Genomic DNA, 57,671 nt, shown 5'->3' with positions numbered 1-57,671 from the left:
GGCCACTGCCGCTTGACCGGCGCTTGGTTGGCGCGGATCGTCAGTCCCTTGTTCATGGCGTCGCCGAACTTGATCGCGCTGAACAGCGGCCCGTAGGCGCCCATGACTGAGACGGTCCCGCCCTTGCGGACCGCATCGATCGCCCAGTTGAGAGCGATGGGCGAGCCGCCCTGGAGCTTGAGCTTCGCGGCCGTGACGTGCTGCAGGACGTGGCCGTCCGCCTCGGCCCCGACGGCGTCGATCACGGCATCCGCGCCGAGACCGTCGGTCATCTTCTTGAGCGTCAGCACGATGTCGTCGACCTGACCGAAGTGCACGGTCTCGGCGAAGGCGAACTCGCGCGCCTTCTGCAGCCGGTAGTCGAGGTGGTCGACGACGATCACGCGGCCGGCCCCCATGAGCCAGCACGAGCGCGCCGCGGCCAGCCCGACGGGACCGGCTCCCAGCACGACCACAGTGTCGCCCTCGACGATGTCGGCGAGCTGCGAGCCGAAGTACCCGGTCGAGAACGCGTCGGTCAGCAGCAGCGCATCCTCGGACGCGATGTCGTCGGGGATCACCTGAGGGCCGACGTCGGCGAACGGCACGCGCACCAGCTCGGCCTGACCGCCGTCGAACCCGCCGGTCGAGTGCGAGTATCCGTAGATGCCGCCGATCGCCGTCGCATTGGCGTTGACGTTGTGGCAGTTGGAGAAGAGGCCGCGGGCGCAGAAGAAGCATGATCCGCAGTAGATGTTGAAGGGGACCATGACCCTGTCGCCGGGCTTCAGGTTCTGCACCGACGAGCCGACCTCCTCGACCCAGCCGATGAACTCGTGCCCGAACGTGTGGCCGACCCGGGTGTCGGGCATCATGCCGTGGTACAGGTGCAGATCGGAGCCGCAGATCGACGCCAGCTCGACGCGCACGATGGCGTCGTTCGGGTGAGCGATCACCGGGTCGCTCTTCTGGTCGACGCGGATCTTGTACGGTCCGCGATAGGTCATCGCCTTCATCGATCCTCCTCAGGTTCCGGGCGAGCCTGGTCGGAGGAGAGCACGCGAGCGAGGGGGTTGCGCCCGTCGCGGGGACGTGTCAGTCCGAGGCGCCGGGCTCGAAGCGGGACCCCATGCCCGCCTCGGTGAGGATGTGGCGCGGCTGAGCCGGCGCCCCGCGCGCCGGTGTTCAGCGCGTGGCGGCGGCCCAGGTCTTCAGCGCGCGGCGGCAGGGTCTTCAGCGCGTGGCGGCGGCCCAGGCGGCCAGGTCCGCGACGAGCGCGGCGTGCCCGGGCGCGTCGTAAGAGCGCGCGTCGTGACCGAGTACGTCCACCGCGACGCGGGAGGGGCCGACCGTGCGCCGCCACGCCGTCGGCTCGCGGTGACCGGCGTCGCCCCCGTGCCACGCGATGACGTCCCGGTCGCCGGTGGCCTGCAGCGCGCAGTACCGCTCGTCCTCGACGGTGAAGGGCACCCCGTCCCGGGTGTCGACCACGACCCGGCCGAACGGCGGATGGAACGACAGGGTCGGCAGCCAGACCGCCCCGATCGCACCCGCCCAGCGCGGGTAGTCGCGCAGCGAGGCGACCGCGCAGTGCATCGCGAGGACGCCGACCCCGCGGTCGAGTGCCGCATCGAACGCGGCGACGGCCGCGGCATCCACTCCCCGCTCCCCGCCGCGCCACGGATCGCCCGCGTTGACGACGAGGAGGTCGGCGTCCGCGAGCGACGCCATGGCGGCGTCCACGTCTTCGCGGACGGTCACGTCGTGACCGATTCCCTGCAGGATCGCCGCGAGTCGGGCGGAGGTCTCGGCGAAGGGATGCCACGGGTCGGCGTACCGGCCGGCACCCGACAGGATCACGGTGCGCACGGTCATGCCGGGAGGCTACCGCGTCGGCGCCCTGCCTCGGGCCGTCAGTGCAGCTCCGCGTCGGCGGAGCCCCGCCGCCACGACGCGAAGGCGACGGTCAGCCCGGCACGGGTCGGGGCGCAGACGAACGGGCCCGCCGCGGCATCCAGGTCGGCCGCGAAGGGGATCACGCGGACCAGCCGCAGCGGCTCGTCGTCGGCGCCCGCCCGCACGGTGAGCGCGTTCCCGTCCCGGCTCAGGCGCACCGTGATGCGGCGGCCGAGCCACTCCGGCACGGGAGCGAGCGACCAGTCCGACATGCCGTCGGTCACGACGGCACCCACCTGCAGTGCGCCGTCCGAGAACTCGACACCGGCCTTCACCCACCGCGCCTCGTCCACCCGGACGAACAGCCCGGCCTGGTCGAACTGGGCCTCGAAGGTCGCGTCGAAGGCGACCTCCATCGCGGTGCCGTCGGGGATCGGCGCGAGCAGCGCGTGCTCGGTGTCGTGGACGAACCCGTAGCAGGTGATCCGCCACGCGTCGCTGCCCTCGACGGCGGTGACGCGCAGCATCCCGTCCTGCTCCACAGCCGCGTGCGGCGGGGTCGTCCAGGTCCCCTCCGACCAGGCGACGCGCTCTTCTGCTCGGGTGACGGCGCTCATTCCGTCAGGCTATCGGGCGCCTCAGCCGAGGCGGAGGCCGGCCGACGCGACGGCGCGGAGGGCGACGTCGAGCACCGCCGCGCTGTGGTCGAGCCGCCGGTCGCGCTCGGCGAGATCGTGCTCGGCGATCATCCGCACGAAGGCCCGGAACTCCGCGGTCATCCGGTGCGGGTCGTCGTCGAGGGCGATGCGCTCGCTCGTCCCGTCCCGCAGCAGCAGCTCGACGGCGGCGATCTCGTTGGGCGGTCCGTCGACGATCATGACGCCCTGCGTCCCCTGGATCTTCGTGCGCGAGGGGCCCGGCGAGTCCTTCGCGGCGACGCAGACGGCCGTCAGGTCGGGGTAGCCGAGGACGGCGACACCCGACGTGTCGACACCGCGCTCCATCCGGGGCGTGTAGACGACCGAGTCGGGGGCGCCGACGAGGCCGACGACCAGGTGCAGCGCGTAGATGCCGAGGTCCATGAGGGCGCCGCCGCCGGCCGCCGGGTCGAAGGCGGGCGCGACGGCGCCCTCCCGGAACGCGTCGTAGCGCGAGGAGTACTGCGAGTACTCGCACTGCACGAGCCGCAGGTCGCCGAGGCGGCCGAGGTTCCGCCGCATCCACTCGACGTTCGCGAGGTACTGCGTGCTGATGGCCTCCACCAGGATCAGCCCGCGCTCCTCGGCGAGCGCGCGGAGCTCGGCGAGGTCCTCGGCGCGCAGCACGAAGGGCTTCTCGCAGACGACATGTTTTCCGGCGAGCAGCGCCCGCCGCGCGACGTCGGCGTGCAGCACGTTCGGCACCGCGACCCACACGGTGTCGACGGCAGGGTCGGCCAGACAGGCGTCGAGGTCGGTGAAGACGGACGGGATGCCGTGGATCGCCGCGGTCTGCTCGAGCTTCGCCCTGCTGCGCTCGGTGCCGACGATCGCGGCGAGGGTGACGCCCGGGATCTGCCGGGCGTGGGGCAGGAACTCGGCGACGATCTTGCCGGCGCCGACGACCGCGAGTCTCAGAGCGCCAGTCCGATCGCGAGCAGGACGACACCGAGCAGCGGCGCCGTCAGCTGGATCATCGCGGCGCGCGCCTTGGAGCGATCCGACAGCAGCAGCACGAGACCGGCAGCCACCATCGACCCGGCGCCGACGAAGACGAGGGTCGCGCCGATCGCGGTCGACCCGGTCGCGACGAAGACGATGCCGAGGAAGACGGCGATCGCGAGGAACAGGTTGTAGAAGCCCTGGTTGTAGGCGAACGGCTTCGTGACGTGCACGGTCTCGTCCGTCGTCCCGAAGGTGCGCCGCGCCGCGGGCCCCGACCAGGCGATCGACTCCAGATAGAAGATGTAGACGTGGATGGCGGCGCCGAGCGCCGCGAACACCAGCCCGGCGATGATCATGCCGCCATCATCCCAGACGCACCAGGCCTCGTCAGCCCACGAACTGTCGCCGAAGAGTGATCTGCGCGCTACGGCGACAGCTCGGCTTCGAGCCTGTCGAGGAGGACCTCGAGGGCGGTCTCGAACTCCTCCTTGCTGTGGTCCTCGCTCAGGAGGGGGCGTAGCCGGCGCACCTGCGGTGCGTCGTCCAGGTCGTCCTCGCCCTGGCCCGAGAAGGAGGACTCCCCCGTCCCGGACGCGGCCCCCGCCCCACCGACGTCGGCACCGCGGACGGCGGCCTCGAGGAGCAGCTGACCGAGCAGGAAGCTGCTGAAGCCGCGATAGGCACGGACGGCTTGCTCGTCGGAGAACCCGTGCGCCAGCAGGACGCGCAGAAGGATGTCGACCGCCTCGATGCTGCGCAGCGGCGGGCGCAACCACGGCGCGGCGGGGTGGCGGGTCGCGATGAGGGGGAAGGCGAGCGGATGCGTGATCGCGATCTCGCGCACGGCGTGGGCCACGTTCTGCAGGAACGTCTGCCAATGCTCCTCGGCCTCACGCTCCATCACTTCGGTGAGCTCCGACGTCAGCAGGTCGACGACGCCTTCGAGGAGGTCCTCTTTGCCGTGGACGTGGCGGTACAGCGACATCGCTTCAACGCCCAGGTGATCGCCCAGGGCGCGCATCGACAGTCCCGCGGGACCCGATCGATCGACGAGCTCGAGCGCCGCGTCGACGATCCCTGCTCGATTCAGTCGCGGCGTCATAGCACGGTCGGTCTGTCTGCTCATGAGGAGCCTCCACGCCGATCCTCCCCCTTTCTCGGCGGATCCGCATGCTTACAGCGTAAGCTTGCGCTGATGGGACGTTTGGCATTCGGCTCCGAGACGGTCACGCTCGATGACCGCCTCCTCGCTCACCTCGAAGTCGTGATGGTGACGAAACTGCGGCGTCACGAGCCGTTCATCCTCACGTGGACGGTCGACCCGAGCCTCGGAAGCGGCCGCGTCTCGCGCTGGGTGGGCGTCTCCACCAGTTGGGACGTGCGCTACCAGAGCCGTTCCAGCGGCCCGCTGAACCCCGCGTGGATCGAGAGCCTCATGGCCACCGCGAACTCCCCCGGCGGACTTCGCATCGTGCCGGAGCCCGGCGAGGAGGAGCAGGTCGCCGGTCTCTGAGAGCCGGTGATCAGGCGCCCGCGACGCGGCGGGCGGCATCCCCCATCGCGTGGACGGCGTCGCGCAGGACCGGGCGCGGCGTCGCGAACACGATGCGAACGAAGTCCTCGTAGCCACGGCCGAGCAAAGCGCCGTCGGTGAGGACGACTCCCGCCTCCTCGCGGAAGAAGGTCGCCGGCGATGTCGGCAGGTCGAGGCCGGACGCGTCGATCCACCCGATGTAGGTCGCCTGCGGCGGGGTGTACCGAGCGCCGGGGAGGTGCTCGGCGAGCAGTCGCCCGAGCTCGTGCCGCTCGGCATCCAGGTACGCGATCACCTCGTCGAGCCACGGCCGCCCCTCGCGGTAGGCGGCGATCGCCGCGACGACGCCGACGGTTGCCGCGCCGTGCTGCACCGCGAATCCGAAGCGGCGGTACGCGTCCTGGTCGGCGTCGTTCGAGGTGATGAGCTGCGCGGTCTTCACCCCGGCGAGGTTCCACGCCTTCGACGCGCTCGTGCCGGTGATCGTGTGGGCCGCCGTCGCCTCGGACAGCGACGCGTACGGCACATGGGGAACGCCGTCGTACCGCAACGGTGCGTGGATCTCGTCGGCGAACACCCGCCCGCCGTGCCGCTCGACGACCTCGGCGAGCGCGGTCAGCTCTTCGTGGGTCAGAACGGTGCCGGTCGGGTTGTGCGGGTTGCACAGCACGAGCGTCCGCGCCCCGGCGGCGAAGGCCGCGTCGATGCCGTCGAGGTCGTGCTGCCAGCGGCCGTCCACCACGACACCGGGTACCTCCACGACGGGGTGTCCGATGGTCGGCAGGTAGGTGAGGAAGGGCATGTACGCGGGGGTGGGCACGATCACCGCCGACCCCGCCGGCGCGTACTCGGTGATCGCGACGCCGAGGGCGGCCATGACGTCCGACACCGGGTGCACCCGCTCGGGGTCGACCTGCCACCCGTATTCCGTCCGCATCCAGTCCGCCGTCGCGTGCCCGAGTTCGGCCGCGAGCGGCGGGGACAGATAGCCGAGGATGCCGTCGGTCACCGCTCGCTGCAACGCCTCCGAGACCGGCGGCGCGATGCCGAAGTCCATCTCGGCCACCCACGCGCCGACGGACCCCGGGTGCAGGCTCCACTTGCGGCTCTCGGGACGATCGAACCGCGACCGATCGATCCGGTCGAACGGGTGGGATCCGATCGGGGGGATGACGCTCATCCCCCCGACGATGCGGGGTGCGCGGCGGCCGTGCAAGTCCGGCCGTAACACTCGGCATCCGAAACGCCGGAAGCCCCGGCGAACCGGGGCTTCTCGTGGCGGAGACGGAGGGATTTGAACCCTCGGTCCCCTAAAGGGGACTCCACCTTAGCAGGGTGGTGCACTAGGCCTGACTATGCGACGTCTCCAGGCATCCGGCCGCGGACGGCGCGGATGCACCACGCAAGCATAACCGCTCTGCGGCGCCTCACCGAACCGGGGCTCAGCGCTGCGCGACGGTGCAGGTGACCTCGTTGGCCGACTGGCCCGTGATCTCGCCCGGCAGGTCGACTGTGCCCTCTTCGCCCGCCGGCGGGGTCGCCGTGGCCCCGGGGGTTCCGCTCGGGTCGGGCGTCGCGGATCCGGTGGGATCGGGTGTCGCGTTCGGGTCGTCGGCCTCGCCGACGACCTCGACGCCGTTGCCTCCGCTCGCGGCACCGGTCACGCGGATCGGCTTGTTCTCGGCCAGAGCCGTGAAGAGCACGTCGGCCGCCGACGTGACCGGCAGCACGCGGGCACCACCGGGGGCGTAGTACGTCGGGTACTGCACGAAGACGATGTCCTTGTACGGGACGTCCGCGACGGCCATCGCGATCTGCACCATCCGCTGCGGGTTGGTGAGCGACTCGCTGAGGACCAGCTGCTTCTCGTTGACCTGGCGGAGGGCGGTGTTGGCGAGGTTCAGAAGCGCCGGGTAGTTCGAGAGCACCTCACCCGACTGCAGCTTGCGCACGAGCGAGCTCATGAACTGCTGCTGGTTCGAGATGCGGCCGAGGTCGGATCCGTCGCCGATGCCGTGACGGATGCGGAGGAACTGCAGCGCCTCCGCCCCGACGAGGGTGTGCTCGCCGGCGGCGAGGTCGAGACCCGTGTGCCGGTCCTTGATGTCGTCGCTGAGGCAGACGTCGACACCGCCGATCGCGTCGGACATGTTGATCACGCCGGTCCATCGGATGGCGCCGGCGAACTGGATGTCGACACCGGTCAGCTCCTCGACGGTCGCCACCGAGCAGCTGAGCCCGCCATAGCTGTAAGAGGTGTTGATCATCTGCGCGCTCATCGCGGGGGACGAGCCGCCGTCGGGGTTCTCGCACGCCGGGATCGGCACGATCATGTCGCGCGGGAACGACACGACGGTCACCCGACGGGGCGCATCGCTGATGTGCACGAGCATCGTCACGTCGTTGCGCTCGCCGCCGTCGTCGTCCGCGCAGCGCGGGAAGAGCGTGAGGTCCTGACCCTCGCACGAGTCGGTGCCGACGACGAGCATGTTGACGCCGCCCTCGATCTCGCCGATGTGCGGCGGCAGGGCGGCGTCGTCGCCGATCGCCACACCGTTCTCGTCGAGGCTGCGCGCGGCATCCCACACGTAGAACCCGCCGATGGCGACCGTGCTGACCAGCGCGACGGCGAGGACGGCCGCGAGGATCGTGAAGACCTGGCGCAGCGGATGCGGCGACGTCAGCGCTCCGTGACGGGCGACGGGTTGACGGCGGAACTTCGTCGCCTTCGCGTCGTGCCTTGCGCTCACGGATCACCTTTCGGACAGTGCGGAGGGTGTGGGATTCGAACCCACGGGACATTGCTGCCCACCGGTTTTCAAGACCGGATCCTTCGGCCGCTCGGACAACCCTCCCGACCGCGCAGACAGCCCCGGTCGAACAGGCCGAGTCTAGCCGACCCCAGAACCCGTCCATTCTCGCGGCAGCGCCTGTGGGCGGCCTGAACGAGGCCGGTCAGAGGGCCTTCAGCACCGCCGTGACGCCCCCCTCGGTGACGGATGCCGTGAGCTCCGACGCCTCGGAGGTCACCTCATCGGGCCCCTGGCCCATGGCGATCGCCCGTCCGCCGTTCGCGCGCGCCCATCGGAACATCCCGATGTCGTTGCGTCCGTCGCCGATGACGACGACGTGGGCGGGGTCGATGCCCAGCCACTCGCGCACCTTCTCGAGACCGGTCGCCTTGTCGACGCCCTGCGGCGCGATGTCGAGCCACGCCGACCAGCCCACCGCGTACGAGACCTCGTTCAGGCCGATCCGCGACACGAGGTCGACGAAATCCTGATCGGTGCCCTCCTCCGACACCACGACGACGCGCGACACCGGCTGCGCGGAGAGGTCCTCGAACGGGACGCGGTCGGCGCGCGACACGTTCCACTCGTCCATGTCGTCGGTGTAGAGGCGACGCCCGTCGGGCAGTTCGACCATGTACCGCGCCGAGGGGAGGTGGTCGCGCAGCAGTGTCAGCACCTCGGACGCGTCGAACTGCTCGGTGTGGAACCGCTCGTACTCGCGGGTGCCGGCTGGGCCGGTGCGCCGCAGGATCACCGCGCCGTTCGAGCACACGACGTACTCGGGGGTGAGCGCCAGCCCCTCGAGGATGTGGCGCGTCCCCTCCCACGAGCGACCCGTCGCGAGCATGACCTCGTGCCCGGCACGCTGCGCGTCGGCGATCGCGTCCACGACACCGGGGCTGTAGCTCTCGTCCTCGAGCAGGATCGTGCCGTCGACGTCGAGCGCGATGAGCAGTCGCTCGCGCGGGGGCTCGGCGGCATCCGTCGCGATCTCGTCGACCACCTCGGCGGCATCGTCGGGCGAGACGGCGCGGACCTCGCCGGTCGCGGGCGCTCCCTCGGGACTCACGCGATCGGCTCCGCCACCTCGAGGCCGCCCAGGTAGGGGCGCAGGACCTCTGGGATGACGACCGAGCCGTCTTCGCGCTGGTGCGTCTCGAGCAGGGCGACGATCCAGCGGGTCGTCGCGAGCGTGCCGTTCAGCGTCGCGACGGGAGCCGTGCGGCCGCCCTCGGGGCGGTACCGGATGTCGAGGCGGCGGGCCTGGTAGGTGGTGCAGTTCGACGTCGACGTGAGCTCGCGGTACGCGCCCTGCGTCGGGACCCAGGCCTCGACGTCGTACTTGCGCGCGGCGGACGACCCCAGGTCGCCGGCGGCCACGTCGATCACGCGGTACGCGAGACCGAGGTCCTGCAGCATGCGCTCCTGCATCTCGACGAGGCGCAGGTGCTCGGCCTCGGCGTCGTCAGGCGTCGTGTAGACGAACATCTCCAGCTTGTTGAACTGGTGCAGGCGGATGATGCCGCGGGTGTCCTTGCCGTACGAGCCGGCCTCGCGGCGGTAGCACGTCGACCAGCCGGCGTAGCGCTTCGCGCCCGCCTCGAGGTCGAGGATCTCGTCCATGTGATAGCCGGCGAGCGGGACCTCGCTCGTACCGACGAGGTACAGGTCGTCGTCGTCGAGGTGGTAGACCTCGTCCGCGTGCTGGCCGAGGAAGCCGGTGCCGCGCATGACCTCTGCGCGGACGAGGGTCGGCGGGATCATGGGGATGAAGCCGGCCTCGAGCGCCCGCTGCATCCCGAGGTTCATGAGGGCGAGCTCGAGTCGGGCACCGATCCCGGTGAGGAAGGTGAACCGCGCGCCCGAGACCTTCGCCCCGCGCTCGGTGTCGATCGCGCCGAGCATCTCGCCCAGGGCGAGGTGGTCGCGCGGTTCGAAGTCGAACGTCGCGGGCTCGCCGTGCGTGCGCAGGGTGATGAAGTCGTCCTCGCCACCGGCGGGCACGCCGTCGATGACGATGTTCTCGATGCGCGCGAGGGCCGCCGAGGCGGCCTCCTCGGCCACGGTGACCGCCTGCTGGGCGGCCTTGACGCGCTCGCTGAGGTCCTTCGCCTCGGCGACGAGCGCCGCCTTCTCGTCCTTCGGCGCCTTCGCGACCCGTTTGCCGTGCGCGTTCTGCTCGGCGCGGAGCTCCTCGAAGGCGGTGATCGCCGCGCGCCTCTCACGGTCGGCGGCCAGGGCGGCGTCGACGGTGTCGGGCGACTCGCCGCGGGCTTCCTGCGAGCGCTTCACGAGGGCCGGGTCGTCACGGAGGAGGGCGAGATCGATCACCCGTCGAGTCTAGTCGCGGGCCTCCCGGCCCCCTCCCCTGGTGCGGATCGCGCAGCCGCGCAAGGGGCCCCGGGAGACGGATGCCGGGCCCTATCCTGTACGCATGGCGACCGAACCCGGCACGACGCACGGCTCCGACGACGCGCACGACCCGGCTGCTGTCGCAGAACCCGACGGCGTCATCCGCGAGCCCGACGACATCGCGCCCGACACGGAGGACGGCGAGACGGGCGAGGCCCGCCGGGTCGACCGCAGCGGATCGACCGAGCCGATGCCCGACGAGGACGGTCGGCCGAGCCCGAAGGCCGCCCTCGTCTACAACCCCATCAAGGTCGACGGCGACGCGCTGCGCGAGCAGGTCGCGACCGCCGCGAAGGCGGCCGGCTGGTCCGAGCCCCTCTTCTACGAGACCACCGTCGACGACCTCGGCGACGACGTCGCCCGCCAGGCCCTGAAAGAAGGGGTGGATGCCGTCCTCGTCGCCGGCGGCGACGGCACCGTCCGCGCCGTGAGCGAGGCGATGACGGGCTCCCCCGTCCCCCTCACGATCGTGCCGAGCGGCACCGGCAACCTGCTGGCCCGCAACCTCCGGCTCCCGCTCGACGACCCGGCGGCGATGATCGCCGCCACCTTCGACGGCGACACCCTCGCGATCGACGTGGGCCTCGCGCAGCTGCGTCGTCCCGACGGCGAGACCGCCGAGCACGCGTTCGTCGTCATGGGCGGGATGGGGCTCGACGCCGCGATGATCGCCAACACGAACAGCGACCTGAAGAAGAAGGTCGGCTGGGTCGCCTACGTCGACGGCGCCGCCCGGTCGATCGCCCAGGCCAAGCCGTTCCCGGTCGTCTACCAGGTGCCGGGTCACCGCATCCACCGGGCCGACGTGCAGAGTGTGCTCTTCGCCAACTGCGGGTCGCTTCAGGCGGGGCTCGAGCTGATCCCCGAGGCATCCATCACCGACGGCGAACTCGACGTCGCGATCCTGCAGCCGCGCTCCGCGTTCGGCTGGCTGCTCGTCTGGCGGCGCCTCGCGTGGGACAACAGCGTGCTGCGCAAGTTCCGCACCGGGCGCAAGATCCTCTCGCTCCGCACCGCCGACAACTCCGTGCGCTACTCGCGCGGCAAGGGCATCGACCTCGCCGCCGAGGAGGCGCACCCCGTGCAGCTCGACGGCGACGAGTTCGGCGAGGCGACCCGCATCGCCGTCCGCGTCATCGCCGGCGGACTCACCCTCGCGATCCCGCGCGGGCACTCCGTCGAGGCCGTCTGAGGGATTCCGCGCCGGATTGCAAGGGGCGGCGCCGGCCTCGTCGGGTGACGAGGATGAGGGGATGCCGTCCCCTTCGATCGTCTGGTTCCGCGACGACCTGCGCCTCGCCGACCACCCCGCCCTGCGCGCGGCCGTGGACCGCGGCGAGCCCGTCATCGGTCTCTACGTCCTCGACGAGGAGTCCGAGGGCATCCGCCCGCTCGGCGGGGCGGCCCGGTGGTGGCTGCACCACTCGCTCGCCTCGCTCGCCGAACGGCTCGCGGAGCGCGGTTCGCGGCTGATCCTGCGCCGCGGACCCGCCGCCCGGGTCGTCCGCGACGTGGCCGACGACACCGGCGCGGGCGCCGTGTTCTGGAACCGGCGCTACGGCGGGCCCGAGCGCGAGATCGACGCGCAGCTGAAGGCGGGCCTGCGGGAGGGCGGCGTCGAGGTCGCGTCGTTCGCGGCATCCGTCCTCTTCGAGCCGTGGACCATCCAGACGGGATCGGGGAAGCACTTCTCGGTCTACAGCCCGTTCTGGCGGGCGTGCCTCGCGCAGCCCGCTCCGCGCGCGCCGCTGCCCGAACCGCGGGAGGTGAGCGGACCCTCGCGCTACCCCGCGTCGGACGACCTCCACGACTGGCAGCTGCTGCCGACCGCACCGGACTGGGCGCAGGGCCTGCGCGACACGTGGGAGCCGGGCGAGCCGGCGGCCCGCCGCCGCCTGCGCGAGTTCCTCGACGAGGACCTCGGCCACTACGGCGACGCCCGCGACCGGCCCGCCGCCGGGGCGACCTCGATGCTCTCGCCGCGCCTGCGGTGGGGCGAGCTGAGCCCGCACACCGTCTGGCACGCCGCGGTCGAGGCCACCGGCGCCTCGCAGTTCCTGTCCGAGATCGGCTGGCGCGAGTTCGCCTGGCACACCCTGTACCACTTCCCCGAACTCGCAACGAAGAACCTCCGCCGGGAGTTCGACGCGTTCCCCTGGCCGCGCGTGAAGCCGTCCGCACTCGAGGCCTGGCAGAAGGGGCGCACCGGCTACGCGATGGTGGATGCCGGGATGCGCGAGCTCTGGGAGACCGGCTACATGCACAACCGCGTGCGGATGATCACGGCATCCTTCATCATCAAGAACCTTCTCATCGACTGGCGCCGCGGCGAGGAGTGGTTCTGGGACTGCCTCGTCGACGCCGACGGGGCGAGCAACCCGTTCAACTGGCAGTGGGTCGCCGGGTCGGGCGCCGACGCCGCACCGTACTTCCGCGTCTTCAACCCGGAGCTGCAGGCCGACAAGTTCGACAAGAACCGCGAGTACATCGGGCGGTGGGCTCCGGAGTACCGGGATGCCGACGGGCAGCCGCCCCTGCCGATCGTCGACCTGAAGGCGACCCGGCAGAACGCGCTCGACGCCTACGAGAAGGTCAAGCAGGCCTCGCGCGAGTCCTGACCGAACGCGACCGCGCCGCGGATCGGAGCCCGGAGGCCCGACCCGCGGCCCGGATGCGTGGTGTCTGCGAGGTGCGGAAGGCGGCGGCGCTCTCGTCGCAGTGGCAGAGCGCGTTGTGGCATCCGAGCTCGTTCGAGACGTGCCAGAGCGCGACGGCCGGGTGCGCGCCGTAGCGTGCGGCGACGGCGTCGACGAGTGCGAGCGCGGCCTCACGGTAGACGGGCGAGCTCGGACACCACGCCTGGCGTCCGCCGGGGTAGCGTCGGGTGCCGTCGTCGACGACGGGGAGGATTTCGGGGTGCGCCGTCGTCAGCCACGCGGGCGTCGACGCGGTGCCGGTGCCGAGGTTCACCCGGATGCCGGCGGCGTGCAGCCGGCCGATGATGTCGTCGAGGCGGGCGAAGTCGTACTGCCCCGCGCGCGGCTCGAGGTGGGCCCAGCCGAAGATGTTGATCGCGACGAGGTCGACGCCGGCCTCGCGCATGAGCGCGATGTCCTCGTCCCAGACGTCCGGCATCCACTGTTCGGGGTTGTAATCGCACCCGAACGCGATGCCGTCGTGCTCGAAGGGGCGGGCGGGGACCGACATGTTCTCCTCTGGATCCTGTGAACGTGCACAGGTCCGAGCGGTTTTCCTCCGCATTGAGGATCTGTGAACGTGAACAGACTAGGTGGGACGTCGCTGGCTGTCAAACATTGATCCAGAACCTCTGTGCGCGGTGTGTGCGTGCACATACGATGAACGCGTGAGCAGCGATCGCACGGATGTCATGGGCCGCCGCCGTCGCGCGACCGTCAAGGACGTGGCCACGGAAGCCGGCGTCTCGCGGGGCACCGTCAGCCGGGTGCTCAACGGGCAGCCTTACGTCTCGGACGAGGCACGCGAGGCCATCGAGGCCGCCATCGCCAAGGTCGGCTTCGTCCCGAACCGCGCCGCCCGGAGCCTCGTCATGCAGAGCTCGCAGGCGATCGGCCTCATCGTCCACGAGCCGCACTCGCTCTTCGTCGAGGACCCCAACATCGGCTCGATCCTCCTCGGCGCCAATGCCGCCCTGTCGGAAGCGGACTACCAGCTGACGTTCATGATCGCCGACACGACCCGCGACATCGAGCGCCTCGCCCGCTATCTGAGCGGAGGCCTCATCGACGGTGTCATCATCGTCTCGGCCCGCGTCGGCGACCCCATCACCCGCGCCGTCGCCGACCTCGGCCTGCCCGCCGCGTTCGTCGGACACCCGCGCGACATCGGCGACGCCGCCTTCGTCGCCATCGACAACCGCGGCGCGGCGCGCGAGATCACGAACCGGCTCGCCGCGACGGGGCGCCGCCGGATCGGCATGATCGCCTCCGCTCTCGACCGCGACTCGGGATCGGACCGCCTCGCGGGATTCGTCGACGCCCTCGGGTCTCGGTTCGAACCGAGCCTCGTCGAATCCGTGCCGCTGTACTCGTACTCCGACGGGCAGGCCGGGATGCGGGCGCTCCTCGAGCGCGCGCCCGACATCGACGGCGTCTTCGCCTCGAGCGACGCCGTCGCCGCCGGGGCGATGGACGTCCTCCAGGCCGCGGGTCGGCGCATCCCCGAGGACATCGGCATCGTCGGCTTCGACGACAGCTCGTGGGCGCTGCGCTGCGATCCGCCCCTGTCGACCGTGCACCAGCCCGCCGATGAGCTCGGCCGCGCCGCCGCCGAGTCGGTCCTCCGTCAACTCCGCGGCGAGGATCCCGATGCCGGCGGCACGGTCCTCCCCTGCCCCGTCGTCTGGCGCAACTCGGCCTGATCGGCGTCGGCACGGAATGCCGGGCGACCCGCGCCGGTTGCAGCCCAGGATATGAGCATTGCGACCCCGGCCCTCTCCGTTCTCGACCTCGTCCCCGTTCGCACGGGGCAGACCAGCAGCCAGGCGATCGCCGCCTCGCTCTCCCTCGCGCAGCGCGCCGACGAGCTCGGCTACCGGCGCTACTGGTTCGCGGAGCACCACAACATGCCGGCCGTCGCCTCGACCACTCCCCCGGTGCTGATCGCCGCCGCGGCGGCGCGGACCCGCCGCATCCGTGTCGGCTCCGGCGGCGTCATGCTGCCGAACCACTCCCCGCTCGTCGTGGCAGAGCAGTTCGCCGCCCTCGAAGCCCTCGCCCCCGGTCGCATCGACCTCGGCATCGGCCGCGCCCCCGGCTCGGACCCCGTCATCACGCAGCTGCTGCGCCAGTCGGGGACCACGAGCGACGTCGAGCGGTTCCCGAACCACGTCACCGACATCCGTTCCCTCGTCTCGGCCGAGGGCGCGACGCTGCGGTTCACCTCGGGCGGCACGTACGACGTGCGGGCGACGCCCGCGTCGACCAGCACCCCCGAGGTGTGGCTGCTCGGCTCGAGCGGCTACTCGGCCCAGCTCGCCGCGGGGATGGGCCTGCCGTACGTGTTCGCGAATCACTTCTCGGGCGACGGCCTCGAGCGGGCGCTCGACCTCTACCGCGGGCAGTTCCAGCCGTCCGAGACGCTCGCCGAGCCCCGCACCTTCGTCACGGCCAACGCCGTCGTCGCCGACACCGACGCGCAGGCCCGCGCCGCCGCGCTGCCGCAGGCGCGCATGATGGCGCGTCTGCGCGGCGGCAAGCCCCTCACGGCGCTCGAGACCGTCGAGCAGGCCGCGGCGGCGGAGGCCTCGGACAGGCTCGCCGCCCCCGTGTTCGACGCGATGATGTCGCGCTGGTTCGTCGGGACCGGCCCCGAAGTCCGCAGCCGGCTCGCGGAGTTCGCCGCCCGCCACGGCGTCGACGAGGTCATGGTGTCGCCCGTGTCCGCCGCGACCGAGGACGAGCCGATGGATGCCGCACCCTCGCGCCTCCGCACGCTGGAGCTGCTCGCGGCCTGAGGCGCTCGCGGGCTGAGGCGTGTGCCGCCGCGCGCGGGCGGCCACAACCGAGGAGATCCGTCACCGAGACGCGGTGGTAACCGGTTCCACCCGCCGCGCAGCGGCACATCTCCGCGGTTGGTGCCGCGCAGGCGGGCGGGTCAGGCCTCGGGCTCGCCCGAGACGAGGCCGCGCAGCCAGTCGCGCGCCTCGACGAAAACCTCATCGGAGTACCGCTCGGGGTAGCGGACGATCGCGCGGTCGGCCCGCGGGTACGAGCCGAGGTAGAGCACCCGCGGCGAGAAGCGGCGCAGGCCCAGCAACGCGTCGGCCATGCGCTCGTCCTCGATGTGCCCGTCGGCGTCGATGACGAAGCGGTACCGGCCGAGCTCGTCGCCGATCGGGCGCGAGGCGAGCAGCGACAGGTTGATGCCCCGGGTCGCGAACTGCTCGAGCAGCTCGAGGAGGGCACCCGGGTGGTCCTCGGGCAGCTCGACGATGAGCGACGTCTTGTCGGCCCCCGTCGGCGCGGGCGGCGGAGCCGTGCGGCTCACCAGCACGAACCGCGTCACGGCGTGCGGGTTGTCGCCGATCTTCTCGGCCAGCAGGTCGAGGTCGTAGAGCTTGAGGATGCCCGGCGGGGCGATCGCGGCATCCGCGGAGATCCCGCCGTCGACGAGTCCCACGGCGGCGGCGACGTTGCTCGTGGCGGGGATGTGCGAGTGCTCGGGCAGCGCGGCCGTCAGCCACGTGAGGCACTGTGCGTAGGCGACGGGGTGGGCTGCGACGACCGAGACGTCCTCGAGCCGCACGCCGGGCCGGGCGACCAGCACGAACTCGACCGGCACGAGGTACTCCCCCACGATGCGGAGTCCCGGCACGGTCGCCAGCGCGTCCTGCGTCGTCGAGACGCCGCCGTCGACGGAGTTCTCGATCGCGATCATCGCCGCATCCGACCGGCCCTCGATGACGTCGGCGAGCGCCTCGCCGACGTTGCGGACGGGGCGCCAGGTCTGGTCGCGCGCTTCGGGGACCTGCGCGAGGGCGGCTTCGGTGAAGGTGCCGGCGGGGCCGAGGAAGCTGTACGTGCGACGGGTGGGGGAAGCCGGGGGCTCGGATGTCACGCGGACAGCCTAGTGGGCACCCCCATGAGCCCCGCCGCCTCCGGCACCGGCTGTCGACGACGGATGCCGCTGACCAGCACGCCCGCGACGAGAACCGCGCCGCCGACCACCTCTCCGACGCTCGGAGCCTCGCCGCGCAGCAGTGCGGCCGAGGCCATCGCGACGACGGGCGCGAGCAGGATCCACGGCACGACGGCCGCGGACGGATTGCGGCCCAGCAGTCCGTTGAAGACGGCGTACGCGAACAGGGTGCACAGGCCCGCGGTGTAGAGGGTCGAGACGACGGCCTGGGGTCCGATGGCGGCGAGCCCCGCGCCGATCGCCGCGGGACCGTCGATGACGAACGACAGGGCCAGGGCGGGGATCGGCACGACCAGCGACGACCAGACCGTCAGTGACAGCGTGCCGCCGCGGCCGATCCCGGTGACGACGCCCGCGCGGCGCGAGATCACGTTGCCGACGGCCCACGACAGCGCGGCCGCGAGCGCGAGGCAGACCGCGAGCACGGGAGCGTCGCCGCCGCGGAAGAGCGCCACAATCGCGAGACCGACGACGCCGAGGCCGACACCGATGACCTGCGTCGCTGAGGGGCGCTCGCGCAGGGCGATCGCGGCGATCACGATCGTGAAGACCGCCTGCGCCTGCAGGAGGAGCGCGGCGAGGCCCGGGCTCAGCCCCAGCGCGAGCGACGTGTAGAGGAGCGCGAACTGGCCGAGGCTCATGAACAGGCCGACTCCGACGATCACGCGCCACCCGGTCTGCGGCCGCGGCACCACGAGGACGGCGAGTGCGACGACGGCGAACCGGATCGCCGCGAACAGCAGGGGCGGGATGCCGCTCATCCCCCAGTCGATGACGACGAAGTTCAGGCCCCACAGCGAGGCGACGAGGGCGGCGAGGAGCATGTCACGGCGGGTCACGGGACCAGTCCACCCGCGGCATCCATGAAGGACAAGCGATCATTCCGCGACGTGAATCGGTAGCATCGCTTCATGATCGATCTCGAGGCCGTCGTGTCCCTGCGCGCCGTGGCCACGGAGGGGAGCGTCGCCGCCGCCGCCACGGCCCTGGGATTCACGCCGTCGGCGGTCTCGCAGCAGATCAAGCGCCTCGAGCGCGATACCGGCGTGGCCCTGCTCGAGCGAGTCGGGCGAGGAGTGGTGCTGACCGAGTCCGCGACGCGCCTCGTCGTGTCGGCGACGCCGATCCTCGCCGACCTCGAGCGGGTCCGCGCGGATCTCCACGGAGGCGGCGAGCCCGACCGGGTCGCCGGCGAGATCCGCATCGGGGCGTTCTCGACGGTCGTGCGCGGCGTCATGGTGCCCCTGCTCGCGGACCTCGGCCGGCGGCATCCGGACCTGCGACTGCCGCTGCGCGAGAGCGAACCGTGGGAGACGGTCGCCCTCGTCGCGTCGGGTCAACGGGACCTGGGACTCGTGCACCGCTGGGGCAACGTCGCCCTCGCGATCCCCGACCACCTCGTCGAGACCCCGCTGTTCACCGACGTCGCCGACATCATCCTGCGCCGCGACCACCCGCTCGCCGGCCGCACCGAACTGCGCCCCGAGGACCTCGGCGGCGAGCCGTGGGTCGCGACGTTCGAGTCGACGATCTGCCGGCAATGGCTGCGGCGGCTGTTCGACGGTGTCGGCGGCGCGCCGCGGATCGTGCACGAGTCGATGGAGTTCGAGAACCACCTCGAGATCGCCCGCGCGGGCATCGCCGTCGCGCTGGTGCCGCGCCTGGGCCGCCCGCCGCTCGGCCCCGACCTGGTCGCGATCCCGACCGTGTCGCCGGAGTCCATCCGCGAGGTGTCGGCGATACACCGCCGGACCATGTCGGACTCGCCGGCCCTGCGGACCGTGCTCGACGCGCTGTCGGAGCGAGCGGCGGCGATGGTCACCGAGGCGGGCCGCCTTCCGGCGTGAGCTCGCTGCGGATCCGCGACACGCAGGCGCTCCCGTCCGAGTTCCCTGGCAGACTGGGCGAATGAGCCGCGCAGGACAGCCAGCCGAAGCCTCTGACCTCGTCGACGTGGACGCCCTCATCGGCGCCTACTACGACCTGAAGCCCGACCCGTCGGTCGCCGCGCAGCGGGTCGCGTTCGGGACGAGCGGCCACCGCGGCTCGTCGCTGTCGCGCAGCTTCAACGAGGACCACATCCTCGCCACGACCCAGGCGATCGTCGACTACCGCGCGGCGCAGGGCATCACCGGCCCGCTGTTCCTGGGCCGCGACACGCACGGACTCTCGCTGCCCGCCGAGCACACCGCCATCGAGGTCCTCGTCGCGAACGGCGTCGACGTCCGCGTCGACAGCGGCGACTCGTGGGTGCCGACACCCGCCCTCAGCCACGCGATCCTCACCTACAACAAGGGTCGGGACGAATCGGATGCCGGTCGCGCCGACGGCATCGTCGTCACCCCCTCGCACAACCCGCCGCGCGACGGCGGCTTCAAGTACAACCCGCCCCACGGCGGACCCGCCGACACCGACGCGACCGGCTGGATCGCTGACCGCGCGAACGCGCTCATCGAGGCGGGCCTGGAGGGCGTCCGACGCATCCGCCACGCGGACATCGACGACGCGACCCTCGGCCAGTACGACTTCCGCGAGGGGTACGTCGCCGACCTGGCATCCATCATCGACGTCGAGGCGATCGCGCGCTCGGGCGTGCGGATCGGCGCCGACCCGCTCGGCGGTGCCTCGGTCGAGTACTGGGCCCTCATCGGCGAGCGCTACGGGCTCGACCTCACGGTCGTGAACCCCGAGGTCGATCCGACGTGGCGGTTCATGACGCTCGACTGGGACGAGAAGATCCGCATGGATCCCTCCTCCCCCTCGGCGATGGCCGCCCTCGTCGCCCGGCGCGACGAGTTCGACATCCTCACCGGCAACGACGCCGACGCCGACCGTCACGGCATCGTGACGCCCGACGCCGGGCTCATGAACCCGAACCACTTCCTCGCCGTCGCGATCGACTACCTCTACCGCCACCGCGAGGGCTGGCCGCAGGATGCCGCCATCGGCAAGACCCTCGTGTCGTCGATGATCATCGACCGCGTCGCCGCCTCGCTCGGCCGCACCCTCCTCGAGGTGCCCGTCGGGTTCAAGTGGTTCGTCCCGGGCCTGCTCGACGGCTCCGTCGCCTTCGGCGGCGAGGAATCCGCCGGTGCGTCGTTCCTGCGCAAGGACGGCACCGTCTGGACGACGGACAAGGACGGCATCCTCCTCTGTCTGCTCGCCGCCGAGATCCTGGCCGTCACCGGAAAGACCCCCTCGCAGCGGTACGCCGAGCTCGAGGCCGAGTTCGGGGCATCCGCCTATCAGCGCGTGGACGCACCCGCCTCGCCCGAGCAGAAGGCGGCCCTGTCGAAGCTCTCGGGCGACGCCGTGTCGGCGAGCGAGCTGGCCGGCGACCCCGTCACGGCGAAGCTCTCGCACGCGCCCGGCAACGGTGCGGCGATCGGCGGGCTCAAGGTGCAGACCGAGTACGCGTGGTTCGCGGCGCGCCCGTCGGGCACCGAGGACGTCTACAAGCTGTATGCCGAGAGCCTCAAGGGTCCCGAGCACCTCGCGCAGGTGCAGGAGGAGGCGCGCAAGGTCGTCGCCGCCGCGCTGGGTTCCTGAGGCCGCGGGCGCCGGGTTCCTGAGGCCGCCGCGCCGGGTTCCTGAGTCCGCCGCCGCGCCGGGTTCCTGAGTCCGCGGGTGCCGGGTTCCTGGGGTCCGGCGGCCCGGTTCCGCGCCAGTAGGCTCGGGACCATGAGTTGGCTCGTCACCGGAGGCGCCGGGTACATCGGCGCGCACATCGTCCGCGCTCTCGCCGAGGCGGGTCTCGACCCGATCGTCCTCGACGACCTCTCCAGCGGACACGCCACGTTCGTGCCCGAGGGGGTGCCCTTCGTGCGGGGCACGATCCTCGACCAGCAGCTCGTCGCCGACACCCTGCGCACGCACGGCGTCGACGGCGTCATCCACGTCGCCGGGTTCAAGTACGCCGGTGTCTCGGTGCAGCGCCCCCTCCACACCTACGAGCAGAACGTCGAGGGCACCCGCGTGGTGCTCGCGGCGATGGCGGATGCCGGGGTCACGAACATCGTGTTCTCCTCCAGCGCCGCCGTGTACGGCACCCCCGACGTGCCCCTCGTGACCGAGGACCTGCCCAAGCGTCCCGCCTCGCCATACGGCGAATCGAAGCTCATCGGCGAGTGGCTGATCGCGGCGCAGGGCGTCGCGACGGCGGCATCCGATGCACCCCTGCGTCACACCTCGCTGCGGTACTTCAACGTCGTCGGCTCGGGCGACCCGTCGGTCTACGACACGAGCCCCCACAACCTGTTCCCGATCGTCTTCGAGATGCTGCTGAAGGGTGAGACGCCGCGAATCAACGGCGACGACTACGACACCCTGGACGGCACGAACGTGCGCGACTACGTGCACGTCGCCGACATCGCCGCCGCGCACGTCGTCGCGGCGCAGCGTCTGCGCGCGGGCGAACCGGTCGAGCCCGCCTACAACCTCGGCTCGCAGAACGGCCTGTCGGTGCGCGAGATCATGGATGCCGTCGCCCGGGTCACCGGCATCCCGTTCACCCCCGAGATCGCCCCGCGCCGCGCCGGCGATCCCGACCGCATCGTCGCCACCGGCGAGCTCGCCGCCCGCGACCTCGACTGGAAGATGCGGTACACCGTCGACGAGATGGTCCGCACCGGCTGGGACGCCCGCCGCACCGCCGGCTGAGAGCCCCCGGTCACGCGCGAGAGCGCGCGTCCGTGCCGACAGCGCCGCCTGCTGACACGCTCGGACGGGCGCTCTCGGCAGCAGGGGGCGCTTTCGCGCGAACAACCGCGAGCGAGCGGGCGGCGCGTCAGCCCGACGCGCGGGCGATGAGCGTCGTCGGGACGACTGTCCGTGTCGCGGGCTCGCCGTCGAGCGTCGCCGCGAGGGCGGCGACGGCGGCCTCGCCGAGGGCGTCGAAGTTCTGCCGGACGGTGGTCAGCGGCGGGCGGTAGTCCGCGGCATCCGCCACGTCGTCGAACCCGATGACGGCCACATCCTCACGTCCCGCCTCGGCGAGCGCGCGCAGCACGCCGAGCGCCATCTGGTCGTTCGCGGCGAACACCGCGTCCACCGCGGGGTCGGCGGCGAGGACGACTCCCGCTGCGTGACCGGATGCCGCACCCCAATCCCCGCGCAACGGTTCCCGGGGCGGCGGCCCGTCGTGCGCCGCGCGCCAGCCGCGCTCGCGCTCGGCCGCCGCGAACGACTCGGCGGGCCCGGCGACGTGCGCGATCGCGCGACGCCCGGCATCCGTCAGCCTGCGTGTGGCCGTCTCGGCGCCGCCGGCGTGGTCGGACTGGACCGTCGCGAACGCCCCGCCGGGTGAGTCGACTGCGACCAGCGCGAGACCCGCGGGCGGCGCGACGCCCTCCGCGATGGCCGTCGCCTCGTTGAGGACGATCGCGCCGTCGACGCCGAGGTCGTGCAGGCGGTCGAAGGCGTCGGCGATGCCCGTCCGCTCGGCGAGCGAGATGAGGGTGACCGCCAGGTCGCGCCGGGCCGCAGCGGATGCCACGGCTTCGAGCATCCGCGAGTTGCCGACGGTCGCGAGGGTCGCGACGATGACACCGATCGTGCCGGAGCGGCCCGTGCGCAGGGCCCGGGCGGCGCGGTGAGGGCGGTAGCCGAGGTCGGCCATCGCCGCCTCGATGCGCGCGCGGGTCTCGGGGTCGACGCGCGGGCTGCCGTTGACGACGCGCGAGACGGTCTGGCCGGACACACCCGCCGCCGCGGCCACGTCGGCCATCGAGACGCGTCGCTGCACGGCATCCTCCCCGGCGCGGCCCCGGCACGATCTGCGGAGATCCGCGCGATGTTGACGATAACACAGCCCTTCGGCTACCGTGTTGACGTGAACACGCCGCAGTTCGAGCCCACCCCCACCGAGACATCCGACCTGGGCGCCGGCGTCGTCAAGCGCAGCACCCGCCTCGCCGACGGCCGCGAGCTGATCTACTTCGACGACCCCGGCACGACCCTCGGCCCGGAGCGCGCCGTCGACACCCGCGATCTCGACGCCCGCCCCGAGACCGCCACGATGCGGCAGGACGTCCTCACCGGCGACTGGGTCTCCGTCGCCGCGAACCGGCAGAACCGTGCGTTCCTGCCCCCCGCCGAGCTCGACCCGCTCGCGCCGCAGACCCCGACGAACCCGTCCGAGATCCCATCGCACTACGACGTCGCCGTCTTCGAGAACAAGTCGCCCTCGTTCGGCCCCGCCCTGGCCGAGGCGACCGACGACGTCCCCGCCGCGGTCGACCCGCCGCGCGGGCTCGACGACCTCGCCCACCTCGGGCTCGGCCGCACCCGCACGAGCGTCGGCCGCACCGAGGTGGTCTGCTTCTCGCCCGAGCGCACCGGCTCGTTCGGCACGCAGTCCGTCACCCGTGCCCGCACCGTCATCGAGGCGTGGGCCGACCGCACCGCCGCCCTGTCCGCCCTTCCCGGCATCGAGCAGGTGTTCCCCTTCGAGAATCGCGGCGAAGCGATCGGCGTCACGCTGCAGCATCCGCACGGCCAGATCTACGCCTACCCGTACGTCACTCCGCGCACGACCCGTCTGCTCGACTCGATCGACCGCACCGCCCCCGACCTGTTCCAGCGCATCCTCGAGTTCGAGCAGGCCGGCCCCCGCGTCCTGCTGCGCGGCGAGCACTGGACCGCCTTCGTGCCGTTCGCCGCCCGCTGGCCACTGGAGATCCACCTGCTCCCGCACCGTCACGTCGCCGACTTCGCGACGCTCTCGGAGCCCGAGAAGGACGAGCTCGCCCCGCTCTACCTGCGACTGCTGCGCGGCGTCGACGCCCTCTACGAGTCCGAGACTCCCTACATCGCCGCCTGGCACCAGGCGCCGGTCCACGTCGGCCGCGACACCGTGCGCCTGAGCCTGCAGCTCACGAGTCCCCGTCGCGCCGCCGACAAGCTCAAGTTCCTCGCCGGATCCGAGGCCGCCATGGGCGCCTGGATCGGCGACGTCCCCCCGGAGGACGCCGCCGCGCGCCTCCGCACCGCCATCGAAGGAGTCACCCTGTGACCGCTGCCGGCGAGGCCCACGGCCTCTTCTCCACCCTCACCGGCAACGAGCCGGTCGGCCTCTGGTCGGCGCCCGGGCGCGTCAACCTGATCGGCGAGCACACCGACTACAACGACGGCTTCGTCTTCCCGTTCGCGACGCCCCACCGGACGCACGTCGCGCTCGGCCGCCGCTCGGACGGCCGCATCCGCGTGGTCTCGACCTTCGACGAGGCGCCGGTCGAGGTGGCGCTCGCGGACCTCGACGCGCTCTTCCCCGACCGCCGCGACGAGGTCGTCGAGTGGGCCAGGTACCCGCTCGGTGTCGCGTGGGCCCTGCTGCAGGCGACCGGGACGGATGCCGCATCCGTCACCGGTGTCGACCTCGCGTTCGCCTCGGACGTCCCCGTCGGCGCCGGGCTCTCGTCGTCGGCGGCCATCGAGGGTGCGACCGGCTCGGCGCTCAACGACGTGTGGGGGCTCGGCCTCGACCGCGTCGCACTCGCGCAGGCGGGACGCCGCGCCGAGAACGAGGCCGTCGGCGCTCCGACCGGGATCATGGACCAGATGGCGTCGATGCTCGGTGAGACGGATGCCGGCACCTTCCTCGACTGCCGCAGCCTCGACGCGCAGGTGGTCGCCCTCGGATTCGACGCCGCGGGGCTCGAGCTCATGGTGATCGACACGCGTGTCGCCCACGCGCACTCGACCGGCGGCTACGGCGAGCGCCGCGCCGCGTGCGAGCGCGGTGCGGAGGCGATGGGCGTCCCGGCCCTGCGCGACGTGCGCGTCGACCAGCTGCCGCAGGTCGAGCAGCTCGTCGACGAGGTGACCTATCGGCGGGTGCGTCACGTCGTCACCGAGAACCAGCGCGTGCTCGACACCGTGCGTACGCTGCGCGAACAGGGCCCCCGCGCCATCGGCGACCTGCTCTACGCCTCGCACGCCTCGATGCGCGACGATTTCGAGATCTCGGTGCCCGAGCTCGACCTCGCCGTCGAGACCGCCCGCGAGAACGGCGCGGTCGGGGCGCGGATGACGGGCGGCGGATTCGGCGGGTCGGCGATCGCGCTCATCGACCGCGCCGCCGTCCCGGCCGTGCGAGGCGCGGTTCTGGCAGCCTTCGCCGCGGCGGGGCACACCGAGCCGCACGTCTTCACGGTGCGACCGTCCGAGGGTGCCCGCCGCGACGGCTGATCCCGTTACGGCTCGGTAAAGCCGGCGATCCGCCCGTGCGCCCGCGGCGGGCGGAGGGCAGGATGGACCCATGCCCTTCGCCACCACCCCCGCCGCCGGCACGCCCCTCCTGCAGGTGCGCGACCTCGCCGTCGAGTTCCAGACCATCGACGGATCGGTGCGCGCCGTGGAGGGCGTCGACCTCGACCTCGCCGCGGGTGAGACGGTCGCGATCGTGGGCGAGTCGGGCTCGGGCAAGTCGACGACCGCGATGGCCGTGATCGGCCTGCTGGCCGGCAACGGACGCATCGCCGACGGCAGCATCCGCCTCGACGGCCAGGAGCTCGTCGGGGCCTCCGAGGCGACGATGCGCGGCATCCGCGGGGCGCAGATCGGACTCGTGCCGCAGGACCCGATGTCGAACCTCAACCCGACGTCGAAGATCGGCACGCAGGTCGCCGAGACCCTGCTCGCGCACGGGCTCGCGACGAAGAAGGACGTCGACCGGAAGGTCGTCGAGACCCTCGCGGCGGCCGGCCTGCCGAATGCCGAGGAGCGCGCGAAGCAGTACCCGCACGAGTTCTCGGGCGGCATGCGCCAGCGCGCACTCATCGCGATCGGCCTGGCCTGCAACCCGCGCCTGCTCATCGCCGACGAGCCCACGAGCGCGCTCGACGTGACGGTGCAGAAGACGATCCTCGACCAGCTCGGCCGCATGACGACCGAGCTCGGCACGTCCGTCCTGCTGATCACGCACGACCTGGGTCTCGCGGCCGAGCGCGCCGCCCGGGTCGTCGTCATGCACCGGGGCCGCATCGTCGAGCAGGGCCCCGCGCGGCAGATCCTCGAGGGCCCGCAGCATCCCTACACCCAGTCCCTCGTGCAGGCGGCGCCCTCGGTCGCCGTCGCACGGTTGCGCCCCGAGGCGTTCACGGCCCCGACACCGGATGCCGCGCCGAAGCCGGTCGACAACATCGTCGAGGTCGAGGGGCTCACCAAGCTCTACAAGGTCCGCGGGCAGAAGGAGGACTTCGCCGCCGTCCGCGACGTCTCGTTCGCGATCCCCCGCGGCGAGACGGTCGCGATCGTCGGCGAATCCGGGTCGGGCAAGACGACGACGGCACGGATGCTGCTGAAGGTCGTCGACCCGACGGAGGGTGTCATCCGCTACGACGGTGCGGATGTGGCATTCCTCAAAGGACGGCAGCTGCGCGAGTTCCGGCAGAAGGTGCAGCCGATCTTCCAGGACCCGTATTCGTCGCTGAACCCCATGTTCACGATCGAGCGGATCGTGCAGGAACCGCTCGACTTCTACAACCGCGGCTCCGCGAAGGACCGTGCCGCGCGGGTGAGCAAGCTGCTCGACGACGTCGCCCTGCCCGAGTCGATGCTGCGGCGCTACCCGTCGGAGCTGTCCGGCGGTCAGCGTCAGCGCGTCGCGATCGCGCGGGCCCTCGCCCTGTCGCCGGAACTGATCGTCTGCGACGAGCCGGTGTCGGCGCTCGACGTTCTCGTGCAGGACCAGATCCTGTCGCTGCTGCGCGACCTGCAGAACGAGTACGGCCTGAGCTACCTGTTCATCTCGCACGACCTCGCCGTCGTGCGCCTGATCAGCGACTACGTCTGCGTCATGAAGGACGGCGCGCTCGTCGAGGCCGCCTCGAGCGAGGAGATCTTCACGAACCCGCGCGACCCCTACACACGCAACCTCCTCGCCTCGATCCCCGGCAACGAGCTCGACATCGCCGTCTGACCCTCCTTCCGGCATCCCTCCCCTGTCACAAAACGCCGCCCGACGCGGCACGACGCGACAGGCGAACAGCGGATGCCGCGCCTCCGCAACCCTCCCCTGTCACAACACGCCGCCCCACGCCGCACAACGCGACAGGCGAACAGCCCCAGCACGCACGGGCAGCGAAGCGATCCCGGTGGGCCGGACAGTCGGGGAAGGGGCCCTGTTGTCCGACCCGCCGGGATCGCGCAGCGGTACCAGCCGCCCCGCCGGGATCGCGCAGCGGTACCCCGGCGCGACTACGGCACGACCGCGTTGCCGAGCCCGCCGAGCGTGTACAGCGCGGCCAGCCCCACGACCACGACGACGGCGAGCCCGACGACGACGAGCAGCGCCCGCCGGCTCACGATCAGCGCCCGCGCGTCCGGGGGTCCATGGCTTCGCGCAGCGCCTCACCGAAGAGCGTGAAGCCGAGCGCGGTGATGGCGATGCAGATGCCGGGGAGGAACGCCAACCACGGCGCGATGGCGAGTTCCGCCTGCGCGTAGGTGAGCATGCGGCCCCACTCCGCGGTCTCGGGGCGTCCGCCGCCGAGGCCGAGGAACGACAGCGCTGCGGCGTCGATGACGGCGGTCGCGAGCGACAGGGTGCCCTGCACGATGACCGGTCCGACCGCGTTCGGCAGGACGTGGGTCATCGTGATGCGCCCGCGGCCGAGGCCGAGGGTCTGCGCCGAGAGGACGTAGTCGGCCGACCGCTGCTGCAGCATCGAGGCGCGGAGCAGGCGCGCGAAGATGGGCACCTGCGCGACACCGATGGCGATCATGACCGAGTTCTGGTTCTGGCCGAGGATCGCTGCGATCGAGACGGCGAGCAGCAGGCTCGGCACCGACAGCAGGATGTCGACGAGTCGCATGATGACGTTGTCGACCCAGCCGCCGAACGTGCCGGCGATGAGGCCCAGCAGCATCCCGCCGACGAGGCCGTAAGCGGTCGAGATGACGCCGATGAGCAGCGACGACTGCGCTCCCCAGATGAGCTTCGACAGCACGTCGCCGCCGAACCGGTCGAGGCCGAGCGGGAACGCCGCGATCTCGCCGGGACCGGGGATGTAGGTCGGAGTGATCTCGCGCGCACCCGGGAGGTCGGTCTCGGGGTACGGGGCGAGCAGCGGCGCGAGGATCGCGACGAGCACGAACAGCAGCACGATGACGAGGCCGGTCCACGCAACGGGGCTGCGCCGCAGGCGACGGAAGACGTCGTGCCAGAAGCCGCCGCGCGGCGCTCCGCCGCTGCCGGCGTTCAGGTCGACGGCCGTGGCGTCCTCGGCGGGGCTCCCGCCGGCGGCGGGGGGAAGGACGGTGCTCATGAGACCCTCACTCTCGGGTCGATCAGGCTGTACGAGACGTCGACGAGCAGGTTGATCAGCGCGTAGACGATCGCGATGAAGATGATGAAGCCCTGCAGGACCGGGAAGTCGCGGTTGAAGATGGCGCCGGCGAGGAACGATCCGATGCCGGGGAAGGCGAACACCGTCTCGGTGAGGATCGCTCCCGACAGCAGCAGACCCGCCTGCAGGCCGATCGTCGTGATGACCGGCAGCATCGCGTTGCGGAGGATGAAGCGGTTGCGCAGCAGCGCTCCGGGCACGCCCTTGGCCTTGCCGGTGCGCACGTAGTCCGCGTTCTGGACCTCGAGGACGGATGCCCGGGTGATGCGCACGATGATCGCGAGGGGGATCGTGCCGAGCGCCACCGCCGGCAGAATCAGGTGGAGGACGGCATCCCATGCCGCGTCGAACTCCCCTGTGATGAGGCCGTCGAGGACGTAGAAGTTCGTGTAATGCGTCGCGTCGATCCGGGGGCTCTGGCGGCCGTCCGAGGGCAGCCATCCCAGCTGCACCGCGAAGACGTACTTGAGGATGAAGGCCAGGAAGAACACCGGCACGACGATGCCGAGCAGGCTGAAGACGACGGCGGCGCTGTCGGCCGCCTTGCCGTGGCGGCGGGCGGCCCAGTACCCGAGGGGCACGCCGACGCCGACGGCGATGATGAGCGCGGCGAGCGAGAGCTCGATCGTCGCGGGGAAGCGGCGCAGGAACTCGTCGAGCACGGGACGGCTCGTCTGCAGCGAGCTGCCGAAGTCGCCCGAGAGGAGCCTGCCGATCCACGTGAAGTACTGCTCGAGGAGCGGGCGGTCGAAGCCGTAGAGCTCGTTGATGCGGGCGACGGCTTCGGGGGTGGACTTCTCGCCGAGCAGGGCCTGGGCGGGCCCACCGGGGAGGGTTCTCACCCACCAGAAGAGCAGGATGCTCAGGCCGAGGAGGGTGGGGATCAGCAGCAGGAGCCTTTTGCCGATGGTTCGCAGCACGGGTGTCGCTTTCGGGGAGGTCGGTGCGGGGCGGGAGGGTGTCCCGCCCCGCACCGGTCAGGCGGCCGGGGCCGCCTCGATCGGCTTACTTCGTGAGGACGATCTCGCTGAACACCTCATCGTTCACGGGGCTCGCCGGGTAGCTCTCGACGCGGGGGTCGAAGGCCAGGGTGGGAGCCGGGTGGGCGAGCGGGACACCGGGGATGAACTCGGCGACCTGCTCGTTGATGTCGGAGTAGACCTGCGTCTGCTCGTCGAGGTCCGCGATGCCGCGGGCGTCGGTCAGGGCGGAGAACAGCTCGGGGTTGTCGAAGCCCCACTCCGCCGACTTCTGACCGAAGAAGACGCCGAGGAAGTTGTCGGTGTCGTTGTAGTCGCCGGTCCAACCGAGCAGGTGGATGCCGTGGTCCGTGCCGCCGGTGATGAGGTCGAGGTACTCGCCCCACTCGTTCGACTGCGGCGTGGTCTCGACGCCGACCTCGTTCAGCTGCTTCGACAGCACCGTGAAGATCTGCTCGGGGTCCGGCATGTACGGACGCGAGACGTTGACCGGGTAGTTGAAGGTCAGCGCGAGCGGGTTCGCCTCGTCGTAGCCGGCCTCGGCGAGCAGCTGCTTCGCCTTCTCGGGGTCGTAGTCGTACGTCGTGACGTCGGCGTTCCAGCCGTTGACGGTCGGCGGCATGAACTGCGTCGCCTTCTCGGTGCCCTCGGGGAGGACCTGCGAGATGAGCGCGTCCTTGTCGACGGCGTACGAGAGAGCCTCACGGACCTTCGGGTCCTGAAGCTCCGGGACCGCCTGGTTGAAGGCGAGGTAGAGGATCGTGAAGGGAGGACGCGACACCATCTTGTAGCCGTCCTCCTCGAGGGCGGCCGTGTCGGCGGGGCCGACGAGGTCGTACCCGTCGATGGAGCCCGACTCGAGCGCCTGGCGGCGGGCGGTCGGGTCGTCGATCACGCGGAAGATGATCTCGTCGATCTGGCCGGCGTCGCCCCAGTAGTCCTCGTACGAGCTCAGCGTCAGCTGCTCGCCCGGCGACCACTCGTCGAACTTGTAGGGACCGGTGCCGACGGGGTGACCCATCGCGTACTCGCTGAGGGTCGGGGCCTCGGCGGTGCCGCCGACCTCGTCGGCCTTGTACTCCTCGAGGGCGGTCGGCGACTGCATCCCGAAGGCGGGGAGCGACAGCGCCGCGACGAAGCCGGCGAAGGGCTTCTTCAGCGCGATGGTGACCGAGTCGTCGCCGTCGGGCGTGCAGGAGTCGTAGACCGCAGTGTCGGGGCTCGACGCGTAGCCCTTGAAGAGCTTGTTGTAGTAGTAGCCGAGCGCCTCGCTGGCGGCCAGGCCCTCCCAGTTGTACCAACGGTCGAAGTTGACGCACACGGCCTCGGCGTTGAACGGCGTGCCGTCGTGGAACGTGACGTCCTTCTTGAGGGCGAACGTGTAGCTCAGCGAGTCGTCCGAGACCTCCCACGACTCCGCGAGGAGCGGCGCCGGGTCGGCAGTGCCGGGCTTGGTGCCGACGAGACCCTCGAAGATCTGACGCGAGACGCGGAACGTCTCGCCGTCCTGGGCGAAGGCGGGGTCGAGGCTGGCCGGGTCGGCCGAGGCGCCGAAGACGAACGTGCCGTCGACGTCGGCCGAGCCTTCGCCTTCGGTCTCGCCGCCGCGCTGACTGGCGCACGCGCTGAGCGCGAGCGCACCGATGACGAGGGCCGCGGCGCCCGCGACCACCCGCTTCCTGGACATGGGGAGCATTGCTGTGCACCTTCCGATGAGGCTCGTCGGCGACGCGCCTGGAGGGCGGCGCTGCCGAAGGGATGCCGCTGACGCTACCTGCCCCACTGCGGGCAAGCGGTTACATCTGCATCTCGATCGTGTTTCTTCCTGCGGGCTACCGTAGACGAATGGCCCGCTCCCGCGACCCGATCGACCCGCCTGTCGCGAGACTGTCCGACGGCCGGCAGGCGCGCATCGTGCCGGGTCGTTTCGCCGGCGGCTGGGAACTGATCGTCGACACGACCCCCCAGTCGCACGTGGACCTCGACGATCCGTCGCACCTCCACTTCGAGTACGTCGCCCGGATGGGTGCGGTGATCGACCAGATCGGGATGCCGGGCGAGCCCCTCACGGCCGTGCACCTCGGTGCGGGCGCCCTGACCCTGCCGCGGTACGTCGAGCACACCCGGCCGGGGTCGCGGCAGCAGGTGATCGAGCTGGAGCAGGCGCTCGTCGACCTCGTCCGCGCGCACCTGCCGCTCCCCCGCACGGGACAGCTCCGGGTACGCATCGGCGACGCGCGCGACGTCGCGGCGCGCCTGCCCGCGGGGCTCGTCGGCAACGTCGACCTCGTCGTCTCCGACGTGTTCGCGGGCGCCCAGACCCCCGCCCACATCACGAGCGTGGAGTACTACCGCATCCTCGCGGGGCTGCTCGCACCCACCGGCATCCTGCTCGTCAACATCGCCGACGGCAGCGGGCTGGCCTTCGCGCGCCGTCAGGTCGCGACCGTGCGCTCGGTGCTCGAGCACGTCGTGATCCTCGCCGAGGTCGGCACACTCAAGAGCGGTCGGTTCGGCAACATCGTGATCGCCGCCTCTCCCGCTCCGCTGCCGATGGACTGGCTGCCGCGGCTCATGGCGGCGGGGCCGCACCCCGCGAAGGTCGCCCACGGCGCCGAGCTCGAGGCGTTCGCGCGCGATGCGCGGATCATGACGGATGCCGACGCCACCCCGTCGCCGAAGCCCGCCGCATCCGTCTTCGACCGCTGAGGCCACGACGCGCGGCGCGCCCTCAGCCGATTCCGGGTCCCGCCCGGCGACACTGGAGGCACACGTCGCTGGGTGGGAAGGATTGGCCGTGGGCTTCATCAAGGGATACGACCCGGAGACACTCCGAGAGATCGTCGACCTCGACGAATGCCAGGCACGGCTCGTCGAGCTCGGCGAGCAGCGCAGCCTCGCGGCGATGCTCGAGAAGGTGTGGCTCCTCAAGGTGACCGGCCGTCTCGACGACGCGCTCGTGGTGTCGGAGGAGTCGGTCCGTCTCGCGCGGATGGCCGGGACACGCAAGGACCTGCTGCGCGCACGGATGCTGCACGCCACTGTCCAGCAGTTCCGCGGCGCCTACGCGGCCGCGATCCACGAACTCAACACGTGCGTCGAAGAGGCCGAGGGCCAGGGCTGGGCGGCGGTGGCCGCGTTCGGCTGCCAGCACCGCGGCAAGGTGCACTTCGACGCCGGTGACGATGCGTCGGCGCGCGCGGACTTCAAGAAGGCGCTCTTCCTGCGGCAGGAGGCCGGGGCGCCCGAGGAGCAGCTCGAGTCGACGCTGCTCGCGATCGACGCCGTCGACCGGCGCCGCAACCGTTCCACGGTCGCCAGCTGAGCCGTTCCCGGCGAGTGTCGTACATCCGTTCTATCGTGCTGGCATGAGCGATCTGATCGACGTCCGCCGCGAGGCGGAGTCCCTGCTGCGGCAGCTGCTCGACGACTCGTGGAGCTTCGCGTTCGACAACGCCAAACGGCGCGCGGGCGCGTGCGACTACCTGCGCAAGCGCATCACGCTCTCGCGCTACCTCGCCGCGCGGTACGACGCCGAGACCAACCGGCAGACGATCCTGCACGAGATCGCCCACGCGATCGCGGGCGCCGCCGCCGGTCACGGCGCGGACTGGAAGCGCATCGCGCGCTCGCTCGGCTACACCGGCGGCGTGACGCACCGCGGCGAGACGGCGACCGAGCTCGCCCCCTGGGTCGGGGTCTGCCCCGCGGGGCACGTCGCCTACCGGCACCGCAAGGCCACGCGGGCGACCTCGTGCGCACGCTGCGCACCGACGTTCGATCCGCGCCACCTCATCACCTGGCGGCGGCGCGAGATCACCGCCGAGACGCGGCGGGCCGCCCTCACTCCGCGCTGATCGCCTCGTACGCCCGCCACACGCCGCCGCGCAGGACCGGCACCGCATCGTCGGCGTCGTGGACCGCGGCGGCGAGCACCTCGGCGCGGCGGTCGGCCTCGAGCAGCTCCTGCCCCGAGCCGCTCGCCGTCAGCAGGTGACGGACGGCGGAACGGAGCCCGCGGAAGGACTCGGATGCCGCCGCCGCCTCCGGCGACGAATGGTCGAGGCCGAGCGCCTCGAGGGCGGCGAACACCGCGCCCGCGCCCAGCTGGTCCTCGACCGAGAAGCGGAGGACCGCGGCATCCCCCTGCCCGGACAGCTCCCCCGCCGCGATCACGTTGACGCTCGTCCGCGCCGCGCGGCGGTTCTGCTCGGCCAGCACGGCGCGCGCGACCGCGGTCGCGTTGCGCAGGCACCCCAGGAAGACGACCGCACCCGCGTCCGCAGCGGCCGAGGCGACGGCGGCGCCGTTGCGCGAAACGGCGTGGGCCGCGTCGTCGTGCGGCACGGTCTCGCCGCCCACGATCCGCGCCGACACGGTCGACGAGAACCGCAGGACGTCGACCACGACGACCACGTCCGCGGGGGCGAGGCGGCGCAGGCCCTCCTGCCCCCAGTCGAAACGCAGTTGGTAGCGGGACTGGTCGAATGGGCTCGCGGTCATCCCTCCAGCGTACGAGCGTCGACGACCGGCTTCAGCGCGAGCGCGAGGCCGAGGACGTTCCGCGCCGTGCGCTGCAGTTCACCGCGGGTGAGTCCGTCCGCGCGGGCGAGCGAGTCGAGGATCGACGTGTCGGCGTACGCCTGCGGCGCGCCGTCGCGCTTGACCCCGCCGGGCATGAGGACGTCCACCTGCGCACGGACGCGGTAGGCGTTGTCCGCGAGGGCGGGGAAGTCCGGGTCGGCGGACTCCTCGATCCACCAGTCGGTGATGACCGTGCCCTCGTACCCCCACTCGCCCCGCAGGACGACCGTCGCGAGGTCGTGGTGGTAGTGCGCCCACACCCCGTTGATCTGGTTGTACGACGTCATGATCACGCGGGGCGCGGCTTCGCGCACGCAGATCTCGAAGCCGCGCAGGTAGATCTCGCGCAGGGCGCGTTCGGAGACCCGCGAGTCGTTGCGGGTGCGGTTGGTCTCCTGGTTGTTCGCGGCGAAGTGCTTCGGGCAGGCGGCGAGTCCGGTGCTCTGCACGCCGCGCACGACGGCGGCGGCGATGCGTCCCGAGACGACCGGGTCCTCGCTGAAGTACTCGAAGTTGCGCCCGCACAGGGGGTCGCGGTGGATGTTCATGCCCGGGCTGAGCAGCACGTCCGAGGCCTTGCGCAGCATCTCCTGGCCGTGCAGCGCAGCGAGCTCCTCGATGAGCGGGACGTTCCAGGTCGAGGCGAACGCCGTCCCCGAGGGCAGCAACGAGGCGTAGGCCGCGAGGCGGATGCCGCTCGGCCCGTCGGTCGTCGTGATCGGCGGCACGCCCTTGGCGCGCGGCGACTCGGACACCCCGCCCAGCACGCCCGCGTTGCCGGCGGCCCCCAGCGGGCTGTCCATCGTGACGTCGCCGCGGGCGAGGAGCGACAGTTCCTCATCGCTCAGCTGCGCGACGAAGTCGTCGAGGGATGCCGCACCCGCGGCGACGTCGGCGAGGTCGACACCCCTGTCGCCCGTGTGCGGGATCTCGGCGGGCAGGGTGGTGAGGATCCGGTCGGCCCGCGCGACGGTGCGCGTGGGGACGGTCTCGTGGGCGACGACGGCCGAGCCGTCTGCCGCTCGCGCGAGCGTGAGTCGCTCGAAGGGCAGGACCGGGGCGGCGACCTCGGTGGCCGTGCGCACGACCCGCGTCTCGGGCACGTCGAACGCCGCCACGCGCGTCGCCGAGCGCACGTCGGTCCCCACGAACACGGGGTACTCGCCGGCTTCGAGGACCCAGGCGCTGCGGGTACCGGTCGCGCCGGCGTCGTCGTACGAGGCGAGGTCGTCGAGACGCACCGTGAGCCGGATCGTCTCGCTCGCCCCGGGCGCGAGCAGCCCGGTCTTGCCGAACGCCGCGAGCTGACGGGCGGGCTTGCCGAGGGCGCCGTCCGGAGCGCCGGTGTAGACCTGCACGACCTCCTTTCCGGCGAAGGCCCCCGTGTTGGTGACGACGGCCTCGAGGGTCAGGGCACCGGCATCCGTCGTCACCGTCGTCGCCAGCTCGAACGTCGTGTACGACAGGCCGTGCCCGAACGGGAACAGCACCCGGTCGGGGGCGAACGTCTCGAAGTAGCGGTAGCCGACGAAGACGTCCTCGGCGTAGACGTTGACGTCGAGGTGACCGAAGTTCGGCGCACTGGGGTAGTCCTCGTAGCTGAGGGCGATCGTGTCGGTCAGCTTGCCGCTGGAGGCCGATTCGCCGGCGAGCACCCCCGCGACGGCGCGGGCACCCTCCATGCCGCCCTGCCAGGCCAGCAGCACGGCGCTGATCCGGTCGCCGTACGCGACGACCCACGACAGGTCCATCACGTTGCCCGCGTCCACGACGACCACCACACGGTCGAAGTGCGCGGTCACGGCGTCGAGGAGGGCGCTCTCCTCCGGCGTCAGGTAGTAGCTGCCGGGCTCGAGGATGCTGTCGCGCGCCTCGCCCGCCGCGCGGCCGATGGCGACGACCGCGGTGTCGGCACGGGATGCCGCGGCCGCCACGTCGGCGTCGGCGATGGGCATCTCGGGGAAGTGGTGCGGCCACTGGCCCCAGTTGGCGGTGAACACGGGCCGGTTCTCCGCGGACCACGTCGAGTACCGGGTCGCGAGGTCGTCGTCGACGCAGACGCCCGCGTCGCGGAGCCCGGCGAGCAGGTTCCAGATGTAGGGCACCTTGACGTCACCGCCCGAGCCGTAGCCGACGGCGAACCAGTCCACCTGCACGCGCCCGAAGACCGCGACGGTGCGCTCGCCGAGCGGCAGGGTGCCGTCGTTCGTCAGCAGCACGACACCCTCGGTGGCGGTCGCTCGCGCGATCTCGGCGAGGGCGGGATCGAGAGTCGGGTCTGTGTCGAGCAGCATCGACGAGATCTGCGCAACGGACTCGACGGGAGCGAGCGCGTGCGAGCGGTCGCCGGATTCGATGGCGGGTTCGAGGGGCATGGCGGTCTTTCGCAAGGGTCGCCGGGGCGACGGAGGTATGGGAGCGCTCCCAACGTACCGACTCCCCCGCCGGAATGCGAGAGTGGAGGCATGCGGATCCTGCTGAAACTCGAACTCGACTGCACCGCGGATGCGGCGTGGCGCGCCCTGCACTCGCCGCGGGCGGTCACCGAGCTGTACGGACCGCTCCTCGACATGGCGCCGATGGCCGCCTCGCTCCCGACCTCGTTCGAGCCGGGCGCCGACGTCCCGGTCGAGATCCGCGCCCTCGGCCTCCTCCCCGTCGGTCAGCAGCTGATCCACGCGAGCGACCGCTACACCGAGGACGCGAACGGTCCGGTGCGGATCTTCCGCGACAGCGGCATCCCGCTCACCGGTCCCCTCGCGGCGCTCGACGTCTGGGACCACCAGATGGCGGTCAGCCCGCTGCCGGGCGATCCGTCGCGGACGCTGTGGCGCGATCGCCTCACGATCGGCGGGATCGCGGCGGTGCCGCTGTGGCCGATGCTGTGGGCGGCGTGGCAGTACCGCGGCATCCGCCTGCGGGCCCTCGCCCCGACCTGGTCGTACGACCCGCCCGCCGCGGAGACCGACTGACGGATGGATGCCGCCCCTCCGTGCGACCCGGACAGGTCACACGAAGGGGCGACGATCTGCGCGCGACGGCGCGCCTACTCCGACAGAGCCTCGACGGGCACCGTGCGGGTCGCGATCCGCGTCGGGGCGACGGCGGCGCCGAGGGTGAGGGCGGCGGTGGCGACGATCACGATCGCCACCGGCAGCAGCGGGATCGCGGGTGCGACGAACGTCGGCGACTGCCACAGCGGCGGCATCGCGACCGAGCCGAGCAGCGACTGCGCGGCGACCCAGCCGTAGAGGACGCCGAGGACGAGCCCGAACAGCAGCGCCGTGACCGTGACGTGCGCGGCCTCGATGAGGACCATCCGGCGGATCTGCGCCGAGGTGAGACCCAGCGCCCGCAGGAGCCCGAGCTCACGCTTGCGCTGCACGATGCCGATCGTGAGGAGGTTCACGAGGCCGACCGCCGCGATCACCGCACTGACGGCGACGAGAGACATCATGACCGTCGAGAAGGTGTCCATCATCTGGTTGAAGGCTGCGTCGGGTTCGCCGCCGCTCGAGGCGGTGACGAGGGACTTGGCCGACTCGGCCGCGACCGCGAACATCACGACCAGCGCGACGCCCATGACGACGCCGATGGCCATGCGGCTCGACCGCTCCGGGTACCGGACGGCGTTCTCGGCGGCCAGCCGCGCCGTGACCGACTTCCCGAAGAAGCGGCCGGTGACCTTCAGCAGCGGCGGCATGATCGAGACCGCGCTGGTCGAGACGGCGGTGAAGCTGCACAGCCCGCCGAAGAAGGCGACGAGCACGCCGATCGGGCTCAGCAGCCCGAGCAACAGCCCCCCGCCCAGCAGGACGGCACCGATGACGCCGAGCACGACGGCCGCGGCCTTGCGCCCACGATTCTCGGCGATCTCCTCCCACGAGCGCTCGACCGATCCGCCGAGCGCCTGGAGCGGCGTGACGGTGAGCACCCGACGCGACCCCGACCACGCGGCGATCCACGTCGTGAGGGCGACGGCGACGGCCGGCACGAGCAGGGTTGCCTGGACGGGGGACCAGTTGCTCGTCACACCCAGCGCCCGGTCGAGGAGCGGGACGGCCGGAAGCATCGCGAGGGTCGTGAGGACGAGGCCGAGGACGGCACCGATCGCGCCGACCGCGAGACCCTGCGTCGCGACCTCGGCGCGCTGCGAACGGGCGGTCGCGCCGATGAGGCGGAGGAGGGCGATGCGCCGCGTGCGGCCGGCGATGATCGTCGAGAACGTGTTCGCGGTGACGATGGCGGCGACGTAGACGGCGACGGCGAGCAGGATGCCGCTGAGCAGCATCAGCACCGCGGTCATCGTGTCCGACTTCCCATACATCGGGTTGGCCGCGAGGACCACCGAGATGTACCCCGTCGCCGACAGCAGGACGACGCCGAAGGCCGTCGAGATCGCCGAGACGAGGATCGTCGCGCCCATGCCCCGCTCACGGAGCCACGCGAGGCGCGGGGCGCGAGCGGCGTCGGACACCGTGACCGGCGGGGTCGTAGGCGCAGCGAGCGCGGTCACGCGGTCACCTCCGCGCTGAGCATGTGGGCCGAGATCTGCTCGGCGCTCTGACGGGGCTTGTCGGCGACGATGCGGCCGTCGCCGAGGAAGAGCACGCGATCGGCGTACGACGCGGCGACCGGGTCGTGCGTGACCATGGCGATGGACTGACCGTGCTCGGTGCTCGCGGCGGCGAGCAGCGAGAGCACCTCGCGCCCGCTGCGGGAGTCGAGGTTGCCGGTCGGCTCGTCGGCGAAGACGAGGTCGGGCGCCGTCGCGAGGGCGCGGGCGATCGCGACGCGCTGCTGCTGCCCGCCCGAGAGCTGGTGGGGGCGGTGCCGCAGGCGCGGGCCGAGGCCCAGCGTCTCGACGAGCCCATCGATGCGCGTGCGCTCCTGCGTGCTCGGCCGGCGCCCGTCGAGGTCGAACGGCAGCAGGATGTTGCCGATCGCGTCGAGGGTCGGGACCAGGTTGAAGGACTGGAAGACGAAGCCCACGCGGCGGCGACGCAGGATCGTCAGCTCGACGTCGGACAGGCCCGTGATGTCGGTGTCGCCGATCCAGACGCGGCCGGAGGCCGGGGCGTCGAGTCCCGCCATGATGTGCATGAGGGTGGACTTGCCCGAGCCCGACGGGCCCATGATCGCGGTGAACTCGCCGCGGCGGATGCCGACGGTGACGTCGTCGAGTGCGCGGACGATCGACTCGCCCCCGCCGTAGGTCTTGGTCAGGTGCTGGACGCGGGCGGCGAGGCCCAGGTCGGTGGTCGTGATCTCCATGTCTTCGACGCTACGGAGGAGGCCGCCCGCGCCGCGTCGGCCGGACGGCGCCTCCGCGTACATCGTGAGGATGATCCGGCATCCTCCGTCGCGACGGTGGGTCAGGCCAGGCCGTGCTCGAACGCGAAGACGACGAGCTGCACGCGGTCGCGCAGGCTCAACTTGGCGAGGATGCGGCTGACGTGCGTCTTCACGGTGGCCTCGGAGAGGAACTCGCGCGCGGCGATCTCGGCGTTGGACAGGCCCCGCGCCGCGAGCCCGAAGATCTCGCGCTCGCGCTCGGTGAGGGCGTCGAAGGCGGGCGGGACCGGACGGGTCGGCCCGCCGAGCGAGGCGAACAGGTCGCGGGTCGCCGACGCGGCGATGACCGACGACCCGGCGTGGACCGTGCGGATCGCGGCGAGCAGGAACTCGGGGTCGGCGTCCTTCAGCAGGAACCCGCTGGCACCGCGCTGGATCGCCCGCGCGGCGGCCTCGTCGAGGTCGAACGTCGTGAGCATGACGACCCTGGGCGGGTCGGGGTCGGCCAGCAGCGCCTCGGTCGCGGCGAGTCCGTCCATCACCGGCATCCGGATGTCCATCATCACGACGTCGGGCCGGGTCGCGCGGACGACCTCGATGGCCTGCGCGCCGTCGGAGGCCTCGCCGACGACCTCGAGGTCGGGCTGCGAAGCGACGACCATGCGGATGCCGGCGCGGAAGAGTGCCTGGTCGTCGACGAGGACGACGCGGATCGGGGTCATGCGGGGTCTCCAGTGGGGATCATGCGGCGGGTGCGCCGATCGGCAGCGATCCCGACACGAGGAAGGACGTTCCGGCGGGGGCGGCGTCCAGGCGGCCGCCGATCAGCTGCGCCCGCTCGCGCATGCCGATGAGCCCGTGACCGGGGGCGCGCTTCTCACCCGTCGACACGTCGCCGAGGTCGTTCCGCACCGACAGGTCGAGGCGGTCGGGATGCCACGCGAGCGCGACGTCGACTCCGCCGTCGCCGCCGTGGCGGATCGCGTTGGTCAGGGCCTCCTGCAGGATCCGGTACACGGCGAGCTGCACCGAGGCGGGGACCTCGGCGGTGGGAGCGGGGTCGACGTCGACGCGCAGCGGCGTGCCCGCCGCCCGCACCTGCGCGTAGAGCTGCTCGAGGTCGGCGAGCGTCGGCTGCGGCCCCTCGGCCTGCGAGTGGCGCATCTGGGTGAGCAGCAGGCGCACGTCCGACAGCGCGGCCCGGGCCGTCGACGAGATCGTGCCGAGGGCGTCGGACTGCGCCTTCGGATCGGATGCCGCCGCGTACCGCGCGCCGTCGGACTGCGCGATGATGACGGCCAGCGAGTGCGCGACGATGTCGTGCATGTCGCGGGCGATGCGGGTGCGCTCCTGCTCGGCCGCGGTCTCCTCCTCGGCCCGCGACTGCGCCGCGCGGTTCGCTCGGGCGCGGAGGGCGGTGCGGACGAGTGCGCCGGCGGTCCACGAGAGGCCGAGTGCGAAGAGGGCGGCGAGCAGGACGAAGACCAGGGTCGGGATGTCGGACAGCGAACCCATGCCGAGGAACGCCCAGCGGAAGAGGTAGGCCGTGATGGTCCCGGCGCCGAGGACGACGGAGGACAGCCCCAACCAGAAGACGCGGCGCGACCCGTAGGCCGCCGTCGCGTACAGGACGGCGAAGATCGCGATGTCGGCGAAGCCCGGCCCCCGGCCCAGACCCATCTGCACGACGGCGCCGACCCAGGCGACGGCGAGCGCGAGACCCGGCGAGTACCGTCGCAGGCCGAGAGCGCCGGCCAGGAGGAAGACGACCGGGACCGCCGACCACCCGCCGATGGGTGACGACATCGTGCCGGTGTTCAGCTCGTACGGCAGCGCCACCAGCGCGAACAGCACCGCGACGGCCGCATCGACGGCGGCCTGGGAGGGGCGGAGCTTGCGGAACACTCCCCCGACGCTACGCGGTCGGCGGCAGCGCGGCATCCGCCCCGGGATGTATCCCGCGCTCAGCCGTCGGCGGCGGGGAGGTAGACCCGCAGACCGTCCGCGACCGCGCGCACCCGCATCCGGAATCCGTCGGCGCCGACCTCTTCGAGCTCGCCGTCGTGCACCCAGATGTCGGGCGCGCTGCCGGCGGCCACCTCGAGTTCGAAGTCGTCGTCGAGGATCCGTTCCAGATCGGATGCCGGGGGCATCACCCGCAGCGCGCGGAGGACCTTGACGGTGTTCTTCCCGAAGGCGAGCGAGGCGACGGCGCGCAGCCGCGACCCGCGGGCGTGGTGGACGCGGACGTCGATGACGGCGTCGTGCAGGGTGGCCCGCTGCATCGTCGCGATGTGGTCGGGGTCGTTGCGCCCGACGCCCGCGAACACCGACCACACGCGGGCGCGCTTGCCGCCGCGGACGACGTCGACGGGGTGGGCGCCGTGAACCTCGCGCCAGGCGGCGACCGCGCCGCCCCACCACTTGCCGAGGCTCGTGCGGCGCTCGCGCTCGGCGAGGAACTCGGGGTACGCCCCGAGCGAGACCGCGTTGAGGACCGTGATCGGATCGCCGCCGTCGACCGAGACCTCGGCGACCGCGACCGGACGCACGTGTCCCGCCGCGTAGACATCGAGCCCGGCGTCGACCTCCTCGATCCCCGCCGAGCGCGCGAAGTGGTTGAACGTGCCGTTCGGCAGCACCAGGAGGGTGAGGTCGTGGCGGCGAGCGAGGTGCGCGGCGCGCGAGACCGACCCGTCGCCGCCGAGGATCGCGAGGACCCGCGGCGGACTGTCGTCGGCCACGGCCGCCGCGACGACGTCGTCGAGGGTCTCGTCCTCACCCAGGCGGTGCACGGTGGCGCCCGGCATCCGTCGCTGCACGTCGGGGACGCGATCGGGTCGCCCGAGAGCGGCGCCCGAGCGGGCGTTGGCGACGACGAGGACCTCGGAACCGATCGGGGTGTCGCTCATGCTGCCACGGTAGGCGGCCTCGGGGTCCGTCGCCTCCCGTTGACACCCGCACGCGGTTCGCCGACGCGCACCGCCCGGCGCCGAATCACCGCCCCTGTGCCGAATCACCACCGAATTGGCGACATCGCGATGGTGATTCGGCAACCGAGTGGTGACTCGGCGGTGAGGGGCGGAGGCGGGTCAGGCCGGCGAGAGCGGACGGTGCTCGAAGAAGGTCTGCAGGACGACGGTCGTGCGGGTGCCCACCGAGGCGGCCGAGCGGATGTCGCGGATCAGCCGCTCGAGGTCGCGCGGGGTGGCCACGCGCACGAACAGCATGTACGCCGCGTCGCCGGCGATCGAGTGGCACGCCTCGATCTCATCGAGGTGCGCGATGAGCTCGGGGGCGTTGTCGGGCTGCCCGGGGTCGAGCGGGGTGATCTCGACGAACGCGGCGAGCGGCTTGCCCGCGACCTCGGGGTCGATGACGGCGCGGTACCCCGAGATGAGCCCGCGCGCTTCGAGCCGGCGCACGCGCGCCTGCGTCGCCGAGACCGAGAGCCCGGCGACCGCGGACAGCTCGTTGAGCGTCGCGCGCGCGTTGGCCGAGAGGGCGGCGATGATCGCGGTGTCGGCGGTGTCGGTCTCGTCTGCGGCCACGTTCCGACCGTACCGCAGGCGGGTTGCACACGAGATCCTTACGGCCTTACCCTGAAATGACCGGAAATCTTCCCGCATCAGCGCGAGGAAACCGTGAGGAACCGATAGGAGGTCCACCATGAGCACCGTCACCACTGCGCCGACGATCATCGGGATGCCCGAGGTCGTCGAGGACGCCCGCACGGCCGAGACCTCCGCGGCCTGGGCGATGCTGCGGGATGCCGCGACCGCCCTGCAGGAACTGCAGACCACCGACGGTTCGGTGCCCGACGCCGCCGACCACGACGCCGCCCGCCGCCACGTCGAGGCGATCACCGCCGGCATCCGCTCGCTCTCCCCCGCCTTCCCGCACGACGCCGCCTACCTCGAAGCGAGCGTCCGGGACTTCGAGCGCTGGGTGTCGGAGGGGTTCGGGGTGCCCGACTTCCTCGACTCGCTCGTCGCCTTCCAGCCGCAGGAGCACCGCATCGACGGCCTGCGCCACCTCGTGGTCTTCCCGATGTACACGCAGAACGGCACCCGCGACCGCAAGGTCGAGGCCGTCCTCGTCGAGACGATCTGGCCCGAGTTCATCGCCGAGCTCGAGCAGACCTACACGAACCGCCTGTTCGTGTCGTTCCGCCTGCTCGACTTCACGCCCGGCTACGACACGAACTCGGCCGTGCTCTTCCCCGAGACGGTCGCGATGCGCGAGATCCCGACCTTCACCTGGGGCGCGATCTTCCAGGACCGCGAGGCGGCCCGCTACCGCCGCGTCGTGCGCGCCGCCGCGGACATCACCCGGCTCGACCTGCCCGACGCCGCCGCGCGGCTGCTCGACGACCAGCGCCTCGCCGAGAAGACGTTCGTCATGTGGGACCTCATCCACGACCGCACGCACATGCGCGGCGATCTGCCGTTCGACCCGTTCATGATCAAGCAGCGGATGCCGTTCTTCCTGTACTCGCTCGAGGAGCTGCGCTGCGACCTCACCGCCTTCCGCGAATGCGTCGCCATCGAGAAGGGCCTCTCGGCGAAGGCCCAGCTGACGGATGCCGAGACCGAGATGCTCGAGCACGCCGGACTCGTCCAGTACGCCGTCATCTTCGACCGCATCTTCCGCTTCGCGATCACCGGCACGCGCGTGCGCAACTACGACGGGCTCGGCGGGCAGCTGCTGTTCGCGTGGCTGCACCAGCGCGGCGTGCTGCACTGGACCGACACCTCGCTGGCGTTCGAGTGGGACCGCGTCGCCGACGCCGTCATCGCCCTGAGCGACGCGATCGACCGGCTCTACTGGGAGTCGATCGACCGCCCGAAGGTCGCGCACTGGCTCGCCGCCTACGACCTCGTCCGCCAGACGGTCACCCCCCACCCCGCCTCGCAGTGGGCCCGCGGCCTGTCGGACGAGATCCTGGCCGGTCCCCCGAAGGGCTACACCGACGCGGTCCTCGACGACGAGTTCCCGCTGTCGATGTTCTTCGAGGCCCTCGAGAAGAAGATGCGTCCCGTCATCGCCGGCGTGGCCGGCATCCGGGCCACCGACGCCTGATCCGCGGCGGCCGGCTCCGGGGGAAGCCGGCTGCCGCGGGTCAGTGCCCGGCGCGGCTCACTCGCCCGCGACGCCGCCCACCGCTTCGCGGGACGATGACGGGATGCCGGGGGTCGCGGCATCCGCTTCGGTCGTCTCGGGCGCCTCGCGGTACTCGGCCGAGAGCGTCCGGTAGGAGCGGGTGAGGAAGGCGGCGAGCGCCGCGGCCACCATGACGAGCCCGCCGATGAGGAAGATGAGCGCGATACCGCGCATCTCGCCCTCGCCGAGCAGCCAGGACCAGGTGCGCCGGCCCTCGTCGGTGCGCAGGGCGGGGATGATCCAGAACTCGGCGATCGGGGCGATCGCGAACGACGTGATCGGCCCCGTCGACACCTCGAGGGCCGTCGCGGCGCCGAACACCCGGCCCTGGCGCTCGAACGGCACGACCTTCTGGATGACGGTCTGCTCGGCGGACTCGATCACGGGGACGAGCGTCATGTACGCCCAGATTCCCAGCGCGTACAGCCACCACCACTCGCGCAGCGTGAACACCGCACCCAGCAGCCCCATCGCCGCCACCGCGAGCAGGAGCGTGCGGATCGGGTTCGTGCCGAGGCCCTTCGCGGCGACGATGCCGCCGCCGATGAGGAAGCCGGTCGCGGTCACCGCCAGGACGACGCCCCAGATCTTCACGTCGAAGAGTTCGAGACCGTAGGGGTCCATCAGCGCCATGTAGAGGCCGCCGATGAGGTTGTTGAAGGTGGAGAAGAGAATGAGCGCGAACAGCCCGGGGACGGCGCGGATGGCCGCCGCCGCGCCCCGGACGTCGAGGATCTTCGAGCCCGGGTCGGGCGTCGGCGCGTCTTCGGGGATGCGGACGAACAACAGGTGGACGAGGGGAACCGCGGTGAAGGCGATCGCGACGGCGAGCGTGCCACCCATGCCGACGAAGCCGACAGCGAGACCCGACAGGGCGCTCGTCACGATGAACGCGATGCCCTGCACGGTGCCGACGAGACCGTTCGCGTTGGCGTGGCGCTCCGTGGGGACCAGCAGCGTCACGGTCGTCGACAGGGCGATGTTGCGGAGGTTCTCGACCACCGCGCCGATGAGGATGATGCCCGAGAAGAGCCAGAACCAGGGGCCGCCGAGGTCGAGGATCGCGGACTCGGCCTGCGCGAGGTAGATCGCGCCGGCGGCGAGGAAGGCGGCGAGGGTGAAGACCCCGGAGAACACCATGACGGCGTGCTTGCGGAACCGGTCGACGAGGGTGCCGAAGACCATGCCGAAGATCGCGAGCAGCAGCATGTAGGCGCCGCCGATGATGCCTGTCGCGAGCACGGACTCGGTCTCGAGGTACACCCAGAAGGTCAGAGCGAACCACAGGAAGCTCGTCGTGACGTTCGCGACGGCCGTGTTCACCAGCACGTGCAGGAACGTGCGCATGCCGCCGGGCGGGACGGTGCGGGATGCCGGCGTCGCGTCGCTCATGCCGCGAGGGTATCGCCGGCCTCCGACACGGGAAAGAGCGTCCGCGCGCGACCTAGGCTGGAGCGGTGACGACGCTCCACGACCCGACGATCCGTTCCTTCGCCAGCGACAACTACTCAGGGGTGCACCCCGAGGTGCTGGCGGCCCTCGCCGCAGCGAACGACGGACACCAGATCGCCTACGGCGAGGACCTCTACACCGAGCGCCTGCAGCACGTCTTCGCCCGCCACTTCGGCGACGACGCGCAGGCGTTCCCCGTCTTCAACGGCACCGGCGCGAACGTCACCGGCCTGCAGTCGATGCTCCCCCGCTGGGGCGCCGTGGTCGCGGCATCCACCGCCCACATCAACGTCGACGAGGGCGGCGCTCCCGAGAAGGTCGCGGGCATCAAGATCCTGAACGTGCCCACCGACGACGGCAAGCTCACCCCCGAGCTCGTCGACCGCGAGGCGTGGGGCTGGGGCGACGAGCACCGCGCGCAGCCGCTCGTCGTCTCGATCACGCAGTCGACCGAGCTCGGCACCCTCTACACGCCCGACGAGATCCGGGCCCTCGCCGATCACGCGCACGCACGCGGCATGCGCCTGCACCTCGACGGCGCACGGCTGTCGAACGCGGCAGCGGCCCTCGACCTGCCGATCCGCGCGTTCACGCTCGACGCGGGCGTCGACGTCGTCAGCGCCGGCGGCACGAAGAACGGCGCGCTCGCGGCCGAGGCGATCGTCGTGCTCGACCCCGCGGCATCCGCGGGGCTCCCCTTCCTGCGCAAGCTCAACATGCAGCTGTCGTCGAAGATGCGCTTCGTCTCGGCCCAGTTGATCGCGCTGTACGAGGACGACCTCTACCTGCGCAACGCCCGCCACGCCAACGCGATGGCCGCGCGCCTGCGCTCCGCCGTCGAGGCGGGGCTCGCGGACGGGTCGATCGCCGGGGTGCGCTTCAGCCAGCCGACGCAGGCCAACGGCGTGTTCGCGATCCTGCCCGACGGCGTCGCCGACCGGCTGCGCGAGTCGTTCCGCTTCTACGACTGGGATGCCTCGAAGAACGAGGTGCGCTGGATGTGCTCGTTCGACACGACCGAGTCGGACGTCGACGCGTTCGTCGCCGAGCTTTCGCGCCTGACCCGCGGCTGAGGCTCAGCGCAGGGCGCCGACTCCGCGGCCGCGCCTGCGCGTCCACCGTCGCCGAGTCACCGCCGGAATGCCGAAACACCACTCGAATGCCGACATTTCGGTGGTGATTCGGCAGGTGGATGGTGATTCGGCGCCAGACGCGAGGCGCCCGGCTCAGCGCAGGGCGCCCGGCTCAGCGCAGGGCGCCGACCGAGGCGAGCGCCTGCCGCACGAGCGTCGACCGGCCGCCCTCCATCTCGGCGGCGAGGGCGTCGGATGCCGCTTCCTCGGGCGACATCCACGTCACCTCGAGCGCGTCCTGACGCGGTTCGCACGTGCCCGTCACCGGCACGACGAAGGCGAGCGAGACGGCGTGCTGACGGTCGTCGTGGAACGCGCTGACGCCCGGGATCGGGAAGTACTCCGCGACGGTGAACGGCGCGGGCTGCGGCGGGAGCAGCGGGAAGGCCATCGGGCCGAGGTCGTTCTCGAGGTGACGGAACAGCGCGTCGCGCACCGTCTCGCCGTACCGCACACGGCCCGACACGATCGTGCGCGAGATCTCCCCCATCGGTGTCGCGCGCAGCAGGATGCCGACCTCGGTCACCGCCCCCATGCCGTCCAGTCGCACCGGCACCGCCTCGACGTAGAGCATCGGCAGACGCCGACGCGCCTCCGCGAGCTCGACGTCGCTCAGCCAGGCCGGATTGCTCGCAGACCCCGGCCGCCCCATCGACGAGCCGAGCCCCCGCAGCGGATCGCGCGCGGCCCCCTCGTCGTCGCGCTCGTTCGGGTCGGGGTCGGGAGTGCGGACGGCCATGCCTCCATGTATACCCGAGCGGATGCCGCACCGCCCCGCTCGTGCGCCGGTGCCGCCGGAGCGGTGTCGGCGCCCTGGTGCAGGATGGACGCATGGCCGCCGCCTCCCCGCTCGATCCCGACGTCGTCCTGTGGTCCGTGCCCGCCGAGGAGCGCGGCGACCGCCCGCTGCTCGTGCTGCTGCACGGGTACGGCTCGCACGAGGGCGACCTGTTCGGGCTCGTGCCGCACCTGCCCTCCGCGTTCGTCGTCGCCGCCGTGCGGGCTCCGCTCGCCCCCCGGTTCCCGATGCCCGGGTACTCGTGGTTCACGATCGACGGCGTCGAGAGCCGCGACCACGGCGAGGTCATCGCCTCGACCGAGGCGGTCTGGGATTGGGTCGACGAGGTGCGGGGGGACGCGGCATCCGTCGGTCTCCTCGGCTTCTCGCAGGGCGGTGTGATCGCGCTGCAGATGCTGCGGATGCGGCCACGCGGCGCGGCGTTCGCCGTGAACCTCGCCGGCTACGCGTTCCCCGAGCCGCATCCCGGCGACGCCGAGCTCGCCGAGGTGCGCCCGCCGGTGTTCTGGGGGCGCGGCGCGCGCGACGAGGTCATCCCGCCGCGGTTCGTCGACCACACGGCGCAGTGGCTGCCGGGCCACGTCGAGCTCAGCGGACGCGTGTACCCGAACCTGGCGCACAGCGTCTCGGAGGAGGAGCTCGGCGACGTGCGGGTGTTCCTCGAGAAGCAGCTCGCGAAGCGCGCGGGCTGATCGTCAGCCCGCTGCGGCGAGCGCGACGAGGAACGCCGCACGCCCGCGCGTGTCGAGCGGGCTGAGACCCGTCAGTGCCTCGATGCGGCCGACGCGTTTGCGCACCGTGTTGACGTGGACGAAGAGCTCTTCCGCCGCCGCCTGCACCGAGCCGTCGAGGCGGCAGAGGTGTTCGAGCGTCTCGACGAGCACGGTGCGGTGCCGGGCGTCGTAATCGGCGATCGGGGCGAGGAGCCGGTCGCGGAACGGGGCGAGCTGCTCCGGGGTGAGCCGCTCGATGAGTCCGTCCCAGGTCGCGAGGTCGCGCGGGCCGCGCGAGGCCCCGTGGCGGGAGGCGAGGGACGCCGCGGCCACCGCCTCCCGCAGCGCGCCGGCGAGCGCGCCGGGGTCCGCGGGACCGCTCCATCCCACGTCCGTCCCGAGCAGGTCGTCCGGCGGCGGACCTGGCCGGGTCGCGGGCACGATCGCGATCGAGTGACCGGCGGTCGTCCCGACGAGCGAACGATCCCCGGGCCGCAGGACGCGCCCCCGAGCGGCCAGCACCCACACACCGGGCACGACGCCCAGCGCCGCCTCGAGTTGCTCGCGCAGGACGACGGGACTGGCGAGCCCTCGACGGACCATGTCGAGGATCGCGCCCACCGATTCGCGCGCGAGTTCCTCGGCGTCATGGCGCTGCTGCTCGTGGGCGATCCGACGCGTGATCTCGAGGAACGGGACGTCGGGAGGCACCGACAGGACGGCGATCCCCGCCGCGTTCGCCGCCGCGATGAGCGCTGGGGGGACGGCCGAATCCACGACTCCCAGGGCGTACCCGATCGCCGCGGGACGCGTGCGGAGGACGGCGGCGACGAAGGCGCGCTGGGAGGCGGCATCCCGCATCGAGATCCCCGAGGTCAGCACGAGCTCGCCGCCGCGCAGATACGGGGAGGGATCGAGGAGGTCGGTCGGAAGCCCCCACCGCACCGTGCGGTCGAGGCCCACCGGGTCCCCGACCAGATCGACCCGCGGCTGTCCCCAATGGATGAGATCCGAGACCCGGAGGACGTCGACGTCCGTGTCGCCGAGGCTCGGGGCGGCGGAGGTCATGCCGCCCACGGTACGACCGGGCCGTTTCCCGCCCATGACGCGCCCGTTTCGGGCGGGTGGAGATCCGTACACCCGTCGCCGCGCCGGGCTGTCACCCGGTCCACTCTTCGAGCCCGTGCAACGGATCGGAAACACGGCGCGGGTGTGATGTGACCACTCGGAAAGGAGTGCTCATGACCTCGACCACAGCGGCATCCGCCGCCCCGGAGCGCGTCGACCGCGACTACCCGCTCGGCCGCGTCCCCCTCAGCGCCCGGCAGGGATGGTTTGCCATCCTCGTCGTCGTCGCCGGCTTCATCTTCTTCACCCCCACCATGGTCACCGGCGGGCAGGTCGCCGGGGCGTTCGGCTTCGCCGCCTTCGTCGGCCTGGCCGCGATCGCCTCGGTCGTCCTCGCGCTCTACATCGCGACACTCGGCGCGACCAGCGCCGCGACCGGTCTGTCGACCGTCCTGCTCGCACGGCTCTCCCTCGGCCGCGTGGGGGGCAAATGGGCCTCGATCGTCCTCGGCGGCACGCAGGTCGGCTGGTACGGCATCACGGTCGGCATCTTCGCCGACCTCCTCGCCTCCGCGATCGGCTGGGAGGTGTCGTGGCCGCTTGCGATCTTCGGCGGCCTGCTGATGGCGACGACGGCCTACTGGGGCTTCAAAGGCATCGAGATCCTGTCCTGGGTCTCGGTCCCCCTCATGTTCGCTCTCTGCATCTGGATCACCGTGGTCTCGGTGGACGAGGTCGGCGGCTGGGGCGCAATGCTCGCGACGACGGGCGACGGCTCGATCTCGCCGGGTCTGGCCCTCACGATGATGATCGGCACCTTCATCTCGGGCGGCACGCAGGTCGGCAACTGGACGCGCTTCGCGAAGAGCCCGCGTACGGCGTTCCTCATCTGCCTCGGTGTGCTCCTGGTCATCGAGACCGCCATGCTCGTCTTCGGCGGCATCGGCGCGATCGCCTTCGGCGAGGCCGACTTCACCGCCCTGCTGTTCACGATGGGACTCGCGCTCATGGGCGTCCTGCTGCTGACCTTCAACCTCTGGACCACGAACGACAACACGGCCTACGCCTTCGGCGTCGCCGGTGCCGAACTCGCGAACCGCAACGACAAGCGCCCCTTCATCATCATCGGCGTGGTCGTCGGCATCGCGCTCGCCGTCACCGGCGTGGCGAACGCGCTGACCGGGTTCCTCGTGACCCTCGGTACCGTCATCCCACCGCTCGGCGGGGTCATCATCGGCACGTACCTGTTCGTCTGGCGGCGACGCGACCCGGGCACCGACGTCACCCGCGTCGGAGCCTTCGTGTGGCCGGGCATTGTCGCCTACCTGCTCGGCACCGCCGCGGCGGCGTTCGGCGCCTTCACCGGGATCGGCAGCCCCGCCGTGCAGGGGATCATTGTGGCCATCGTCGCGGCACCGCTCTGCCACGCGGCGGCGCGCCGCATTACGGGCGCCCCGACGGCCGATGCGGGATCCGAGCCCGTCGAGGCGGAGGTCCGCGCATGACCGGCACCTTCATCCGCGGCGCCCAGGTGATCACGATGGATGCCGCGACGGGATCCACCCCCGTGGCGCGGGACCTCCGCATCGAGGACGGCGTCTTCGTCGAGATCGGCACGGACCTCACCCCACAACCCGGCGACGAGGTCATCGAGGGGGCGGGCATGCTCGTCACCCCCGGGTTCGTCAATGCGCACACCCACTCGTGGGAGTACCTCTACAAGGGCCGCTACGACAACATGCCGCTCGAGCTGTGGATGCTGTACTCCTACCCGATCCTCGGCGGCGCCCCCACGAGCCCCGACATCGTGCGGCTGCGCACGCTCATGTTCGCGATGGAGTCGATGAAGAACGGCGTCACCACGCTCGTCGATGACGTCCTCGAGACGCCCGGTCAGGACCTCGACCAGCTCGCGGCCGTCGCGGGAGCGTACGAGAGCATCGGCATCCGGGCGAACGTCTCGGGTCACGTCATCAACCGGCCCTTCGTCGACACGCTGCCCTTCGTGACCGACTGGCTGCCCGACGAGCTCGTCCGGCAGGTGCGGGCGCAGCCGGTGCTGACGGCCGACGAGTACCTCGACTACTCGCGGACCGCCTTCGAGCGCCACCACGGCACCGCCGGCGGGCGCGTCCGGTACATGCTCGCGCCCTCCGGTCCGCAGCGGTGCACCGACGACCTGCTCGTCGGAGCCACCCAGCTCGCGGCCGAGTTCGACGCCGAGGTGCACATCCACGTGCTCGAGACGAAGACGCAGGCGGTGACGGGTGACGAGCTGTACGGCGGGCAGACACTCGTCGAACACCTCGACACGATCGGTGCGATGAGCCATCGGACCACGTTCGCGCACGGCATCTGGGTCACCGACGAGGACATCGAGCGCATCGCGCGACGCGGCACATCCGTCTCGCACAACACGATCTCCAACCTGAAGCTCGGGTCCGGCGTCCTGCCGTGGCGGCGCTACCACGATGCAGGCGTCAACCTCGGCCTCGGCACCGACGGATGCTCCTCGAGCGACACGCCCCGTCTGATGGAGGTCATGAAGACGGCGGCGCTGCTGCACAAGGTCACCGAGCCCGATCCGGCCCGGTGGTCCACGGTCGACGAGGTGCTGACGGCTGCGACCATCGGCGGTGCGCAGAGCGCCGTTCTCGACCGCACCGTCGGCTCCATCGAAGTGGGCAAGCGCGCCGACCTCGTGATGTTCGACACCGGCACGCTCGCCTTCCTCCCGACGAACAGGCTCGAGAACCACCTCGTCTACAGCGAGAACGGCTCGTCCATCGTGCGGGTCATGGTCGACGGCGTGACCACGGTCGAGAACGGCCGGCTCACGCTGATCGACGAGGACGCCGTGATCGCCGCGTTCCGTGCCGAGATGCCCGGCATCCGTGCGGAACAGGACCGGCTGGACCGCGTGAACGACGCTTTCGCGCCGGCGTTCTCGCGCATGTACGAGCTCGCGTCGGGCCGTCAGACCGCGGTCAACCGTTGGACCGGTGACGAGCGGGCCTGGGTGCACGAACGGGTGTGATCCGAGCGGATGCCGGGGCTCGCCGCCGTGCAGGTGGGGCGAACCCTGGCATCCGCTCGTCTTCGTGGCTACCATGGGGCGAGTCCCTGTCCCGAGTGTGAGGAAGAGCCGTTGAAGGCTGTCGACGCGATCGCGCTGTGATCCCGCGCTGACCCGTCGACCCTCCTCGAGGACGATTCCGACGGTCCGCCCGGTGATCGATTCACCGACCGGCGCGGACCGTCCCCCTTCGACCGCAGCACCTCGTGCTGCCCGGATGCATGAAGCGCTGCCTCCGTATCGTCGAGGCCGGCGTCCGCGCACCCCCATCACAGGGAGGCGCTCATGCCCACCACTCTCACCTCCGCGGTCACCCTCGACCGCGTCACCTACGCCTGGCCCGACGGCACCGTCGCGCTGAGCGACGTGTCCGGCGCCTTCGGCGGCGGCCGCACCGGCCTCGTCGGGCGAAACGGTAGCGGCAAGTCGACGCTGCTGAAGCTCATCGCGGGGACCCTCGTCCCGGCATCCGGGTCCATCTCGACGGCCGGACGCGTGGACCTGCTGCCGCAGCAGCTCACGCTCGACACCGGTCGCCGCGTCGCCGACGTGCTCGGCATCGCGCCGGTGCTCGACGCCGTCCGTGCGATCGAGCGCGGCGACGTCGACGAGCGGCACTTCGACACCGTCGGCGACGACTGGGACGTCGAGGCACGTGCGACGGCGGCCCTCGCCGAGGTCGGCCTGCCCGACGGGGCGCTCGACCGCCGGGTCGGCGAGCTGTCGGGCGGCGAGGCGGTGCTCGCCGCGCTCGTCGGCGTGCGGCTGCGCGGCGCCGAGATCGCGCTGCTCGACGAGCCGACGAACAACCTCGACCGCGACGCGCGGGCGCGGGTGCACGAACTCGTGCGCACGTGGCGCGGCACGCTGATCGTGGTCAGCCACGACGTCGCGCTGCTCGAGGAGCTCGACGACACCGCCGAACTCTACGAGCACGAGCTCTCGGTGTTCGGCGGCCCGTACTCCGCGTGGAAGGCGTGGCTCGACACCGAGCAGGCCGCGGCCGTGCAGGCCGAGACCGCCGCGCGGCAGCTGCTCCGGCGCGAGAAGCGCGACCGGCAGCAGGTCGAGGCGGCGATCGCCATGCGGAACGCGCACGGCAAGAAGCTCGCCGCGAAGAAGGCGGCGCCGAAGATCGTGCTGGGGGCCATGAAACGCTCCGCCGAGGTGACCGCGGGCAAGCTCCGCGTCGAGGCGAACGAGAAGGTCGAGGCCGCCCGGGCCGCCGTCGACACCGCCGGCCGGCGCGTGCGCGACGACGACACGGTGCACATCGACCTGCCCGACCCCGGCGTCGGCACCGGTCGGCGCATCGCGACGATCGGCGACGGTGAGCGCTCCTGGACCATCCAGAGGCCCGAGCGCGTGGCGCTCGTCGGCCCGAACGGCGCAGGCAAGACGACCCTGCTCGAGCGGCTCGTCGCCTCGGCGGGGGCGGTCGGAGTCCCCGGTCAGGCCTTTCCTGTGCCGAATGCAGGTTCAGCCGGCGCCGAAGGCGGCAGAGCGGGGTCGGATGCGGCTTCGGCCCTGCACTCGGCACATCACGACGTCACGGCCGAGGCGCACACCGACCGGATCGGGTACCTGTCGCAGCGGGTCGACGGGCTCGACGAGGCAGCGTCGGTGCTGGCGAACGTCCGCGCCGGAGCGCCCGGGGTCGGCGACGCCGAGCTGCGGAACCGGCTTGCCCGGTTCCTCATCCGCGGCGACACGGTGCTGCGGCCGGTGTCGGCGCTGTCGGGCGGCGAGCGGTTCCGCGTCGCGCTCGCCCGGCTGCTGCTCGCCGACCCGGCGCCGCAGCTCCTGGTGTTGGACGAGCCGACGAACAACCTCGACCTCGACACGGTCGACCAGCTCGTCGACGCCGTGTCGGCGTATCGGGGCGCCGTGCTCGTGGTCAGCCACGACGACGCGTTCCTCGAGCGGATCGGTCCCGAGCTCACGCTGGAACTGCGGGACGGCCGGATGACGGAGCTCTGACGCGCGGGCCGGGGCGCAAGCCCCGGCCCGATGTCGGTGGTCCGCGTGATGATAGGAGCATGGCGGACGTGCTCGAGCGTTTCAGTCCTGCGACGCAGGACTGGTTCCGCGGCGCCTTCCACGCCCCGACCGCGGCGCAGGCCGGCGCCTGGCAGGCGATCTCGGCGGGCAAGCACGCCCTCGTCGTCGCGCCCACCGGCTCGGGCAAGACGCTGTCGGCATTCCTGTGGGCCCTCGACCGCATCTTCCGCGACCGTGTCGCCGAGGCGCCGAGGCAAGACGCGAAGCCGACGAAGAAGCGAGCGGATGCCGCTTCCCCCCGTACGCGCGTCCTCTACGTCTCCCCGCTCAAGGCCCTCGGCGTCGACGTCGAGCGCAACCTCCGTTCCCCGCTGGTGGGCATCGGCCAGTCGGCCCGGCGGCTGGGGATGCCGGCGCCCGACGTCACGGTCGGCGTCCGATCCGGCGACACGCCCTCCGCCGACCGGCGCCGCCTGCTCGCGGATCCGCCGGACATCCTCATCACGACGCCCGAGTCGCTGTACCTCATGCTGACCTCGCAGGCGGCCGAGACGCTGCGCGGCATCCACACGGTCATCGTCGACGAGGTCCACGCCGTCGCGGCGACCAAGCGCGGCGCCCACCTCGCCGTCAGTCTCGAGCGGCTCGACGCCCTGCTCGACACCCCGGCGCAGCGCATCGGACTGTCGGCGACGGTGCGTCCGATCGACGAGGTCGCCCGGTTCCTCGGCGGCGCGGCTCCGGTGGACATCGTCGCGCCGAAGGCGAGCAAGGCCTTCGACCTCTCGGTGGTCGTTCCGATCGACGACCTCACGAACCCGCCCCCGCCGCCGGGTGCGCCCGAGGAGGAGGCGCCCGTCGCGACCGCTGACGACGATGACGGCGACGGCGGCAACTGGTACACGCCGCCGCAGTCGTCCGAGATGTCGGGCTCCGTCTGGCCGCACGTCGAAGAGGCGATCGTCGACCGCATCCTCGCGCACCGCTCGACGATCGTGTTCTCGAACTCGCGCCGGCTCGCCGAGCGGCTGACCGGCCGGCTGAACGAGATCTACGCCGAACGCGTCGGCATCGACGTGCCCGACCAGACCGTGCCCGCGGCAATGAGGGTCCCGGGAGCAGAGGCTCCGGGCGTCGCGAATGCGACGTCTGGAGGAGCGGTCAGGGCGGCGCAGGCGGGGGCCTCGGCCGGCGTCGAGGCGATCCTCGCGAAGGCGCACCACGGCTCGGTGTCGAAGGAGCAGCGCGCGCAGGTCGAGGACGAGCTGAAGTCGGGTGCGCTGCGCTGCGTCGTCGCGACGAGCAGCCTCGAGCTCGGCATCGACATGGGCGCCGTCGACCTCGTCATCCAGGTCGAGGCGCCGCCCTCGGCGGCCTCCGGTCTGCAGCGCGTCGGCCGCGCGGGCCACCAGGTCGGCGAGGTCAGCCGTGCCGCGCTTTTTCCCAAGCACCGCGGCGACGTCCTGCACACCGCGGTCGTGACCGAGCGGATGCTGGCGGGCCAGATCGAGGCGATCTCGGTGCCGCAGAACCCGCTCGACATCCTCGCCCAGCAGACGATCGCCGCCTCCGCCGTGGCCGTCCTCGACGTCGAGGGGTGGTTCGAGACGGTCAAGCGGTCGGCCCCGTTCCGTTCGCTGCCGCGCTCGGCCTATGAGGCGACGCTCGACCTGCTCGCAGGGCGCTATCCGTCCGACGCGTTCGCCGAACTGCGCCCCCGCGTCGTGTGGGATCGGGATGCCGGCACCATCACCGGCCGGCCGGGTGCGCAGCGCATCGCCGTCACCAGCGGCGGCACGATCCCCGATCGCGGACTGTTCGGCGTCTTCATCTCGGGCGAGGCCCGCAACGCCCGCGTCGGCGAACTCGACGAGGAGATGGTCTACGAATCGCGCGTCGGCGACGTCTTCACCCTCGGCACGACGAGCTGGCGGATCGTCGAGATCACCCACGACCGCGTCAACGTCCTGCCCGCGTACGGGCAGCCCGGCAAGCTGCCGTTCTGGCACGGCGACGGCCTCGGCCGCCCCGCTGAGCTCGGCGAAGCGCTCGGCAAGTTCTCGCGCGAACTGTCGACGGCGAAGCCCGAGAAGGCGACCGAGCGGCTGCGCGAGTCGGGCCTCGACGACAACGCCATCGGCAACCTGCTGGCCTACATCGGCGAGCAGCGCGAGGCGACCGGCAGCCTGCCCACCGACAAGACGCTGACCGTCGAGCGGTCCCGCGATGAGGTCGGCGACTGGCGCGTCATCCTCCATTCCCCGTACGGCATGCATGTGCACGCCCCATGGGCGCTGGCCGTGAACGCGCGCATCCGCGAGCGTCTCGGCGTCGAGGGCGCCGCCGTCGCCAGCGACGACGGGATCATCGCGCGCGTGCCCGACACCGACGCCGAGCCGCCGGGCGCAGAACTCTTCGTCTTCGACGCCGACGAGCTCGAGCAGCTCGTGACCTCCGAGGTCGGCGGCTCCGCGCTGTTCGCCTCGCGCTTCCGTGAGTGCGCCGCCCGGGCTCTTCTCCTGCCGCGCCTCAACCCGAACAAGCGATCGCCGCTCTGGCAGCAGCGGCAGCGCTCCGCGCAACTGCTCGAGGTCGCGAAAGAGCATCCGACCTTCCCGATCATCCTCGAGACCCTGCGCGAGGTGCTGCAGGACGTCTACGACCTGCCCGCACTGCTGCGCATCGCGCGGAGCATCGCAGACCGCCGCATCCGCCTCGTCGAGACGACGACGAGCTCCCCGTCGCCGTACGCGCGCGACCTGCTCTTCGGATATGTCGGGGCGTTCATGTACGAGGGCGATTCGCCCCTCGCCGAGCGGCGCGCGGCCGCGCTCTCGGTCGATCCGGCGCTGCTGAGTGAGCTGCTCGGCAAGATCGAGATGCGCGAACTGCTCGACCCGGGGGTCATCGAGCAGTACGAGCGCGAACTGCAGCGGCTCGACCCGACGCGGCGGGTGCGCGGCGTCGAGGGTGTCGCCGACCTGCTGCGTCTGCTCGGTCCGCTCTCGGCCGCCGAGGTCGCCGAGCGGCTCGAGGGAGCGTCCGTCGATCCCGACGCGCCGGCGCCGGCCGCGACCGAAGCGGATGCCGCCGCGCTCCTCACCGACGTCGACCTGGCACCACCG

The 57,671-nt window shown here is 71.8% G+C and carries 49 protein-coding genes, 2 tRNA genes and 1 pseudogene (1 of these 52 running past the window's edge); 22 read left to right on the top strand and 30 right to left on the bottom strand.

The features are described from left to right. The 6 genes from NH287_RS05770 to NH287_RS05745 form a co-directional block, all read right to left on the bottom strand. Positions 1-995, bottom strand: the 5' portion of a protein-coding gene (locus NH287_RS05770) for a zinc-dependent alcohol dehydrogenase (protein WP_253034840.1). 151 nt of this gene lie to the left of the window's left edge; 995 of the gene's 1,146 nt are visible here — the first part of the coding sequence; the start codon lies at positions 993-995; its stop codon lies beyond the left edge, outside the window. A 217-nt stretch (positions 996-1,212) separates the two neighbouring features. Beyond that, positions 1,213-1,854, bottom strand: coding sequence for a ThuA domain-containing protein (locus tag NH287_RS05765; protein WP_253034839.1), 642 nt, complete (start codon positions 1,852-1,854; stop codon positions 1,213-1,215). A gap of 38 nt (positions 1,855-1,892) precedes the next feature. Then, the gene (locus NH287_RS05760; protein WP_253034838.1) at positions 1,893-2,492 is read right to left on the bottom strand and encodes a DUF1349 domain-containing protein; all 600 of its coding nucleotides are present in this window, start codon (positions 2,490-2,492) and stop codon (positions 1,893-1,895) included. 21 nt (positions 2,493-2,513) lie between these two features. After that, positions 2,514-3,491 carry a Gfo/Idh/MocA family protein gene (locus NH287_RS05755; protein WP_290440390.1) on the bottom strand — a complete coding sequence of 326 codons (978 nt, stop codon included), beginning with the start codon at positions 3,489-3,491 and terminating at the stop codon, positions 2,514-2,516. After that, on the bottom strand, positions 3,488-3,874 hold the full coding sequence (locus NH287_RS05750) for a DUF1304 domain-containing protein (RefSeq protein WP_253034837.1): 387 nt from the start codon (positions 3,872-3,874) through the stop codon (positions 3,488-3,490). Before NH287_RS05750 ends, NH287_RS05755 begins: the two co-directional genes overlap by 4 nt. Before the next feature lie 68 nt (positions 3,875-3,942). Then, positions 3,943-4,644 (bottom strand): TetR/AcrR family transcriptional regulator C-terminal domain-containing protein, encoded by a 702-nt coding sequence (locus NH287_RS05745; protein ID WP_253034836.1) that lies wholly within the window; start codon positions 4,642-4,644, stop codon positions 3,943-3,945. A gap of 69 nt (positions 4,645-4,713) precedes the next feature. On the opposite strand from NH287_RS05745, the gene NH287_RS05740 reads away from it, so the two are divergent. Then, positions 4,714-5,031, top strand: a complete 318-nt coding sequence (locus tag NH287_RS05740) for a hypothetical protein (protein WP_253034835.1) — start codon at positions 4,714-4,716, stop codon at positions 5,029-5,031. 10 nt (positions 5,032-5,041) lie between these two features. On the opposite strand, the gene NH287_RS05735 is transcribed toward NH287_RS05740, so the two are convergent. The 6 genes from NH287_RS05735 to serS all read right to left on the bottom strand — a co-directional run bounded on the left by NH287_RS05735 (position 5,042) and on the right by serS (position 10,175). Continuing rightward, entirely contained in the window at positions 5,042-6,232 is a 1,191-nt protein-coding gene (locus NH287_RS05735) for a MalY/PatB family protein (RefSeq protein WP_253034834.1), read from the bottom strand. Positions 6,233-6,328: 96 nt separating this feature from the next. Beyond that, positions 6,329-6,420: transfer RNA gene (locus NH287_RS05730), tRNA-Ser, on the bottom strand. Positions 6,421-6,494: 74 nt separating this feature from the next. After that, on the bottom strand, positions 6,495-7,802 hold the full coding sequence (locus NH287_RS05725) for an LCP family protein (protein WP_253034833.1): 1,308 nt from the start codon (positions 7,800-7,802) through the stop codon (positions 6,495-6,497). Positions 7,803-7,822: 20 nt separating this feature from the next. Continuing rightward, positions 7,823-7,907 (bottom strand) — tRNA-Ser (locus NH287_RS05720). A gap of 100 nt (positions 7,908-8,007) precedes the next feature. Then, entirely contained in the window at positions 8,008-8,913 is a 906-nt protein-coding gene (locus NH287_RS05715; protein WP_253034832.1) for an HAD-IIB family hydrolase, read from the bottom strand. Then, the gene (serS, locus tag NH287_RS05710) at positions 8,910-10,175 is read right to left on the bottom strand and encodes a serine--tRNA ligase (protein ID WP_064003780.1); all 1,266 of its coding nucleotides are present in this window, start codon (positions 10,173-10,175) and stop codon (positions 8,910-8,912) included. The genes NH287_RS05715 and serS overlap by 4 nt, the downstream gene beginning before the upstream one ends. A 103-nt stretch (positions 10,176-10,278) precedes the next feature. Here serS and NH287_RS05705 point away from each other — a divergent pair, with 103 nt between their 5' ends. Then, positions 10,279-11,448, top strand: coding sequence for a diacylglycerol kinase family protein (locus NH287_RS05705; RefSeq protein WP_253034831.1), 1,170 nt, complete (start codon positions 10,279-10,281; stop codon positions 11,446-11,448). 61 nt (positions 11,449-11,509) lie between these two features. Next, a complete protein-coding gene (locus NH287_RS05700) occupies positions 11,510-12,874 on the top strand; it encodes a deoxyribodipyrimidine photo-lyase (RefSeq protein ID WP_253034830.1) in 1,365 nt (454 codons plus the stop codon). 73 nt (positions 12,875-12,947) lie between these two features. Here NH287_RS05700 and NH287_RS05695 read toward each other — a convergent pair. After that, positions 12,948-13,463, bottom strand: a pseudogene (locus NH287_RS05695) (beta-galactosidase); the annotation flags it as partial. Between the two features lie 157 nt (positions 13,464-13,620). Here NH287_RS05695 and NH287_RS05690 point away from each other — a divergent pair. Then, on the top strand, positions 13,621-14,655 hold the full coding sequence (locus NH287_RS05690) for a LacI family DNA-binding transcriptional regulator (protein ID WP_253034829.1): 1,035 nt from the start codon (positions 13,621-13,623) through the stop codon (positions 14,653-14,655). A gap of 51 nt (positions 14,656-14,706) precedes the next feature. Then, positions 14,707-15,750, top strand: a complete 1,044-nt coding sequence (locus tag NH287_RS05685; RefSeq protein ID WP_253034828.1) for an LLM class flavin-dependent oxidoreductase — start codon at positions 14,707-14,709, stop codon at positions 15,748-15,750. Positions 15,751-15,890: 140 nt separating this feature from the next. Here NH287_RS05685 and pheA read toward each other — a convergent pair whose 3' ends face one another. Beyond that, the gene (pheA, locus tag NH287_RS05680; protein WP_064003770.1) at positions 15,891-16,853 is read right to left on the bottom strand and encodes a prephenate dehydratase; all 963 of its coding nucleotides are present in this window, start codon (positions 16,851-16,853) and stop codon (positions 15,891-15,893) included. Further along, the gene (locus tag NH287_RS05675) at positions 16,850-17,773 is read right to left on the bottom strand and encodes an EamA family transporter (protein WP_253034827.1); all 924 of its coding nucleotides are present in this window, start codon (positions 17,771-17,773) and stop codon (positions 16,850-16,852) included. The genes pheA and NH287_RS05675 overlap by 4 nt, the downstream gene beginning before the upstream one ends. A gap of 72 nt (positions 17,774-17,845) precedes the next feature. On the opposite strand from NH287_RS05675, the gene NH287_RS05670 reads away from it, so the two are divergent. The 3 genes from NH287_RS05670 to galE all read left to right on the top strand — a co-directional run bounded on the left by NH287_RS05670 (position 17,846) and on the right by galE (position 21,593). Next, the gene (locus tag NH287_RS05670) at positions 17,846-18,781 is read left to right on the top strand and encodes a LysR family transcriptional regulator (RefSeq protein ID WP_253034826.1); all 936 of its coding nucleotides are present in this window, start codon (positions 17,846-17,848) and stop codon (positions 18,779-18,781) included. 61 nt (positions 18,782-18,842) lie between these two features. Further along, the gene (pgm, locus tag NH287_RS05665; protein ID WP_253034825.1) at positions 18,843-20,483 is read left to right on the top strand and encodes a phosphoglucomutase (alpha-D-glucose-1,6-bisphosphate-dependent); all 1,641 of its coding nucleotides are present in this window, start codon (positions 18,843-18,845) and stop codon (positions 20,481-20,483) included. Between the two features lie 132 nt (positions 20,484-20,615). Beyond that, positions 20,616-21,593 (top strand): UDP-glucose 4-epimerase GalE, encoded by a 978-nt coding sequence (gene galE / locus NH287_RS05660; protein ID WP_253034824.1) that lies wholly within the window; start codon positions 20,616-20,618, stop codon positions 21,591-21,593. A gap of 127 nt (positions 21,594-21,720) precedes the next feature. Here the strand turns inward: galE and NH287_RS05655 are convergent, their stop codons facing one another. Further along, on the bottom strand, positions 21,721-22,659 hold the full coding sequence (locus NH287_RS05655; protein WP_253034842.1) for a LacI family DNA-binding transcriptional regulator: 939 nt from the start codon (positions 22,657-22,659) through the stop codon (positions 21,721-21,723). 105 nt (positions 22,660-22,764) lie between these two features. Between NH287_RS05655 and galT the strand changes: the two genes are divergently transcribed. From galT to NH287_RS05640, 3 genes are all read left to right on the top strand, one after another. After that, complete coding sequence (gene galT / locus NH287_RS05650) at positions 22,765-23,946, top strand: galactose-1-phosphate uridylyltransferase (protein WP_217529465.1); 1,182 nt, start codon at positions 22,765-22,767, stop codon at positions 23,944-23,946. Beyond that, entirely contained in the window at positions 23,943-25,121 is a 1,179-nt protein-coding gene (galK, locus tag NH287_RS05645) for a galactokinase (protein WP_253034823.1), read from the top strand. Before galT ends, galK begins: the two co-directional genes overlap by 4 nt. A 70-nt stretch (positions 25,122-25,191) precedes the next feature. Next, complete coding sequence (locus NH287_RS05640) at positions 25,192-26,853, top strand: ABC transporter ATP-binding protein (RefSeq protein ID WP_253034822.1); 1,662 nt, start codon at positions 25,192-25,194, stop codon at positions 26,851-26,853. 388 nt (positions 26,854-27,241) lie between these two features. Here the strand turns inward: NH287_RS05640 and NH287_RS05635 are convergent, their stop codons facing one another. From NH287_RS05635 to NH287_RS05625, 3 genes are all read right to left on the bottom strand, one after another. After that, positions 27,242-28,201, bottom strand: coding sequence for an ABC transporter permease (locus NH287_RS05635; protein ID WP_253034821.1), 960 nt, complete (start codon positions 28,199-28,201; stop codon positions 27,242-27,244). Further along, complete coding sequence (locus NH287_RS05630; protein WP_064003762.1) at positions 28,198-29,202, bottom strand: ABC transporter permease; 1,005 nt, start codon at positions 29,200-29,202, stop codon at positions 28,198-28,200. Before NH287_RS05630 ends, NH287_RS05635 begins: the two co-directional genes overlap by 4 nt. 85 nt (positions 29,203-29,287) lie before the next feature. Then, positions 29,288-30,958: an ABC transporter substrate-binding protein gene (locus NH287_RS05625; protein WP_253034820.1), complete on the bottom strand. Its 1,671-nt coding sequence runs from the start codon at positions 30,956-30,958 to the stop codon at positions 29,288-29,290. Positions 30,959-31,107: 149 nt separating this feature from the next. Here NH287_RS05625 and NH287_RS05620 point away from each other — a divergent pair, with 149 nt between their 5' ends. From NH287_RS05620 to NH287_RS05610, 3 genes are all read left to right on the top strand, one after another. Next, complete coding sequence (locus tag NH287_RS05620; RefSeq protein ID WP_253034819.1) at positions 31,108-31,971, top strand: spermidine synthase; 864 nt, start codon at positions 31,108-31,110, stop codon at positions 31,969-31,971. Between the two features lie 88 nt (positions 31,972-32,059). Continuing rightward, positions 32,060-32,587, top strand: a complete 528-nt coding sequence (locus NH287_RS05615) for a hypothetical protein (protein WP_064003759.1) — start codon at positions 32,060-32,062, stop codon at positions 32,585-32,587. 43 nt (positions 32,588-32,630) lie between these two features. After that, positions 32,631-33,119, top strand: coding sequence for a SprT-like domain-containing protein (locus NH287_RS05610; RefSeq protein ID WP_217529482.1), 489 nt, complete (start codon positions 32,631-32,633; stop codon positions 33,117-33,119). Here NH287_RS05610 and NH287_RS05605 read toward each other — a convergent pair. After that, on the bottom strand, positions 33,106-33,765 hold the full coding sequence (locus NH287_RS05605; RefSeq protein ID WP_253034818.1) for a 2-phosphosulfolactate phosphatase: 660 nt from the start codon (positions 33,763-33,765) through the stop codon (positions 33,106-33,108). The genes NH287_RS05610 and NH287_RS05605 overlap by 14 nt on opposite strands. Continuing rightward, entirely contained in the window at positions 33,762-36,221 is a 2,460-nt protein-coding gene (locus NH287_RS05600) for a glycoside hydrolase family 3 protein (RefSeq protein WP_253034817.1), read from the bottom strand. Before NH287_RS05600 ends, NH287_RS05605 begins: the two co-directional genes overlap by 4 nt. Positions 36,222-36,311: 90 nt before the next feature. Between NH287_RS05600 and NH287_RS05595 the strand changes: the two genes are divergently transcribed. Continuing rightward, a complete protein-coding gene (locus NH287_RS05595; protein WP_253034816.1) occupies positions 36,312-36,818 on the top strand; it encodes a hypothetical protein in 507 nt (168 codons plus the stop codon). 74 nt (positions 36,819-36,892) lie between these two features. On the opposite strand, the gene NH287_RS05590 is transcribed toward NH287_RS05595, so the two are convergent. The 6 genes from NH287_RS05590 to NH287_RS05565 form a co-directional block, all read right to left on the bottom strand. Beyond that, positions 36,893-38,362: an ABC transporter permease gene (locus NH287_RS05590; protein WP_253034815.1), complete on the bottom strand. Its 1,470-nt coding sequence runs from the start codon at positions 38,360-38,362 to the stop codon at positions 36,893-36,895. Continuing rightward, positions 38,359-39,120 (bottom strand): ABC transporter ATP-binding protein, encoded by a 762-nt coding sequence (locus tag NH287_RS05585; protein WP_253034814.1) that lies wholly within the window; start codon positions 39,118-39,120, stop codon positions 38,359-38,361. The genes NH287_RS05590 and NH287_RS05585 overlap by 4 nt, the downstream gene beginning before the upstream one ends. Before the next feature lie 101 nt (positions 39,121-39,221). Next, the gene (locus tag NH287_RS05580; protein WP_253034813.1) at positions 39,222-39,863 is read right to left on the bottom strand and encodes a response regulator transcription factor; all 642 of its coding nucleotides are present in this window, start codon (positions 39,861-39,863) and stop codon (positions 39,222-39,224) included. Positions 39,864-39,882: 19 nt separating this feature from the next. Continuing rightward, on the bottom strand, positions 39,883-41,046 hold the full coding sequence (locus NH287_RS05575; RefSeq protein ID WP_253034812.1) for a histidine kinase: 1,164 nt from the start codon (positions 41,044-41,046) through the stop codon (positions 39,883-39,885). Positions 41,047-41,105: 59 nt separating this feature from the next. After that, positions 41,106-42,053 carry a diacylglycerol kinase family protein gene (locus NH287_RS05570; protein ID WP_253034811.1) on the bottom strand — a complete coding sequence of 316 codons (948 nt, stop codon included), beginning with the start codon at positions 42,051-42,053 and terminating at the stop codon, positions 41,106-41,108. 180 nt (positions 42,054-42,233) lie between these two features. Next, the gene (locus NH287_RS05565) at positions 42,234-42,692 is read right to left on the bottom strand and encodes an Lrp/AsnC family transcriptional regulator (RefSeq protein WP_217529504.1); all 459 of its coding nucleotides are present in this window, start codon (positions 42,690-42,692) and stop codon (positions 42,234-42,236) included. Positions 42,693-42,810: 118 nt separating this feature from the next. Between NH287_RS05565 and NH287_RS05560 the strand changes: the two genes are divergently transcribed. After that, the gene (locus tag NH287_RS05560) at positions 42,811-44,223 is read left to right on the top strand and encodes a DUF6421 family protein (protein ID WP_253034810.1); all 1,413 of its coding nucleotides are present in this window, start codon (positions 42,811-42,813) and stop codon (positions 44,221-44,223) included. Between the two features lie 57 nt (positions 44,224-44,280). On the opposite strand, the gene NH287_RS05555 is transcribed toward NH287_RS05560, so the two are convergent. Further along, positions 44,281-45,696, bottom strand: a complete 1,416-nt coding sequence (locus tag NH287_RS05555; protein WP_253034809.1) for an MFS transporter — start codon at positions 45,694-45,696, stop codon at positions 44,281-44,283. Between the two features lie 65 nt (positions 45,697-45,761). Between NH287_RS05555 and NH287_RS05550 the strand changes: the two genes are divergently transcribed. Continuing rightward, positions 45,762-46,829 carry a low specificity L-threonine aldolase gene (locus NH287_RS05550; RefSeq protein ID WP_217529508.1) on the top strand — a complete coding sequence of 356 codons (1,068 nt, stop codon included), beginning with the start codon at positions 45,762-45,764 and terminating at the stop codon, positions 46,827-46,829. 172 nt (positions 46,830-47,001) lie between these two features. Here the strand turns inward: NH287_RS05550 and NH287_RS05545 are convergent, their stop codons facing one another. Next, a complete protein-coding gene (locus NH287_RS05545) occupies positions 47,002-47,628 on the bottom strand; it encodes an NUDIX hydrolase family protein (protein WP_217529510.1) in 627 nt (208 codons plus the stop codon). Between the two features lie 92 nt (positions 47,629-47,720). Here NH287_RS05545 and NH287_RS05540 point away from each other — a divergent pair, with 92 nt between their 5' ends. Further along, on the top strand, positions 47,721-48,380 hold the full coding sequence (locus NH287_RS05540) for an alpha/beta hydrolase (protein ID WP_253034808.1): 660 nt from the start codon (positions 47,721-47,723) through the stop codon (positions 48,378-48,380). A gap of 3 nt (positions 48,381-48,383) precedes the next feature. On the opposite strand, the gene NH287_RS05535 is transcribed toward NH287_RS05540, so the two are convergent. Beyond that, on the bottom strand, positions 48,384-49,469 hold the full coding sequence (locus tag NH287_RS05535) for a PucR family transcriptional regulator (protein WP_253034807.1): 1,086 nt from the start codon (positions 49,467-49,469) through the stop codon (positions 48,384-48,386). 173 nt (positions 49,470-49,642) lie between these two features. On the opposite strand from NH287_RS05535, the gene codB reads away from it, so the two are divergent. From codB to NH287_RS05515, 4 genes are all read left to right on the top strand, one after another. Continuing rightward, positions 49,643-50,974 (top strand): cytosine permease, encoded by a 1,332-nt coding sequence (gene codB, locus NH287_RS05530; RefSeq protein WP_253034806.1) that lies wholly within the window; start codon positions 49,643-49,645, stop codon positions 50,972-50,974. Then, entirely contained in the window at positions 50,971-52,506 is a 1,536-nt protein-coding gene (locus tag NH287_RS05525; RefSeq protein WP_253034805.1) for an amidohydrolase family protein, read from the top strand. The genes codB and NH287_RS05525 overlap by 4 nt, the downstream gene beginning before the upstream one ends. A 324-nt stretch (positions 52,507-52,830) precedes the next feature. Beyond that, positions 52,831-54,525 (top strand): ABC-F family ATP-binding cassette domain-containing protein, encoded by a 1,695-nt coding sequence (locus tag NH287_RS05520; protein ID WP_253034804.1) that lies wholly within the window; start codon positions 52,831-52,833, stop codon positions 54,523-54,525. Between the two features lie 59 nt (positions 54,526-54,584). Beyond that, a partial coding sequence (locus NH287_RS05515) for a DEAD/DEAH box helicase (RefSeq protein ID WP_253034803.1) occupies positions 54,585-57,671 on the top strand: 3,087 nt, incomplete at its 3' end.

Source organism: Microbacterium sp. CnD16-F, assembly GCF_024124465.1.
Classification (GTDB): domain Bacteria; phylum Actinomycetota; class Actinomycetes; order Actinomycetales; family Microbacteriaceae; genus Microbacterium; species Microbacterium gawkjiense.
The sequence above is the reverse complement of the archived record's forward strand: the minus strand, read 5'-3'. Positions and strand labels throughout refer to the sequence as shown.

Excerpts from the sequence above, each read along its gene's own strand:
- NH287_RS05670 (WP_253034826.1), top strand. The coding sequence starts at position 17,846 with ATGATCGATCTCGAGGCCGTCGTGTCCCTGCGCGCCGTGGCCACGGAG.
- NH287_RS05595 (WP_253034816.1), top strand. The coding sequence starts at position 36,312 with ATGCGGATCCTGCTGAAACTCGAACTCGACTGCACCGCGGATGCGGCG.
- codB (WP_253034806.1), top strand. The coding sequence starts at position 49,643 with ATGACCTCGACCACAGCGGCATCCGCCGCCCCGGAGCGCGTCGACCGC.
- NH287_RS05685 (WP_253034828.1), top strand. The coding sequence starts at position 14,707 with ATGAGCATTGCGACCCCGGCCCTCTCCGTTCTCGACCTCGTCCCCGTT.
- NH287_RS05740 (WP_253034835.1), top strand. The coding sequence starts at position 4,714 with ATGGGACGTTTGGCATTCGGCTCCGAGACGGTCACGCTCGATGACCGC.
- NH287_RS05560 (WP_253034810.1), top strand. The coding sequence starts at position 42,811 with ATGAGCACCGTCACCACTGCGCCGACGATCATCGGGATGCCCGAGGTC.
- NH287_RS05535 (WP_253034807.1), bottom strand. The coding sequence starts at position 49,469 with ATGACCTCCGCCGCCCCGAGCCTCGGCGACACGGACGTCGACGTCCTC.
- NH287_RS05655 (WP_253034842.1), bottom strand. The coding sequence starts at position 22,659 with ATGGCCGACGTGGCCGCGGCGGCGGGTGTGTCCGGCCAGACCGTCTCG.
- NH287_RS05700 (WP_253034830.1), top strand. The coding sequence starts at position 11,510 with ATGCCGTCCCCTTCGATCGTCTGGTTCCGCGACGACCTGCGCCTCGCC.
- NH287_RS05555 (WP_253034809.1), bottom strand. The coding sequence starts at position 45,696 with ATGAGCGACGCGACGCCGGCATCCCGCACCGTCCCGCCCGGCGGCATG.
- NH287_RS05605 (WP_253034818.1), bottom strand. The coding sequence starts at position 33,765 with ATGACCGCGAGCCCATTCGACCAGTCCCGCTACCAACTGCGTTTCGAC.
- NH287_RS05620 (WP_253034819.1), top strand. The coding sequence starts at position 31,108 with ATGGCCCGCTCCCGCGACCCGATCGACCCGCCTGTCGCGAGACTGTCC.
- NH287_RS05540 (WP_253034808.1), top strand. The coding sequence starts at position 47,721 with ATGGCCGCCGCCTCCCCGCTCGATCCCGACGTCGTCCTGTGGTCCGTG.
- NH287_RS05760 (WP_253034838.1), bottom strand. The coding sequence starts at position 2,492 with ATGAGCGCCGTCACCCGAGCAGAAGAGCGCGTCGCCTGGTCGGAGGGG.
- NH287_RS05525 (WP_253034805.1), top strand. The coding sequence starts at position 50,971 with ATGACCGGCACCTTCATCCGCGGCGCCCAGGTGATCACGATGGATGCC.
- NH287_RS05640 (WP_253034822.1), top strand. The coding sequence starts at position 25,192 with ATGCCCTTCGCCACCACCCCCGCCGCCGGCACGCCCCTCCTGCAGGTG.
- galE (WP_253034824.1), top strand. The coding sequence starts at position 20,616 with ATGAGTTGGCTCGTCACCGGAGGCGCCGGGTACATCGGCGCGCACATC.
- NH287_RS05765 (WP_253034839.1), bottom strand. The coding sequence starts at position 1,854 with ATGACCGTGCGCACCGTGATCCTGTCGGGTGCCGGCCGGTACGCCGAC.
- NH287_RS05570 (WP_253034811.1), bottom strand. The coding sequence starts at position 42,053 with ATGAGCGACACCCCGATCGGTTCCGAGGTCCTCGTCGTCGCCAACGCC.
- NH287_RS05745 (WP_253034836.1), bottom strand. The coding sequence starts at position 4,644 with ATGAGCAGACAGACCGACCGTGCTATGACGCCGCGACTGAATCGAGCA.
- NH287_RS05705 (WP_253034831.1), top strand. The coding sequence starts at position 10,279 with ATGGCGACCGAACCCGGCACGACGCACGGCTCCGACGACGCGCACGAC.
- NH287_RS05750 (WP_253034837.1), bottom strand. The coding sequence starts at position 3,874 with ATGATCATCGCCGGGCTGGTGTTCGCGGCGCTCGGCGCCGCCATCCAC.
- NH287_RS05610 (WP_217529482.1), top strand. The coding sequence starts at position 32,631 with ATGAGCGATCTGATCGACGTCCGCCGCGAGGCGGAGTCCCTGCTGCGG.
- NH287_RS05600 (WP_253034817.1), bottom strand. The coding sequence starts at position 36,221 with ATGCCCCTCGAACCCGCCATCGAATCCGGCGACCGCTCGCACGCGCTC.
- NH287_RS05625 (WP_253034820.1), bottom strand. The coding sequence starts at position 30,958 with ATGCTCCCCATGTCCAGGAAGCGGGTGGTCGCGGGCGCCGCGGCCCTC.
- NH287_RS05735 (WP_253034834.1), bottom strand. The coding sequence starts at position 6,232 with ATGAGCGTCATCCCCCCGATCGGATCCCACCCGTTCGACCGGATCGAT.
- NH287_RS05520 (WP_253034804.1), top strand. The coding sequence starts at position 52,831 with ATGCCCACCACTCTCACCTCCGCGGTCACCCTCGACCGCGTCACCTAC.
- NH287_RS05545 (WP_217529510.1), bottom strand. The coding sequence starts at position 47,628 with ATGGCCGTCCGCACTCCCGACCCCGACCCGAACGAGCGCGACGACGAG.
- NH287_RS05580 (WP_253034813.1), bottom strand. The coding sequence starts at position 39,863 with ATGACCCCGATCCGCGTCGTCCTCGTCGACGACCAGGCACTCTTCCGC.
- pgm (WP_253034825.1), top strand. The coding sequence starts at position 18,843 with ATGAGCCGCGCAGGACAGCCAGCCGAAGCCTCTGACCTCGTCGACGTG.
- NH287_RS05585 (WP_253034814.1), bottom strand. The coding sequence starts at position 39,120 with ATGGAGATCACGACCACCGACCTGGGCCTCGCCGCCCGCGTCCAGCAC.
- NH287_RS05635 (WP_253034821.1), bottom strand. The coding sequence starts at position 28,201 with ATGAGCACCGTCCTTCCCCCCGCCGCCGGCGGGAGCCCCGCCGAGGAC.